Here is a 53,718-nt window from a genome sequence, read left to right as displayed (position 1 = left end):
CCGCCCGAGGAACGAGCAGCGGAGGTCGACCGGGTGCTGCGCCGTGCGCACGGCGACGAGCACGGTGCTGCGACCGCCGCGGCGGCGGCTCCCGGCCAGGCGGTGGGCGTCGGAGCCGCGCACCCGGCGGAGCCGCGCCAGGTCGAACTCCCAGATCCCCTGGCCCGTGGCCGCCGCGAACAAGCGGTCGTCGAACCACGCGAGGCCGCCGGCGTGGATCGGGGCGGGCTCCAGGCGGCCGTCCTCCCCGGGGACGGCGAGCACCACGTCGAGGTGACGCGACCGGTCGAGGTCGATCATCGTGACCCGGGAGGCGAGGTGGCGGCCCGCCCTGTCCTGGCGGAACCAGCTCACCGCGAGCGTGCGTCGTCCGCGCAGCCGGCCCACGTCGATGCCCTGGGGATACCAGCGCTCTGTCCACGTGCGCGCGGACAGCCAGCGCAGGTCGATCCCGGTGCTCCGGCGGCGCCGTCGCACCGGTCGCCAGATCGTTCCGAACGGCCAGAGCATGGGGTCCATGGTCGCGGATGCCGGGTGACCGCGCCAATCGACGCGGCTCCCCGCATCGATTCGGCATCTCGTGGAGAGGTATGTATCATGTTACGTGTTGAGTGTTGATCTTCATGGAGTCGCTCTCGACGCACACCCCTCGGCCCGCTGGTGGGGGCCAGTAAACCGCGGGGTGGGCCGGCACCGCACGGTGTCGGTTTCCCGGGTGCTCGCACCCGGCAGTGCAACGCACTGGGGGTGTGGTTCGTTCGGGTGCGGACCACACCTCAGCGTTGTGCCTGCCGCGCCTCGCGTCACCCGCCGTTCACCGTGACGTCGCCGACCGGACACGCGCGACTGCGACGATCTCCGCACACCGCCCACCCCGGGAGTTCCGTGCGCACGCCCCTCGTCACCGTCATCCTTCCCGCGAAGGACGCCGGACCCTACATCGGGACGACCCTCGAGACCCTCACCCGGCAGTTCGACGACCCGCACGATCTGCAGCTCGTGGCGATCGACGACGGCTCCCGCGACGACACGCGCGCTCTCATGCAGCACTACGCCGACCGGTTCCCGCGCGCCAGGGTGGTGCACAACCCGACGCCGCGCGGCCTGGCGAGCGCCCGCAACCAGGGTCTCGCGCTCGTCGAGGGCGAGACGTTCTGCTTCCTTGACGGCGACGACTGGTTGCAGCCGCGGCGGCTGGCCGTGCTGGCCTCTCGCCTGCGCGCGCTGCGCTGCGACTTCGTCCGCACCGATCACGTGACCGTCACCGGCACCCGCCGCACGCTGGTGCGCGCGCCGTTCCCCTGGCGCGAGACCGTCGCCCCGCCGCGGAGCGCCATCCTGCCCGCCGACGAGCCGACCATGGTCGACTACCCGTACGCGTGGGCCGGGCTGTTCCACCGCCGCCTCCTCGACCGGGGCCTGGCCGGGTTCCCGCCCGGACTGTTCACCGCGGAGGACCGGCCGTGGATCTGGCGGCTGCACCTGGAGGCCTCGTCGTTCGCGGTCGTCGACGCCCCGGCACTGCTCTACCGCCGCGGCGTCGCGGGCTCGCTCACCCAGATCGCCGACCGGCGGCAGCTCGACTTCGCCGAGGCCCTGTCCCAGGTCGTCGCCCTGGCGCAGCGCGACCGCGACGCCGAGCGCTTCCTGCCCAAGGCCGTGTGGACCGCGCTCGCGCTCAGCTCGCACCACCTGGTGCGCTCGCGGCGCATGTCGCCGCCGGTGCGCGCGGAGATGCGGTCGCGCATCCGCGAGCTGCTCCGCGGTCTCCCCGCGCCGGAGGTCGCCGCGGTGGTCGAGCGGCTCGACGCGCCCCGGCGCCGCGTGCTCGCGCGCACGCTCCGACGTGCGGGGCACACGCCGTGACGCGGGTCTTCGCGCTGCACAGCGCCTACGGTCTCGCGACCGCCGTCGCCGCGATCGACAGCGGCCTCCTCGATGGGCCGACCGCCGCGCGCCCCGAGCAGGTGCTGGTGCCGTTCACCTCGTCGCGCGTGCCCGAGCTCGCGGTCGGCATCGACGCCGACCCGGCCCTGGGTCGGCTGCGCGCCCGGTTCGACCGCATCGAGCCGCTGGGAGACCTCCTCGGCCCGCTGCACCCCAGCGCGTGGGAGCCCCCGGAGGGCGAACTGCCCGTGCTCGGTCGGCTGATCGCCCGGGCCTGGGGCATCGACCCCCGCGACCTGGAGCTGTGCGTGCAGAGCCCGCAGGTCGCTCCGGCGCGGACGCTGTTCGGGCTGTTCCCCGACGCGCGTCTCACGATCGTGGGCGACGGCCTCATGACGTATGCGCCGATGCGGGTGCGGCTGCCGCACACCGTGACGGCACGGATCGGCCGTGTGGTCTACGCCGACGTCGTGCCCGGCGTGCGTCCGCTCGTCGCGTCGCCGACCGCCGAGACCGTGCCGGTGCCGCCCGCGGCCTTCGCGGCGGCGCTGCGCGAGACCGCGACGCCGGAGGTGCCGGAGGTGCCGGCGGACCCGGAGCCGGGACCGTCCACCGTGCTGGTGCTCGGGCAGTACCTGTCGGCGCTCGGGCTGCAGACACCGGCGCAGGAGATCGCGCTGCAGCAGAGCCTGGTCGACCGGGCGGCCGCGTGGGAGCCGGAGCGCATCGTGTTCAAGCCCCATCCGGCGGCGCCGCCCCTGCTCGCCGATGCCGTCCGTGCCAGGGCGCAGTCGCTCGGCATGGCGTTCGAGGAGCACCGCGGCACGGGGCCTGCGGAACTGGCGGCCGAACGCCTCGATGCGCGGGCCGTGGTCGCGGCGTTCTCCACCGCGCTGCCGACCGTGCACACGGTGTTCGGCCGCGACATCGGTGCCGCCGGGACCGCGGACCTGCTCGGCACGCTCGCTCCGTTCGAGAACAGCAACCGCATCCCGCTCACGATCGTCGACGCCCTCACCCGCACCGACGCCGCGCGCCCGGAGCCGCCCGAGCTGCAGCGCCTCGTCGATGCGGTCGGCTATGCCATGCAGCCGCTCGTCGCCGAGCACCTGCGAGAGCGCGCGGAGGAGGTCCTGCGCGACCTCGACGATGACGAGCGCCGCCGGTACTTCTCGGCGGAGCGCCTCACGCACCTGCGGTTGCCCGGCGCCGCGCCCGCGACCCTGCGACAGCGCCTGCGGCACCCCGCGGGCGGCATCGGGCGGATCGAGGAGTGGCGGCTGACGGCGATCGGGGCACGGCGTCGCGCCGGTCGCGCGTGGCGGGAGATCCGGGGAGGATGACGAGCATGCAGCAGACAGACGAGGGAGCGCCGCGGACGGTGGCGATCATCCCGGCGCGCGGCGGGTCGAAGCAGATCCCGCGCAAGAACCTGGAGCGCGTGGGCGGGGTGCCGCTCGTGGCCAGGGCCGTGCACGCGGCAACGGCCGCCGCGGGCATCGACGCGGTCGTGGTCTCCACCGACGACGACGAGATCGCGGCGGTCGCGGAGGCCGCGGGCGCGCGCATCGTCCGGCGCCCCGCGGAGCTGTCGGGCGACACCGCGTCGTCCGAGGCGGCGATCCTCCACGCGCTCGACGAACTCGAGCGCCGGGGAGAGTCGTTCGCGGTCGTCGCGTTCGTGCAGGCCACGTCGCCCTTCGTGCCGAGCGTGGAGCTGTCCGCCGCCGTCGAGGCCGTGCGGGAGGGCACGGCCGACAGCGCGTTCGCGGCCGTCGAGACGTACGGCTTCCTGTGGCGCACCGGGCCCGAGGGGGAGGCGGAGGCGCTCAACCACGACGCGAGCCACCGTCCACGGCGCCAGGACCGTGAGCCGCATCACCTCGAGACCGGGGCGTTCTACGTGTTCCGGGCGGACGGGTTCCGCCGCAGCCGGCACCGCTTCTTCGGCCGCACCCGCATCATCGCGGTGCCCGAGTGGAGCGCGATCGAGATCGACGACGCGGAGCAGCTCGCGGCGGCGCGGGCTCTGGCGGCCCTGCGTGAGACTCCCGCGCGGATCCCGGTGCGCGCGGTGGTCACCGACTTCGACGGCGTCCACACCGACGACACCGCGATCGTCGACGCCGACGGAGGGGAGCGGGTACGGGTGAGCCGGGAGGACGGCATGGGCGTCGCGCTGCTGCGCCGCGCCGGCGTGCCGATGCTGATCCTCTCCACCGAGGTCAACCCGGTCGTGCGGGCGAGGGCCGACAAGCTGCGCGTCCCCGTGGTGCACGGCATCGACGACAAGGAGGACGCGCTGCGGCGGTGGGCGCAGGAGCAGGGCATGCCGCTCGCCGACATCGCGTACCTCGGCAACGACGTGAACGACCTCCCGGCGATGCGCATCGTCGGGTGGCCGGTCGCCGTCGCCGACGCGCATCCCCTCGTGCGGGCCGAGGCCAGGGTCGTGCTGCACCGCCGCGGGGGAGACGGTGCGGTCAGGGAGCTCGTCGAACGCGTGTTGTCGAGCTGACCGCCCCCGGTAACCCTCCGGTCGAGGGCCGTTCACCCGCGGCGCGTACTCAGGAAGGACGGCGGCAACCCGCTCGACGACCGGAGGAACCATGACTGTCAGCATCGGCTCGCGTGTGATCGGCGGCGGCCGTCCGGCCTACGTCATCGCGGAGATCGGCCTCAACCACAACGGCGACGTGGACATCGCCAAGCGACTGATCGACGTCGCGGCGCGGGCGGGGGCCGACGCGGTCAAGTTCCAGAAGCGCACCCCCGAGATCTCCACGCCGGAGCACATGCGCGATGTACCGCGGGAGACGCCGTGGGGTGTCATGAGCTATCTCGACTACCGGCGCCGGGTCGAGTTCGGCCGCGACGAGTACGTCGAGATCGGCGACCACGCCACGCTGCTCGGGCTGGACTGGTTCGCGTCGCCGTGGGATGTGCCGAGCGTGGCGTTCCTGGAGGAACTGAACGTCGTGGCGCACAAGGTCGCCTCCGCGAGCCTGACCGACACCGAGCTGCTGACCGCGCTGCGCGAGACGGGCAAGCCCGTGATCCTCTCCACCGGCATGTCCACGATCGAGCAGATCGACCGCGCCCTCGACACCCTCGGCACCGACCGGGTCGTGCTGATGCACGCGACCTCGACGTATCCGCTGGAGCCGGAGGAGGCGAACCTGCGGGTCATCGCGACCCTCCGCGACCGCTACCCCGGCATCCCCGTCGGATACTCGGGCCACGAGCGCGGCCTGCAGATCTCGCTCGCCGCGGTCGCGATGGGCGCCGTCGCGGTCGAACGGCACATCACGCTCGACCGGACGATGTGGGGCTCCGACCACGCCGCGTCGCTGGAGCCGACCGGACTCGAGCACCTGGTGCGCGACATCCGGGTGATCGAGCGGGCGGTGGGCGACGGCGTGAAGCGCGTGTTCGACAGCGAGCGCGCCCCCATGGCCAAGCTGCGTCGCGTGCCGGCATGACCGACGCCTCCGGGCTGCGCGTGGTCGCGGTCGCCGATGCCGACTCGTTCGTGAAGTGGTCTGCCTCGCTGCTCGGCGCGGTGCCCGGTCTGCGCCCGCAGCTGCTGCTGGTGCGCACGCCCCTCACGGTGAGCGCGGAGCAGGAGCGCGCGGCGCGGGAGGGCACCGGGGTCGCGGCGACAGATGTCACCCGGCTCGACCTCGCGCAGGTGGCGGCGTCGCTGGACCGGCAGCGGCCCGACGCGGTGCTGCTCGCCGGTCGCGGGCCGTTCGTGCGGCTGCTCGGAGGCGTGATCGACTCGCTCGCGCACCGGCCCGTCGTCGTGTCGGGGCTGCCCGGTATGGCGATCCCGGCGCAGCGCGGGGCCCTGGAGTACCGGCGTCACACCGACCTGCTGATCGTGCACTCCCACCGCGAGGTCAGGGCGTTCGCCGAGCTGGGGGAGCGGATCGGGGTGCCGGTGCCGCTGGCGCTCGCGACCCTTCCGTTCGCACGGGGCCCGTACGGCGGCCGGAGGCGGGCGGAGCGTGCCGAGGCGCGGATCCTCGCCGGAGGGGCGCCGCGGGCCGCCCTCGCCGACCGCCCGACGGAGCCGGTGGCCGACGCGGAGCCGCGGCCGGGTGCCACGGACGTCGTCTTCGCCGCCCAGGCGCTGGTGCCCGCGGATCGCGCGGCGAGGGCCGACATCGCGGCCCTGCTGGTGCGCGCCGCCGAGGCCGACCCCGACCGGCGCGTGGTGGTGAAGCTGCGTGCGCGACAGGGCGAGGCGGAGACCCACCTCGACCGCGAGCCCTACACCGGGCTCTTCGGGGCCGCGCGGCCGCGGAACCTCGTGTTCTCGCACGCTCCGATGGACACGGCGCTGGAGACGGCGGCCGGGCTGGTCACCGTGAGCTCGACCGCCGCCGTGGAGGCGCTGGCGCACGGGGTGCCGGTCATCGCGCTCGACCGCTTCGGGGTGAGCAAGAGCCTGCTCAACACGGTCTTCGTCGGCAGCGGGCTGCTGGGCGGGGCGGGCGAGGTCGTCGCCGGCCGCTTCCGGCGCCCGCACCCGGCCTGGCTGCGCGACAACTATTTCCACCCCGCCGCCGAGTCGGACTGGTGGGACCGGGTGCAGGAGCTGGTCGCGCTGCGCCGAGCGGGCGCGCTGCCTCCGCGCCGGGTGCCCGCTGCGCGCGGGGGTGCGCTGCACGAGGCCTGGCACCGGGCGAGTGTGCTCGGACGGGAGGACCGCAGCATCTCCGGACGGCTCGCGCTCGCGGTCGGAGCCCCGGCGGTGCGGCTGCTGTCCGGCGTCGGCGCTCGCCGCAGTCCGGAGGGCGCCTCCACGTGGGCGGACCCGTCCACGGACTACACGCTCGAGCCGAACCCGTTCGCCGACTCGCTGCGTCGCTGAGCCCCGGCTCGTCCGCCCGGGTCGTGGTGCGTCAGAGGCGGCGCCAGTCGTGGCTCTCGACCGCGGCGCCGGCCTGCGGGCCCATCTGCAGCATGCCGCCGTCGATCACGACCGAGGCCCCGGAGATGTAGGCGGCTTCGGGCGAGGCCAGGAAGGCGATCAGTGCGGCCACCTCGCGCGCGTCCCCTGGTCGTCCGAGCGGGATGCCGGGGCGGTCCTCCGTGTGCGGGTCGGTGTCGGTCTGCCCGGTCATGGGTGTGGCGATCTCGCCGGGGGCCACGCTCACCGCGCTGATGCCGTGCGCACCGAGTTCGAGCGCCAGGTTCTTCATGAGGCCGCCGAGCCCGTGCTTCGCGGCGTCGTACGCGCTCGCCCCGACCATCGGCTGATGCTCGTGCACGCTGGTGACCGCGATCAGCCGGCCACCGCGTCCGGCCGCGACCATGGCCCGCGCCGCCCGTTGCAGGCACACGAACGCGCCGGTGAGGTCGGTGTCGACCACGCGGTTCCACTCGTCGAGGGTCACGTCGAGGAACGGGGTCTGCAGTCCCGCTCCGGCGTTGTTGACGAACACGTCCACCCCGCCGAGCTCGGCGATCAGACCGTCGACCGCGTCGCCGCACGCGGGGATGTCCGCCACGTCGAGGCGGGCGACCACGGCCCGAGCGCCGTGGCTGCGCACCTCCTCCGCGGTCTCCTGGGCGCCGGCCTCGTCGCTGTGCCAGGTGATGCCCACGTCGATGCCGGCCGCGGCGAGGGCGACCGCGGTCGCGCGGCCGATGCCCGAGTCCGCGCCGGTCACGATCGCGCGTCGGGCCTCGGCTTCCAGGCGCGCCTGCGGCTCCCCGGACTCCAGGCCCGTGGTCGGCGTCTTGTCGTTGTGCTGCGATTCGGACATGCGGCCCTCCTGCTGCTCGTGGTCGTGCGGGCGACGATACGAGGGCCGAGGGAGCACGGTCGATGCGCTTGACGGCGGCGGGTGGCGGCGCTAGCGACCCGATGCCCGCGGCGGTGGCCCCGCAGACGCGAGGCCGCCGCCGCGGGCGTCGAGCGCGGGTCAGTTGCTGCGGCGGATGGCGCGCACGCCCACCACGAGGCCGACCGTGGCCACCGCGAGTGCGGCGATCCAGCCCCACAGCACGGTGAGGTCGCCCAGGTCCCCGGCGAACAGCGCCCGCTCCGCCTGCACGACCCAGTTCACCGGGTTGACCGTCGCGACCGCGCGCATCCAGTCCGGCGCGGCGTCGAGCGGCAGCAGCATCCCCGACAGGATCAGCAGCGGGAAGATGAGCGACTGCTGCACGCCCCAGAACAGCCACTCCCGGTCTTTGGTCGCGAGCGCGAGCGAGTACGAGAGCGAGCCGAGGCCCACCCCGAACACGGCGAGCAGCGCGAGGCCGATCAGCAGGCCCGGCACGTCGACCGCGAACCCGAACGGCCATGCGATCAGGACGATCACGAGGGCCTGCACCACGATCGGCGCGATCTCCTTCAGCGCGCGGCCGACGAGGAGGGACGACCGGGCGAGCGGGGCGACGAGGGTGCGCTCGTGCGAGCCGGTCATCATCTCGTACTGGAGGTTCGACCCGGTGGCGCCGGTGCCGAACAGCACGATCATCACCAGCACACCCGGCACGAACCACGACAGGGTCTCGCCCGCGGGCTGTCCGGACTGGCCGATCAGCAGCGGGGCGAACAGCCCGAGGAACACCAGGGGCTGCAGCAGGCTGAAGATCAGGGTGAACGGGTCCCGCACCACGGGCTTGAGCTCCCGCGTCAGCACGTGGCGGGTGTCGCGTGCGAGGTTCGGGCGCACGAGCGTGTCGGTGGTGGTCATGAGAGGACTCCTGTCGTGGTCGGGGTGGAGGCGGGCGTGGGCTCGTCCGTGGACTCGGGGGATCCTGCACCCTCGCCCGCATCGCGCAGGGTGCGTCCGGTGAGGGCGAGGAACACGTCGTCGAGTGTGGGCGGCACTCCGGTCGCGCGCTGCACGACGATGCCCGCGGCGTCGAGCTCCCGCACGACAACGGGCAGCAGCCGGTCGCCGTCGGGCACCGCGAGGGAGAGGGAGGCGTCATCCCGCACGACCTCGGCCGGGCTCCGTCGGGCGACCACGGTGCGCGCCCGCTCGGCCTCCGCGGCGTCGGCGAACCCGAACGTGAGCACGTCGCCCGCGAGGGTGGCCTTGAGCGATGCCGCGTCGTCGTCCGCGATGATGCGGCCCTTGTCCATCACCATGACCCGCTCGGCGTAGCGATCGGCCTCCTCCAGGTAGTGCGTGGTGAGGAAGACCGTGGTGCCGTGCTGTGTGCGCAGGTCGAGGATGTGCTCCCACAGGTTCGCGCGGCTCTGCGGGTCGAGCCCCGTGGAGGGCTCGTCGAGGAACAGCAGGGGTGGTGCGTGCATGAGCCCGAGGGCGATGTCGAGCCGGCGCTTCTGCCCGCCGCTGAGCTGCTGCACGGTGCGGCCCGCGAACGACGACAGGTCGAGCGAGTCGATGAGCTCGTCCGCCCTCCGCACGCTGTCGCGCTTCGTCAGGCCGTAGAAGGCGCCCTGGCTGAGCAGTTCGTCGCGCACGCGCTGGGAGAAGCTGCCGCTCGTGAGCTGACCGACGTAGCCGATGCGCGCGCGGACGCCCGCGGCGTCGGTGCGGATGTCGTGCCCGACCACGCGCGCGCTGCCGGCCGACGGCGGGATCAGGGTGGTGAGCATGCGGAGGGTCGTCGACTTGCCGGCGCCGTTCGGGCCGAGGAATGCGACGAGCTCACCACGCACGGCGCTGAAGGAGACGTCGGTGACCGCGTGCACCGGCGCCTTTTTGACGGTGAAGGTCTTGGTCAGGCCTTCGGTCTCGATGAGGGTTTCGTTCATGGAAGCGAGCGTAGAAAGCAACGCGGACACATCCTGTCCGCATCGTCTGCCAATCTGAGGTCATGTCCGACACCACCGCCCGCGCCCTCGCCCTGCTCAACCTGCTGCAGACGCACCGGCACTGGCCGGGCACGGAGCTCGCCTCGCGACTGGGCGTCACCGAGCGCACCGTCCGCCGCGACGTCGACCGCCTGCGCGAGCTGGGCTATCGCGTCGAGTCCACGCCGGGATCGGCCGGCGGCTACCGGCTGGAGGCGGGGAGCGCCGTGCCGCCGCTGCTGCTGACCGACGACGAGGCGGTCACGATGGCGATCGGCCTGCGGGTCGCCGCCACGCAGCAGCTCGTCGGTGGCGCGGAGGTGACGCTGACCGCGCTGGCGAAGCTGGAGCAGGTGCTGCCCTCGGCGCTGCGGCAGCGGGTGAACGCGCTCGCCGCGGCGGTGCAGCCCCCGCGGATCGGCGCGGGACCGGTGGTGTCGCCCGTGGTCTTCGGCGAGATCGCGCTCGCCACGCGCGACCACGAGCGGCTGCGGCTGCGCTACGTCGACGGGCAGGGGGAGGAGAGCGTGCGGCGCGTGGAGCCGCATGCCCTCGCCCCGGCCGGACGCAAGTGGTTCCTCCTGTGCTGGGACCTCGACCGCGAGGACTGGCGCACGTTCCGCGTCGACCGCATCACGTCCGTCGAGCACACCAGGGTGCTGTTCGCGCGGCGCGAGCTCAGTGCGCAGGAGATCGAGGAGCGGGTGCTGATCGCGGCGTCGTGGTCGCCGCAGAAGATCGAGACCGACGCGGTGATGGAGCTGCCGCTGGCGGAGATGCAGGAGCGGTTCGGGCCGTGGGGACAGGGCGCCACGGCGGAGGGACCCGACCGCACGCGCTGGCCCTTCGGCGGCGCGGACTGGCGGGAGGCGATGTACGGACTGCTCTGGATCCCCGCGGGCGTCGAGTACACCACGAGCTTCCCCGAGCCGCACCGTGCGGAGCTGCGCGAGGCGGTCGAGCGACTGCTGCGGGCGCTGGACGCTCCCACGCCCGCGTCATCCGCGGACTCATAGGGTCATCCCAGGGAACGACCCTGGCGGGGAACATCACGGCCAGGTAACGTCAGTGCCATCGCGGCGATCCGGGCGGTCCCGGGCCCCGGCTCATATCCGGAGGCGTTGCGGGTTCGACTCCCGCCGTCGCGTCCACTCCCTGAGGCGTTCGCGTCCGCGTCCACGACATGGCGCATGATGGACGGATGCCCACCGCCCCTCGACCCGGACTCCGCGTCACGGCCGGTCTCACGATCCCCGACGCCGAGCTGTCGTGGCGCTTCTCGCGCTCCTCCGGCCCCGGGGGACAGGGGGTGAACACGGCGGACTCGCGCGTGGAGCTGGTGTGGGACGCCGCGGGTTCCGCGGTCCTGTCGCCGGTGCAGCGCGAGCGGATCCTGGAGCGTCTGCGGGGACGGCTCGTCGGCGGGGTGCTGACGATCGCGGCGTCCGAGCATCGGGCGCAGCTGCGCAACCGGGAGGCCGCACGCGAACGCCTGGCCGCCCTGGTCGCGGAGGCCCTGCGTCCGCCCGCCCCGCCGCGCCGCGCGACGAAGCCGAGCCGCGGATCGAGGGAGCGTCGGCTCACGGCCAAGCACCGCCGCACCGACGTCAAGAGCCTGCGGCGTCGTCCGCGCGAGGAGTGAGGGAGCCGCTCAGCCGGAGTCGCGGGTGAGCCGCTTCTCGACGGGGCCCCAGCCCTCCTCCAGCACGGTGAATCCGGCCTCGAGGATGTCGCGCTGGTCGTCGCTCTCGGTCACGAGGATCTGCATCTGCAGGATGAACCGGGAGTACACGCGGATCTCCGCCGTGGGGGCGGTGAGCCCGAGCTCCTCGGCGATCGCGTCGGCGAGGGCGTCTTCGTGCCGCAGCCACATCTTCGCCGCGTAGTCGCGCAGGGCCGGCGTCTCGTTGAGGAAGCGCAGGAAGGTGCGGGCGACGTCGTCTCCGTGCTCGTCGAGGTTGGCGCCGATCTCGGCGGCGTAGAAGTCATGGATCGCGCGGTTGATGGTGACGCCGGTCCTGCGGTCGCGCACGGCGGCGACGAGGCGGTCGCGCTGCTCGTCGTCCTCGTCGAAGACGAGCGCCTCCTTCTGGGGGAAGTGGGCGAAGACGGTGGTCGGGGAGACGTCGGCGGCGTCGGCGACCTCGCGGATGCTGACGTTGTCGAAGCCGCGCTCGAGGAACATCCTCGTCGCGACGTCGGAGATGTTCTTGCGGGTCGCGGCCTTCTTGCGCTCGCGGCGGCCGAGGGGCGCGGGGGTGGTCATGAGAGCCAGGCTACCGCGCTCGGTATAAAAGTGGCTTGACGCCAAAACTGGTATCGCTACACTTTCGATATGACTTCACCCATCTCCTCGGTCCGTGGTGCCACCCGCGCCTGGATCATGCTCATCGTGCTGACGATGCTCACCGTCATCGGCATGACGGTGGTGCTCCCCGTGCTGCCGTTCGTCGTGCTGCAGTACGTCTCGCACGAGCGCGACCTGGCCCTCTGGGTCGGCGTGCTGGAAGCGGTCAACGGCCTGTGCGCCTTCCTCGTCGCGCCCTTCCTCGGCCGGCTCTCCGACCGGTTCGGCCGACGGCCCGTCATCATCGCCGCCGCCTTCGGCGCCGCGTTCTCCATGGCCCTGTTCGGCATCGGCGGAGCGCTCTGGGTGCTCGTGCTCGCCCGTGTCATCCAGGGGCTGACGGCGGGCGACCTGCCCGCGCTGTTCGCCTACCTCGCCGACATCACCCCGCCGGAGAAGCGTGCACAGCGCTTCGGCCTGCTCGGAGCGCTGACCGGCATCGGCACCATGATCGGCCCGGCCGTCGGCGGGCTCCTCGCGGCGATCGACCTGCGCCTGCCCGTGTTCCTCACCGCCGCCGTCGCCCTGGTGATCGCGATCCTCAGCATCTCCCTGCTGCCGGAGAGCCTGAAGCCCGAGAACCGCATCCCGCGGATCACGCTGCGCGCCGTGCAGCCGTTCGCGGTGTTCCGCGAGGCCTTCGGACGCCGGGAGCTGCGCGGCCTGATGATCGCGTTCGGCCTGCTCGCGCTGCCGTTCGGCTTCTTCGTCAACAACTTCAGCATCCTCGCGCTCGACTCCATCCAGTGGGGGCCGACGCAGATCGGGCTCCTCACGGCGGGCGTGGGGATCGTCGACATCCTCATCCAGGGCGTGCTGCTGGCCATCCTGCTTCCGCGGATGGGGGAGCGCGGCGTGATCCTCAGCGGCATCGTCGCCCAGGCGATCGGCCTGGCCGGTCTCGCGGTCGTCGCGACGCTGATCGCCCAGCCGTGGCTGTTCATCGTCGGGGCGCTGCTGCTCGCCGCCGGACAGGGAGCCGCGCAGGCCGCCATGGACGGCGCGATGTCCAACGCCGTCGGCGACGACGAGCAGGGCTGGCTCGGTGGCGCCACCCAGTCGCTCAACGCCGCGATGGGCACGGTCGCGCCGCTGATCGCCGCGGCCCTCTACACCGCCGTGAGCCACGCCGCCCCCTACTGGCTCGGGGTCGCGCTGATGGCCGTCGCGGGGATCGTCGTGGCACGCGCCCACATCGCGAACACCGCGAAGCGCCCGCGCCCCGCACCCTCCGGCCCGGCGCCCGCGGAGCTCGTGGCCGCCGAGTGACAGCTCCGCGGGGTGCCCCGGTGATCCGGTGCACCCCGCGGCTCAGTCCTTCCCGCCTCCGCGGACGAGTTCCAGCCCGGCACCGGCGAACTGCCGCAGCGTGGCATCCGGCAGGAACGCCCGCGTCAGCGCGCCGCCGATCCGGGTGAGGTCGCTCTCGTCGCGGAACAGCAGGTACATGGTCTCGTAGCGCGGGTGGAACTTCTGCTTGAACCGGTGCAGCGAACCGAACCCGTACACGGGTTCGAGAGCCTCCGCGAGCCGGTCGCTGAGCGCCGCGATCATGCCCGCGTCCGGCGGGTAGTCGTGCGCGAGCGGAGCCCCGGAGAGCGACATGATCTGCGCGCCCTCGTCGGAGAACTGCTTCGCGGACGACCCGATGAGGTACTCCATGACGGGGCCGAATCCGCCCTCCCTGCGGCGCATCAGGTCGAGCGTCCACCCCCGCACGACGCCGCCCTCGCCGTAGATGGGCAGCCAGGAGAGGAAGCCGTCGACGTCGCCGTTGGGGGCGATGGCGAGGGCGAGCCGTACCTCCGGATCCTCCGCCTCCTCGAGGGTGCCGAGTGTGAAGCGCATCTCGGGGAGGTCCTTGTCGCCGACCCAGGCCTCGGAGATCGCCCGCAGCTGCTGCTGCACCCCCCAGGGTTCCTCCTTCAGATGCGTCATCCGGAACGTCATGTCCTCGCGTCCTGCCTTGTTGAGGGAGGTGCGCACGGAGTTCCAGCGCTTTCCGGTGAACTCCAGGCCCGGCAGGTCGACGATCGTGTCGTCCGCCACGACCAGGCTCCGCCAGGTCTCCGGCACCGCGGCCCGCGTGGCATCGTCGGCGCTGAAGAAGCAGGGGATGAGCCCGGCGCCCTCCGCCGCGCGGATGAAGTCCCGCACCGCATCGGTGCGGCGTTCGCGCGGCCCGATCGGATCCGCCAGTGCCAGTGCCACGCTGTTGCGCCGCTGATACGCGACGATGCCGCCGTCCACGCGCGCGAACGCGTTGCCCTCCCAGGTGGTCATCCACGACAGGGTGCCGCCGCCGTGGGTCTTCAGCTCCTTCTCCAGATCGGCGAGCGTGGGTGCCGGCTGCGCGCCGAGCTTCGACCGCCGTCGGGCTCGGAACGCCCGCCGCACCACGATCAGGTAGACGAGGATCAGCAGCCAGAGCACGCCGCTGGCGAGGGCGAGCTCGGTCTCGCCGTCGATCTGTAGTTCGAGCTGTGCCTCGCTGGTCAGGATGATCAGCGCCAGGATGAGCGCGCCGGAGAGCACGTTGAGGCTGGCGAGGATGATCGCGAGCACCCACGCCCATCGCCGACCGCGACGCAGCCCGTTCGCGATGAGCAGGATGACGGCCGCGTCGAGCGCGGTGTCCAGGAATCCGCCGGAGACGGGTGCGGTGGGGCCGAAGGGGCCGTCGGTCGGGACCAGGACGGTGATGACCTCGGTCGCCAGCAGGAGCAGCACGGCCATGACCGCGATGAGGCGCTGCTCGCGGACCGTCGTGTGCCGCACGCGCAGGCTGCGGTCCACCGCGAGGATCAGCAGCACCGCCAGCAGATGCTCGAGGTCGGCGACCTTGCCCCAGAACATCATCGCGATGAAGACGAACCCGAGGAGGATGAGCCAGCCGCGTACCCGCCACGGGGGACGGAACAGGCCGACGGCTGCAGCGATGCAGGCCATCGTGCCCCCGGACGCGCCCACGTCGAGCGCGCGCGCCTGCTCCGCCGCCCACGCCCATTCGAACTGCGACAGCAGCAGGAGCAGCAGCGCGGTGGCGAAGATCGCGAAGAGCTGTCCCACCACGTAGTAGGCGATCGCGACGCGGCTTCCGCGACGGAACTCCAGGTACCCCATGCCCCAGAAGCCGGCGATCGTGAACAGGTACACCCACGGCTGGTTGACGAAGAACGTGCCGGTGACCGGCGTCCACCATTTGCCGTCCGACAGGTTGGGCAGGCCGTACGCGACCGAGGGGAACAGCTCCGAATCCTCGAACGGCCGCCACAGTCCCTGTGAGACGACGCCGACGACCAGGATCAGGCCCACCATCGTGAGGGTCGCCGGGATGCGCCGGGCGACGGTGATCAGGGGGCGCGCGGGAGCGGAGGCATCCTCGGACATGCGCTCAGCGTAGCGACGGGTCCCCCCGGCCGGCGGGACCCGGCCGGGGTATTCCGCTGCCGCCGGGTCAGTCCGCGACGGCGTTCGCGATCGCGTCCTCCAGATCGCCCCAGGCCGTCAGCTCGAGCATCTCGCCGTCGACGAAGAACGTGGGGGTGCTCGTGACGCCGAGTCGCTCGCCGTCACGCTTGTCCTGCTCCACCCGCGCGAGCGTGGCGGGGTCGGCGACGGCCTCGTCGTACGCCGCGAGATCGAGGCCCAGCTCCTGGGCGAACGCGCGGAACACCTCCGGGGTCTCCTCGGGCTGCTCGCCCCAGTTCGCCTGCGTCGCGAACAGGTGGTGGTACATGTCCTCGAAGCGGCCCTGCTGCGCGGCGGCCTCGGCGGCGAGGGCGGCCTGTGTCGAGTTGACGTGGCCGGGGAGCGGGAAGTAGCGCGCGACGTAGCGGATGTCGCCGTCGTACGTGTCGCGGAGCTCCTCGACGATCGGGTAGAAGGCGCCGCACGCCTCGCATTCGAAGTCGAGGAACTCGACGACCGTGACGGCGTCGGGACCGCCCTCGTCGAGCACGTGCGAATCGGTGCGGACGGTCGGCTGGCGCTGGCCCGCGTCGGGGTCGGGCTCGTCGGCGCGCTGGGTGATGGCCCAGACGATGGCGACGATCAGCAGGACGACGGCGACGGCGATGGCGATCAGGGTCGCCTTGACAGGGGTTCTCACGGGGTTCTCCAGACAGGGGTACGACGGATGGGGGTGCCGCGGGCGCGGCGCGGAGTCGTCGTACGGCTCAGGTCCGGGAGAGGGACAGTTGTGCGAGGGAGGGGGCGAGCCGGCGCGGGCGGGGCGTCGCGCGCAGCGGCGGGGTCGTGCGGGGTGTCCGGCCGAGCGGCGTGCCGGGTCCGCGGAGCATGCGGCGGCAGAGGAGCAGCACCAGGGTGAGGCAGCACAGCGCCGCCGCGGTGCAGGCGACCGCGGCCATTCCGGTCGAGTCCTCCGGGGCTGCGACGGCGACGGCGGCGGCGACGGGGGCGCCGTCCGCGGCCTCCGCCCCCGCGGCGGAGGTCCCGGCGGCGAGGCACAGGGTCGCGTGGCTGTCGCCGGGGCCGTGCGCGGTGGACCAGGCGCCGACGACGAGGAGGAGCGCGAGGCCGACGGCGGTGACGACCCTGGCGAGCAGGATCCGCTCGGCGCGCGCTCGCGGGCTCCGGGTGGTCGCGAGAGGCGGCATGACCCGCGCAGTCTAGCAACGGGGCCTTTGCCTCACCGGGGCCCCGCCCGCGCGGACACGCCTACACTGGAAGGGTGGCGAGACTACTCATCATCGGCGGCTTCCTCGCCGCCGTGTTCTGGGTGTTCAGCATCGTCGACTGCGCCGTGCAGCCGCCGACGCGGCACCGGGGTGTGCCCAAGGCCGCCTGGATCGCCATCGTCGTCCTGATCCCGGTCATCGGCGGCATCCTCTGGTTCGTGATCGGCCGTCGTCGCGCGAACGACCAGGGCGTGCAGCGCACGCTCGCCCCGGATGACGATCCGGCGTTCCTGCGCAGCATCAGCAAGGCGGAGCAGGACGCCCGGATCCGCCGTCTGGAGGAGGAGCTCGCCCGCCTGGACGAGGAGACCGACGAGCCGCCCACCGCGGATCCGCGCCCGTGACGTCGTCGCCCGCGACGGACGCCGCGGCGTCCCTGTTCGCCGAGCTCGTGGCGAACGGCGTGCGCGACGTGGTGCTGTCGCCGGGGTCGCGCTCGCAGGCCCTCGCACTCGCTGCCGCGCGACTGTCCGACGACGGGGTGCTGCGGCTGCACGTGCGCATCGATGAACGCGTCGCCGGTTTCACCGCCCTGGGCATCGCACGCGAGACGGGCGTGCCCGCCGCGGTCGTGTGCACGAGCGGGACGGCGGTCGCGAACCTCCTGCCCGCCACGATGGAGGCGTTTCACGCGGGGGTGCCGTTGCTGCTGCTCACGGCCGACCGTCCGCCGGAGCTGCGCGGTGTCGGCGCCAACCAGGCCACCGTCCAGCCGGGGCTGTTCGACCCGTGGGTGCGCGCCACGGTCGACGCCCCGGTGCCGGGCGACGGCGACTGGCGGGGTCTGGCGGCCGAGGCCGTCGCCGCGGCCGTGGGCGTCGCCGACACCGCAGCCGTCCCGGGCGTCGCCGGCCCCGTGCACCTGAACCTGCCGTCGCGCGAGCCGCTGTCCGGGGCGATGCCCCCGGTCGACGTGCGCGACGGCGCGGCACCGGTCGCCGCCGTGTCCGAGCCGGTCGTGCTGCCGCGCGGTCCGCGCACGGTCGTGCTCGCGGGCGCCGACGCGGGTGCCGCCGCGGAGGAGCTCGCCCACACGGCGGACTGGCCGCTGATCGCCGAGGTCGTGAGCGGCGCGCGGTTCGGGCGTCGCCTCGTGCACGGCTACCGTCGGCTGCTCTCCCGCGACGACCTCGGCGGCCGCATCGAGCGTGTCGTCGTGTTCGGCCATCCCACGCTGAGCCGTGAGGCCGCGCGGCTGCTGTCGCGCCACGACGTGGAGGTCGTGGCGGTGCGCCGCGGCGGGGAGGAGCTCGACCTCAACCACCGCACGCGCGCGGTCGCGGCGGTCACGGTGGCCCCGGGGGAGCCCGACCGCGAGTGGCTCGGGCAGTGGATGCGGGCGTCGGCTGCCGAGGCCGTCGACCTGAGCGAGCAGGCGCCCGACGCCGATGCCCTCGCGTCCACCGACCTCGCCGCCCGGCGCGACGCCGTCCGCGCGGAGCTCGACGCCGTCCGCCGCCCGCTCGACCGCGAGCGGCTGGTCGACGCGGTGTGGCGGGCCACGTGGCCGCACGACCGCCTCGTGTTCGGGTCGTCCCGGCTCGTGCGCGTGGCCGACGAGGTCCTGGCGGGCAAGAAGGTCCCGGTGCACGCCAACCGCGGGCTCGCGGGCATCGACGGCACGATCGCCACCGCCACCGGTATCGCGGTCGCGAGTCAGGCCGCCGGCGCCCCCGGGATCACGCGGGTGCTGCTGGGTGATCTCGCGTTCCTGCACGACGTCGGGGCGCTGCTGCTGCCGCCCGGAGAGCAGGAGCCGCGGCTGCAGGTGATCGTCGGCAACGACGGCGGCGGCACGATCTTCGACGGGCTCGAGGTGGCGTCGTCGGCGCCGTCCGCGCATCTCGACCGGGTCTTCTACACCCCGCATGGCGTGCGCCTGGAGCATCTCGCGCTGGCGTACGGGTGGGAGTATCAGCGCGTCACGACCCGGACGGCGCTGGATCAGGCCCTCACGTCCCCGCACGGCGGACGTCAGATCATCGAGGTGCCGCTGGCGCGGTGACTGGCAGGATGTGCGTATGAACGCGCACACCTGGACTCAGAACCTGCGGGTGGGGCCCGGCTTCCGCCTCGCCGATGTCGATCCGGACGCCACGCCGGGGTACGACCACGGCAAGTCGCGCGGGAGGGAGGACCTCGCCGCCGGGCTGGAGCGGTTGAACGACCTGCAGGAGCGTCTGTTCGCGCAGAGTCGGGTCGGCACGGCGCAGGACGCGGTGCTTCTGGTGCTGCAGGCGATGGACTCGGCGGGCAAGGGCGGCATCGTCCGGCACGTGGTCGGCGGTGTGGATCCGCAGGGCGTCGCGCTCGCCGCGTTCAAGGCCCCGACCGAGGAGGAGCGGCGGCACGACTTCCTGTGGCGCGTCGAGAAGCGCCTCCCGGAGCCCGGCTTCATCGGGGTGTTCGACCGTTCGCACTACGAGGACGTGCTGATCGGGCGGGTGCGGCAGCTCGCCGATGCCGCGGAGATCGAGCGCCGCTACGACGCGATCACCGCGTTCGAGGAGCGGGTCGCGGCCTCCGGCGTCCGCATCGTCAAGGTGATGCTGCACATCTCGCCCGAGGAGCAGAAGGCGCGACTCATGGAGCGGCTGGAGCGTCCGGACAAGCACTGGAAGTACAACCCGGGCGACGTGGACGAGCGGATGCTGTGGCCGCAGTACATGCAGGCCTACCAGACGGTGTTCGACCGCACCTCGACCGACGCGGCGCCGTGGTACGTGGTGTCGGCGAACGCCAAGTGGTACGCGCGGCTCGCGGTGCAGGAGCTGCTGCTCGCGGCGCTGCAGGACATCGACCCGCAGTGGCCCGTCGCCGACTTCGACGTGGAGGCGGAGAAGAGGCGGCTGGCCGCGAGCTGACCGGGGCTGTGGTCGTCAGGCCAGGGCGTCGACCAGGGGGCGGAACTTCACGCGGGTCTCCAGCAGTTCGCTCTCGGGATCGGATCCCGCCACGATCCCGGCGCCGGCGTAGGCGGTCACCGCGATCGCGCCTCCGGTCGCCGTGAACTGCGCGCACCGGAGCGCGATGGCCCACTCGCCGTTGCCGTCCGCGTCGACCCAGCCGACCGGTCCGGCGTAGCGCCCGCGGTCGAAGGGTTCCAGGTCGCGGATGGCGGAGACCGCCGCGGCCGTGGGCGTGCCGGCGACCGCCGCGGTCGGATGCAGCGCGCGCACGAGGTCGAGGGCCGATCTCCCCTCCTCGAGCTCGCCCTCCACATCGGTCGCGAGGTGGAACAGGTTCGGCAGCTTCAGGAGGAACGGCTGCTCGCTCGCGGCCAGCGCCCTGGTGTGCGGGCGGAGCTCCGTGAGCACGCTCTGCACCGCGTACTGGTGCTCGTCGAGGTCTTTGATGCTGGAGGCCAGGTGCGTCGACGCGGCCGTGTCGGCGTCGGCGTCGGCACCGCGGCCGATGGTGCCGGCGAGCACGCGCGCGGTGACGGTGCGGTCCTGCACGGTCACGAGGGTCTCCGGGCTCGCGCCGATGAGCCCGTCCACCGCGAACGCCCAGGTGTCGGGGTAGCCGGTCGCGAGGGCTCGCACGAGGCGCCGCAGATCGGACCCGGCGGGGACGGTGCCGCGCAGGTCGCGCGCGAGCACGACCTTGCTGAGCTCCCCGTCGGCGATGCGCTCGAGCGCGGCGCGGACCGCGTCCTGGTAGCCCTGCGGGCTCTGTGCGCCGGGGCCGACCGTACCGGCCCAGTGCGGACCGTACGGGCGGGTCTCGAGCGCTGTGGGTCGCGCGGTGTCCTCGGCCAGGCGGATCCGCGTCTCCCAGAACCGGTCGCCGTGGCGGCCGAGCACGCGGGAGGGAATCGTGAGCACGCTGTCGGCGGTGGACGACGGATCGAACGTGAAGGCGCCGAACGCCACGAGCCCGGTGCCCGGCAGCCCCAGGGGGTCGGTCACGTCGGCCTGGGCGGACAGCCCCCGCCAGAACGTCGCGAGGGCTTCGAGACGCGTCTGCCCCGGTTCGGCGGTCGGACGGATCTCGGCGAACGGCTCGCCGACCGCGACGATCCCGTCTCCACGGCGGAGCCAGGCGAGGGGGCGTGCGGGGTCGGCGTAGGCGAGGAGGTCTTCGACCGGGTCGATCTGTCGGGTCTCCACGACCAGGTGGGTGTGATGCACGTGTCCAGCCTAGGCCGCGGCGCCGGCGGCGATCCCGCGTCGTAGGGTGGGCGGATGAGCGACGCGCGCCCCGCACCCGGCACCGAGATGGTCTTCCAGTGGCGCAAGTGGGACGGGTCGCCGCACTGGCGGCACGAGTGCGTCTACCTGGGTGCCGATCACTGGGGCGACTGGGTCGGTCAGCCCGCCGGCTGGCACAGCGTCCGCCCGGGGGCGGAGTTCCACGCCGCGACGCCCAATGTGACGCTGGTCCCGCCGAGTGGCGACTTCGCCCTGACCGTGAACCGGCAGCACCCGCGCGGCCTGCGCATCTACATCGACCTGGGGTGGGAGGTGCAGTGGTCGGACGACCCGCTGCGTGCCGTCGGGATCGACATGGACCTCGACGTCGTGCGCGTGGAGGGGGAGCGCGGGACCTGGGTCGACGACCGCGACGAGTGGGCCGAGCACAGCGTCGTGTACGGGTATCCGGCCGACGTCATGACCCACCTGGAGGCGCTCGCGCTCGACCTGGAGGGGCGGGTGCGGGCGAGGGTCGCGCCGTTCGACGATGCCACCGCCGACGTCTGGCTCGACCGGCTGGAGGCGCTCGATCTCGCGCCTAGACTGAACGCGTGACCTCGAACGACAAGAACCGCGCCGACCTCGGCAAGGACCCCGCCCGCGTGAGCGGCATGTTCGACCAGGTCGCGGCGGGCTACGACCGCACGAACACCGCCATGACGTTCGGCAACGACGCCCTGTGGCGCGCCGCCACCACCCGGGCCGTGGCGCCGAAGCCGGGGGAGCGCATCCTCGACCTCGGGGCGGGCACGGCGTCGTCCTCGGCGTCCCTGGCCCGCAGCGGCGCGCAGGTCGTCGCGGCCGACTTCTCGCCGGGCATGCTCGGGGAGGGCCGACGTCGGCACGGAGCGATGCGCAACCTGTCCTTCGTGCAGGCCGATGCCACCGCCCTCCCGTTCGAGGACGGGGAGTTCGACGCGGTCACCATGTCCTACGCGCTGCGCAACGTGAACGATCCGAAGAAGGCCCTGCGCGAGCTCTACCGCGTGACCAAGCCCGGCGGACGCCTGGTGATCAACGAGTTCTCGACGCCGCCGGGCAAGCTGTTCCGCGGTGCCTACCGCTTCTACAACGCCCAGGTGCTCCCGCGGGTGGCCCGGGTGGCCGGGACGAACGGCGATGCGTACGACTATCTGAACGAGTCGATCCGCGAGTGGCCGGACCAGAAGCGGCTGTCCGCGTGGATCCGTGATGCCGGGTGGCAGGACGTCGCGTACCGCAACCTCTCGTTCGGCATCGTCGCCCTGCACCGCGCGCGCAAGCCCGCGTGAGCACGGCGCGAACCGCGGCATCCGACGCGGGTAGGCTGGGAGCGTGACTTCGAGCCCCCACCCCCCGGGTTCGCGACTGGCGAGCCGTCTCGGCTTCAGCGATCGCGTGTTCATCGGCCCCGCCGGACGCCGGGTGGCCCGCACGATCGAGGACGGGCTCGAGCTCGTGGAGACCGGGCTCGCCGATGACGTCCGCGTGGCCGATCCGCTGGCCGACGCTGCGAGCCGCTATCTGTACGAGGCCGGCGGCAAGCGCATCCGGCCCGTGCTCACGCTGCTCGCCGCGCAGCTGGGCGACGGCAACACCCCCGAGGTGATCGACGTCGCGAAGGCGCTGGAGATCACCCACCTCGGATCGCTGTATCACGACGACGTCATGGACGGCGCCGACCGCCGCCGCGGGGTGCCCGCTGCCCATGCGGTCTGGGGCAACAACATCGCCATCCTCACCGGCGACATCCTGTTCTCCCGGGCCAGCCAGCTCATGTCGCGGCTCGGCGAGCGGGCGATCCGTCTCCAGGCCGACACGTTCGAGCGCCTCGTCCTCGGACAGATGCACGAGACGCTCGGTCCGCAGCCCGATGACGATCCGATCGCGTTCTACATCCAGGTGCTGGCCGACAAGACCGGTTCGCTCATCGCCGCGGCGACGCAGGGGGGCGTGATCTTCTCGAACGCGCCGACCGAGTACGAGGAGCCGCTGCGGGTGTACGGCGAGAAGATCGGCGTCGCGTTCCAGCTGCTCGACGACGTGATCGACCTGTCGGCCAAGCCCGAGGAGACCGGCAAGGTGCCGGGCACCGACCTGCGCGCCGGCGTGCCGACCATGCCCTACCTGCTGCTCAAGGCGCAGAAGGATGCGACGGCCGAAGACCTGGCGGCCCGCATCGACGAGGGCGTCGCGCTCATCGCGGACGGCGCCGACCCCGCGATCCTCGACGGCCCCCTGGACGAGCTGCGCGACCACCCGGTCACGCAGAAGACCCTCGAGCTCGCGCATGCGTGGACCCAGGAGGCGATCGACGCCCTCCGGCCGTTGCCGCGCGGCACCGTGCGCGAGGCATTGACCCGATTCGCCGAGACCCTCGCCGAGCGCTCGAGCTGACGCGACCCGCGGCTTCGCGCCGCGTGACGGCGGCGACGGCATACGAAAGGACCTCCATGACCAAGCTCCGACTGGCCATCGTCGGCGCCGGCCCCGCCGGTATCTACGCCGCGGACATCCTGCTGAAGGCCGAGCGCAAGTTCGACGTCTCGATCGACCTGTTCGAGCAGCTGCCGGCCCCCTACGGGTTGGTGCGGTACGGGGTCGCCCCGGACCACCCGCGCATCAAGGGCATCATCACGGCCCTCCGCGATGTGCTCGACCGCGGCGACATCCGCCTGTTCGGCAACGTGCGCTTCGGCGAGGACATCACGCTGGACGACCTCAAGCGGCACTATCACGCGGTGATCTTCGCGACGGGCGCGATCCGCGACACCTCCCTCGACATCCCGGGCATCGATGCGGTCGGATCGTACGGCGCCGCCGACTACGTGAGCTGGTTCGACGGCCACCCCGACGTGCCGCGCGAGTGGCCTCTCGACGCGGAGTCGGTCGCGGTGCTCGGCAACGGCAACGTGGCGCTCGACGTGTCGCGCATGCTGGCCAAGCACGCGGAGGACCTGCTGGTGACCGAGGTCCCGGAGAACGTGTACGAGGGGCTGAAGGCGAGCGCTGTCACCGACGTGCACGTGTTCGGTCGCCGCGGTCCGGCCCAGGTCAAGTTCACCCCGTTGGAGCTGCGCGAGCTCGGGGAGCTGCGCGACGTCGACATGGTCGTGTACGACGAGGACTTCGACTACGACGAGGCGGCGCGCGACGCGATCGCCAGCAACAAGCAGGTCATGGTGATCGACCGCATCCTGCAGTCGTGGCGCAAGCGCGACTCCGTCAACAACGCGGGGGGAACGGCCTCGCGCCGCCTGCACCTGCACTTCTGGGCGAAGCCGGTCGAGGTGCGCAAAGACGACCAGGGCCGCGTCGCCGCCCTGGTGTACGAGCGCACGAAGCCCGACGGGCAGGGTGGCGCGATCGGCACGGGCGAGCTCCGTGAGGTCCCGGTGCAGGCGCTGTACCGCGCGATCGGCTACTTCGGCTCCCCGCTCCCCGGTGTTCCGTTCGACAAGAAGCACGGCGTGATCCCGAACCGCGAGGGTCAGGTGCTGGCGAAGGACTCCAACGAGCGCGTGCCCGGCGTCTATGCGACGGGATGGATCAAGCGCGGACCTGTCGGGCTGATCGGGCACACGAAGTCCGACGCCATGGAGACCGTGCGGCACGTCATCAACGACCAGGGCTCCTGGTGGCACCCGGAGGATCCGTCGGAGGAGGCCATCCCGGCGCTGCTGGCCGAGCGCGGCGTCGCGTGGACCGACCTCGACGGGTGGCACCGCCTCGACGAGCACGAGATCGCGTTGGGCGCCCCGCACGAGCGCGCCCGCGTGAAGGTCGTGCCGCGCGAGGAGATGGTGCGGGTGTCGCGGGGCGAGTGACCCGCCCGGATCGCCGCAGCGCGCCCGGGTCGGAGGAGCACTCCGCCCTAGGCTGAGGGCATGCGACACCGCCCCCTCCTGGCCCTCGCGGCCGTGACCGTGCTGCTGCTCTCCGGATGCGCGCCGGAGCCTGAGCCCACCGAGACGTCGACGCCGTCGGCCTCGGCGTCGCCCACGCCGACGACGGATCCGATCGTCGCCCCGACGCCGGCGTTCGATGTGAGCTGCACCGACGTGGCCGCCGAGATGACCGCCGCCACCGGTGAACCGGCCGGCGAGGTCGCGGAGGTGCTGGGGGTGTGGTCGGCGCCGAGCTGGTATCCGGGACCCGCACAGCACATGTTCCAGCGGGCGGGCGGCATCGCGTGCTCGTCCGGTACGAGCGAGCGCAACTGGGAGGTCTCGGTCGCACCGGGCGCGACAGCCCTGATCGAGGGCGCGGAGTCGCGCGGTGGCTACGCGGGTGAGGAGGCGCGCTGCGAGGTCGGCGGGTACTGCTTCTTCCAGGTCGTGGAGGGCGAGGTGCTGGTGTCCGGGGCTGTCGTCGATCCGGCGCTCGGCCCGGACGATGCGCCGGCGATCAAGGAGGGACTGCGTCGCATCGGCGCGGCCGCCGCGGCGTCGCTGCGTGAGGTCGTGGTGCCGGAGAGCGCGATCGCGGGCGTGGAGTGCTCGCGGTTCCTCACCGACGTCGAGTTCGGTGAGCAGCTCGGCACCGACGTGCACGTGATCGACGGCTTCGGCGGGTGGTCCATCCCGGCCGAGGTGTACCAGACGGTGAACGGTTCCCGCATCTGCTACTACGCTTCGGGCGACGACGAATACAGCGCGCAGGGCTACCTGATGCTCACGACACTGCCCGGAGGGGCGTGGGCGTTCGAGCGGATCGAGGGCGAGAAGCCGGTGGAGGTCGCGGGCGCGGATGCCGCGCTCACGGGTGTGGACGAGCAGGGCCGCACGGTGCTCGACGTCCGTATCGGGACGGATTGGCTGCGGCTGATCACCTTCCAGGGATCGGGCATCAGCGACCTCGCGCCGCTCGCGTCGACCATCGTGGAGAACTTCGGTGTCGGTCGCCCGGGCGGTCAGTAGCCCCGTGGGCTAGCCTGGCGGCGACGGGGGGAGACGCATGGCCGAGTGGATCCCGGATGTGCTGGGCGAGGAGTTCGAGCAGCTGACGCTCGACCTCGGCGTCGATGACCAGGGACCCGTGGTCGCCACACTGGTGCGTGCGCTGCCCGCGCCGTCCGGCTGGTGGGATCGGGCCAGGGGGCGTCGGCGCCCGCTCGAGGGCGTGGACGTGCTCTACATCCACGGCTGGTCGGACTACTTCTTCCAGAAGCGGCTGGCGCGCTTCTGGACGGCTCGCGGGGCGCGCTTCTTCGCGCTGGACCTGCGCAAGTACGGACGCAGTCTGCGCGAGGGCCAGACCCCGGGGTACATCAGCGACCTGGCGACCTATGACGAGGACATCGCCGCCGCACTGACGGCGATGGGCCGAGGTGAGGGGGGAGAGGAGTCCGCACGGCGGCTGGTCCTCCTCGGTCACTCGACCGGCGGGCTCACGTTGAGCCTGTGGGCGTCCCGGCACCCGCACACCGCGGACGCCCTCATCCTGAACAGTCCGTGGTTGGAGTTCCAGTTCGCCCCCGTCCGCGCGGCGATCGCGCCGATGGTCGAGTTCCAGGCGCGGATCCGGCCGCTGGACGCGGCGCCCCAGGTCGACCTCGGCTACTACACCAGGGCCCAGCAGGAGGTGGCCGACCCCGACGACCCGATGGACGTGAACCTCGCCTGGCGTCCGGTGCAGACCATGGCCGTGTACGCCGGCTGGTTGAACGCGATCCTGTCGGGCCATCGGACGGTGGCGGCAGGGCTGTCGATCGAGGCACCGGTGTGCGTGCTGCTGTCGGCGCGTTTCGTCCCGCCGACGCGATGGTCGGACGACCTCACGTCGGCGGATTCGGTGCTCGTGGTCGATGACATCGCCCGTGCAGCGCTCCGGCTGGGCTCGACGGTGACCGTCGAGCGTATCGACGGAGCGCTGCACGACGTGTTCCTGTCGCGACACGCGGCCCGTGAGGACGCGTATCGACGCCTGGACCGCTGGGTGGTCGGCTGGAGGGCCGCTCAGACGTAGTACATCGCACGGGCCAGGCGTTCCGCCTCGTCCCCGTTGCCCCGCGTGACGGCGATCTCGAAGTCGTCGTACACCTGTCGCATGCGCTCACGGTCTCCGCGAGGGACCACCCACGCGCGCAGGTTGCGGGCGAGGGCGACGTCGACGTCGGTGATCAGCATGCGGTGCTGGTGGTTGCCGCTGTGCTCCGCGAGATACGCGAACACGGCCCACCGCGCACTCGAGGTCGATGCCCCGTCGCGCAGCGTGCGGCGCACCTCTTCCATCAGGCGGACGACCCGCTGGCGCTCCGCCGGGCTGAGCCGTGGCACGGCCATCCGGGCGGCGATGCCCGCCTGGTACCCGGCGAACTCGAGCGACTGCGTCACGACGGCCGCCGTCACCGCGGTCACCTCGGTGTACCGACTCGGGTACATCGTCACGAGCCCGAGTCTCTCGAGTCGCTGCAGCGCCTCTCGGACCGGGGTCCGGGAGACGTGGAGCTCATCGGCCACGTCGACGTCGCGGATGCGCTCGCCCTCCCCCAGTTCGCCCTCGACGATGAGTCTTCCGATGTGGTGGAAGACCTCGTCGGCGAGGAGTTGCTTGCTTTCTCCGATGGTCTTCGTCTCGACGTGCCCCATGGACCAGCCCCCAGTTTCACTTCTTGTCACGGTTCCGCGGCCCCCCGTGTGGCGGTGGGGCCGGCGACTCCGTGCCGATCTTTCTCACCTGCGGATCCGATGTTCGTGGGGGCGGGCAGCGGGCCGGTGAGCTGTTCTTTCTTCCTTCACCGTGGTGCGGGCACTTCGGATCCGGTGACGCGAGCCCGCGGTGCCTGCACCCTCGTCCCCACGAGAGCGCCTGCGAATCTCGGGCACCTCGTTCCGCGCGGGCGGCGTGCAACAAGGGCGTCCATGGCTCCGACGGATCGGGGCCGCTTCCAGTCTTGGTCAAGCACACCGATATCTCGATATGCGTTGACCGGGGAAAGTCGGAGCGCACGCGAAAGGGGACCCGGCGACGCCGGATCCCCTCTGTGCCGCGCGACCTAGCGGTAGTTGACGAACTGCAGGTCGATGTCGAGGTCGGAGCCCTTCAGGAGAGCGATCACGGCCTGGAGGTCGTCGCGGCTCTTCGACTGCACGCGCAGCTCGTCGCCCTGGATCTGGCTCTTCACGCCCTTGGGTCCCTCGTCGCGGATGATCTTGCCGATCTTCTTCGCGTTCTCCGACGAGATCCCGTCCTTGAGGCTGGAGACGATGCGGAACTCCTTGCCGCTCGCGAACGGCTCGCCCGAGTCCAGGCTCTTCAGGGAGATGCCCCGCTTGATGAGCTTCGACTGGAACACGTCGAGCACGGCCTTCGCGCGCTCCTCCGAGCTCGCCGTGATGAGGACCTGCTCCCCGCTCCACGCGATGGATGCCCCGGTGCCCTTGAAGTCGTAGCGCTGCTCGACCTCTTTCCGTGCCTGGTTCAGGGCGTTCTCGGCCTCCTGATGATCCACTTTCGAGACGATGTCAAAGGAACTGTCAGCCATACAGGCAGTGTATCGAGCAGCCCTCGCGACGACAGGCGTGGAAGCGTTTTCAGTCGGGTGCCGCCCCGCGTGCCCCATCACAGGTTGATATCGACGCTGCTCTCGATTGCGATCCCGCTCCTGATCGATGCATACTGTAAGCGCTTGCAGTCCTTGCAGGTTGAACAGCATTGAGAGAGGCACACACCAATGAAGGTGAACAAGAGGGGCGTGCTCGCCGCGGGCGCGATCGCCATCGTTTCGACTCTGACGCTCGCCGGCTGCTCCGCGGGGACCAGCGGCGGATCCTCCTCCGGCGGCGACGACAGCGGCTCGCTCACGGTCTGGGTCGACGCCGAACGCGTCGACGCCCTCCAGGGTGCGGCCGACGCCTATCAGGACAAGACCGGCGTCAAGGTCGAGCTGGTCGGCAAGTCCGTCGACGACATGAAGGACGACTTCATCCAGCAGGTGCCGACGGGCAAGGGCCCTGACATCGTGATGGGCGCCCACGACTGGCTCGGCGAGCTGTCGACCAATGGCGTCGTCGCCCCGATCGAGCTCGGTGACAGCTCCGAGGACTACCTCCCGGTGGCCCTCCAGGCTGCGACCTACGACGGAACGGTCTACATGCTGCCGTACGCGGTCGAGAACATCGCCGTCCTGCGCAACGCCGACCTCGTGCCCCAGCCGGCCACCAGCTTCGATGACATGGTCTCGAAGGGGAAGTTCGTCGTCGAGCAGGGCACCGAGGGCAACCCCTACCACCTCTACCCGTTCCAGACCGCGTTCGGTGCCCCCGTCTTCGGCACCGATGACAGCGGCAGCTACGACCCGAGCGACCTGCAGCTCGGCAGCGAGGGCGGCTTCGCCTTCGCCGAGTGGCTGGGCGCGCAGGGTGCAGCCGGCACGCTCAACACCGACGTGGACGGCGAGATCGCGAAGCAGCAGTTCCTCGACGGCACGGCCGCGTTCTGGCTGACCGGCCCGTGGAACGTCGGCGCAGCCACCGAAGCCGGCATCAACGTCGCGATCGACCCGATCCCGAGCCCGACCGGCCAGACCGCCTCCCCGTTCGCGGGTGTGAAGGGCTTCTTCGTGAGCGCCGAGTCGAAGAACAAGGTCGCGGCGAACGACTTCCTCGTCAACTACATCGGCACCGAGGACGTGCAGCTCGAGCTGTTCAAGGCGGGCAACGTGCTGCCCGCCCTCACCGCTGCGGCCGACTCCGCGGCGTCCGACCCGATCATCGCCGGATTCCAGGCCGTGGGTGCCGACGCCGTCCCGATGCCGGCCATCCCCGCGATGGGCGCAGTGTGGCAGTACTGGGGTGTGGCCGAGGCCGCCATCATCAACGGTGCGGACCCGAAGGCGACGTGGCAGAAGCTCGTCGACGACGTGACCGCCGCGATCAAGTAACCGCCGCAACGGCACAGACCCTGCCGGAGCGGGCCGCACCGCCCGCTCCGGCAGGATCATGACGAGGACGACATGACAGACACCGACGAGCGCATCGCGCCTCCGACCAAACGACACCGCCAAGCCGCCGCCATCGCCGAAGCGGCGTCCCGACCGATCGGCTGGATGCTGCTGAAGATCCTGCTGCTGGCCATCGTCGACGCGATCGCGGTCTATGCGGCCTTCGTGCTCTTCGCGCACCGGGAGTGGCTGATCCTCGCGATCGTCGTCCTGGTGACGATCCTCGTCAACTACATCTACTTCTCGCGCCGGCGCGTCCCGGCGAAATACCTGACCCCCGGCATCATCTTCCTCGTCCTCTTCCAGGTGTTCACGCTGCTCTACACGGGATACATCGGGTTCACGAACTACGGCACCGGCCACAACGGCACCAAGGAGCAGGCGATCTCCTCGCTCCTTGCCTCCGCGCAGGAGCGCGTCGAGGACTCGCCGACCTACCCCGTGACCGTGGTCGAGCAGTTCGGCACCTACGGCTTCCTGGTGACCGACCCCGGCACGGGCGATGCGCTGCTCGGCACGGCCGACGAGCCGCTGCACGAGGTCGACGCCGACTTCCAGGGCGGGCAGGCGGTCGCGGTCGACGGGTGGACCACCCTTCCGCTCGCGACGGTGTTCACGCTGTCCGACCAGCTGGAGCAGCTCTCGGTGCCGTTCAGCGACGACCCGAACGACGGGAGCCTCCGCGCGCCGGACGGGCAGAAGGGCTACCTGTACGTCTCGACGCTCGCGTACGACGCGACGGCCGACACCATCACCGACACGGACACGGGCACCGTGTACCGCGACACGGGGGAGGGTGCGTTCACCGCGGAGAACGGCGATCAGCTCCTTCCCGGCTGGCAGACGACGGTCGGCTTCGACAACTTCGTACGCGCGGTGACGGACTCCTCGATCCGGGGTCCGCTCATCTCGGTCACCGTGTGGACGTTCGTCTTCGCCCTGGTCTCGGTGGCCTCCACGTTCTTCCTCGGGCTGTTGCTGGCGCTCGTGTTCAACAACACGCGGATGCGGTTCCGCAACGGCTACCGCATCATCCTGATCCTGCCGTATGCGTTCCCCGCGTTCCTCTCGGCGCTGGTGTGGGCCGGCATGATGAACGAGAGTTTCGGCTTCATCAACCAGGTGCTGTTCGGCGGTGCCGCGATCCCGTGGCTCACCGATCCCGTGCTGGCGAAGGTGTCGGTGCTCCTGGTGAACCTGTGGCTCGGGTTCCCATACATGTTCCTGGTGTGCATGGGCGCGCTGCAGGGCATCCCGGAGGACGTGAACGAGGCGGCCGTCATGGACGGGGCGAACGCCTGGCAGATCTTCCGGCGCATCAAGCTCCCCCTGCTGCTGGTGACGGTGGCCCCGCTGCTGATCTCGTCGTTCGCGTTCAACTTCAACAACTTCAACCTGATCTACATGCTGACCAAGGGGGGTCCCCGGTTCAGCGACGTGTCGATCCCGGTCGGCCACACCGACATCCTCATCTCGATGGTCTACAAGGTCGCCTTCACCGGGCAGACCCGCGACTACGGACTCGCCTCGGCGTTTACGATCCTGATCTTCATCGTGGTCGCGACCATCTCGATCATCAGCTTCCGCAAGACCAAGGCCCTCGAGGAGCTGAACTGACATGAGCACGACCAGCCCGACCGCCGCCCGTCCGGCTCCGCGCCGCCGCTCGTTCCGCGCCTGGTTCGCCGACACCGGCTGGCGGCACCTCGTCGCGATCGTCGTGAGCGCGTTCGCGCTCTTCCCACTGCTCTACGTGGTCTCGGCCTCGCTCAACCCGAAGGGCACCCTGACCGGTTCGAACCAGCTGTTCTCCGCCATCGGCATCGACAGCTACGTGCGCATCCTGAGCGACCCGCAGAACCCGTACGGCACCTGGTTCCTGAACACCCTGCTCATCGCGGTGGTCACCGGCGCCGTGACGGTGTTCATCGGAGCCTGCGCCGCGTATGCCTTCTCGCGCATGCGTTTCGCCGGGCGCCGCGTCGGTCTCGTCACGATCGTGGTGGTGCAGATGTTCCCGCAGCTGCTCGCGGTCGTCGCGATCTTCCTGCTCATGTCGACCATCGGCGACTGGTTCCCGGCGATCGGGTTGAACACCCATACCGGGCTGATCCTGGTCTACCTCGGTGGAGCGCTCGGGGTGAACACGTATCTGATGTACGGCTTCTTCAACACGATCCCCAAGGAGATCGACGAGGCGGCACGCATCGACGGCGCGGGTCACGCGCGCATCTTCTTCACGATCATCCTGCGCCTCGTCGCGCCCATCCTGGCCGTGGTCGGGCTGTTGTCGTTCATCGGCACGGTCAACGAGTACGTCATCGCGAGCGTCATGCTCGTCGACGTCGATCAGCAGACGCTCGTGGTCGGGCTCACCAAGCTCGTCGCCAATCCGCGCTACGCGGACTGGTCGGCCTTCAGCGCGGGCGCGGTCATGGCCGCGATCCCGGTGATGATCCTGTTCCTGTTCCTGCAGAAGTACATCGTGGGCGGTCTCACCGCCGGCGCCACGAAGGGCTGAGCCCTCCGGTCACCCGTCGCCTCGGCGTTGCACCCCGACGGCCGGCGGGGCGCGACGTACCCTGGCGACATGGCACGGGTGGGTGGTCGCAGCATCGGGATGAGCTGGGTGGCCGGGGTGATCTGCACCGTGATCATCGGCGGCCTGCTCTGGCTGTCGTTGCCGATGATGCCGGTGCTGGCGCAGTTCTTCGGCGACGCTCTGCGTTCCGCCCTGCCCTGATCCGCGGTTCCCCCCTTCCGCAGGCACCGACCCGGCGACACGTCGGCACGCCTCCGTGAGGGCCTGGACACGCGGCGGTACCCTCGCAGAGCACACATCGATGAGAGGCGCACCCCCATGAGTGATCCCGAGGCTCGTCAGCCCGAGAAGCCGCGCGACGTCGACGACGTCGTCGGTAGCGCGAACGCCGGTCTCGATGCTGCCGCCGCAGCCCGAGCGGACGTCGCCGGCTCCGACGCGGAGGCCGAGGCGGAGCGCACGCCCGCCGACGCGAACCCGGAGCGCCAGCACCCGCCGGTCGACCCCGATCTCGCCGCGTTCGAGACCGCCGAGCGCGACCACCCCGGCACCTTCAGCTCGACCGCTCCCGCCGCGGGCGCGGTACCCGTCGCCGACCGTGCGGCCGCCGCCGAGCAGCGAGCGGATTCCGACCGGCTCGCCGACGACCGCGGTGCCGAGCGTCTTCCCGCCGACCGGCTCGCGGGCGACCGTCCGGATGACCGCGTCGCGGACGATCGTCGCGACGCCGATGCGACCGCGGCCTTCCCGACTCCCGGGGCGGCCTCCTGGTCGCCACGTCACGAGGAGTCGTCCATGGCGGACACGGCATACGCCCCGCACTCCGACGACGCCGACACACGCATCGTCCCGTCGGAGCCGTACGTCGGGACAGCCGGCGCCGCCGCAGCTCAGCCTCAGCCGATCTTCGTTCAGGCTCCGGAGCCGCCGCGCGACCGCGGAAACCGCGGAACGGCCGGGGCGATCGGCCTCCTGGCGACGGTCGCCTTCGCCATCCTCTACCTCGGCACCGCGGTCGGCCTGCGCGCCATCGCCGGAGACGTCACGGGCGAGAACATCGGCGAGGCCTTCCTCGCGCCGCTGCTCACGTGGGGCTACTGGACCCCGGTCGTCGTGTTCTTCCTGGGCTTCTGGCTCCTCGGCGCGATCATCAACCGCGGCCGCTGGGGCCTCTGGGTGGTGTTCGGCATCATCGTCGGGCTCATCGCGTACGCGGGGCACATCCTCGGACAGCTCTTCGAGGCGCCGTTCTGGAAGCTCACCGCTTCGCAGGGCCTGGAGCTCGCGGGGGAGCAGCTGCTCGCCCCGCTCGCCATCGCTGCCTTCGTGTTCGCCAGGGAGCTGACCATCTGGTTCGGTGCCTGGGTGGCCCGCAGCGGCGCCCGCAAGACGGAGCTGAACGCCGAGGCGCAGCGCGAGTACGAGCGCACCCTCGAAGCCGGCCCGACGCTGGCGAGGTAGTCACGCACGCCACCACGCCGAACCCCCGCGGGCCCGAGTCCGCGGGGGTTTCGCCTGTCCTCGCGGTGGTGCTCGCCTCCATCGGGTTCTTCGCGCTGTCGGTGTTCGGGCTGGGCGCGCTGAGCGTGGCGACGGATCGGGACATCATCGCGGTGGAGGGCCTCGGCCAGGTGCCGGGTGTGGTGGGCATGATCCTGGCGGTGGTCGCGTTCGCTCTGTCGCTCGGCGCGACGCTGCGGCGCCGGCGTCCGTCGTTCGGCTCCGCGCTGGTGATCGCACTCCTCACCGCGCTGGTCCATCTCGCGACGCTGTGGATTGCGGTGCTGGCTGCCGCAGAGAGCCTCATCATCGCGACGGCCGTCGCGGGAGACCTCGTCCGGGGCGGCGCTAGCGCGGTGGTCCTGGTGGCGGCGGCGATCGCGGGCTGGAGCGGTATCGCCCTCCGTCGGACCCGCAGCGAACGTCCGCGATGGCCCTGGGAGCACGACGAGGGGGAGTGACCCCCCGCAAATCCGCGCGGGGAGCGGTGACGCGCCGTACGCTGGTGTCGTGGAGCGCTCACTGGAGACGCAGGTGGACCAGGCCGTCGAGGCGTGGCTGCGCTGGGTGCCGCGCTGGGAGCCGGCCACCCACCGCGGCCGGGTCGCGCCGTGCCGTCGCTGTCTCGGTTCGCCCATCCTCGCCGCGGCCGGGATCGCGGGCGACACACCCCACGGGGTGCAGCACGGGCTGTCGACGCGCATCAAGACGATCGTCGACCACGCGGTCGCGGACTACACGGCCCGCAACCTTCCGATGCTCCAGCGCGAGCTCGACAGCCAAGCGGCCAGGAACAGAGCACGCAGCTACCGCCCGACCGAGGACCTGGCTCCCGAGTTCGAGGGCCTGCCGCTCGACCCGGAGCCGGTTCCCGGCGCACCGTTCCTGTTCACGATCGCCGGTCTCGCCGACGACTCCGCGGCGGAGCTCCCGCCGCTGCCGCCCCTGTCGGAGGAGGCGAAGATCGCGCTACGGCAGGAAGTGGCCCTCGCCGACGAGTACGCGAACCTCATCGGCCGCGAGATCTGCGGCCTGCTGCTGCGCCACCGCGTCTCCATTCAGGCGGCGGTGTCCCAGCACGTCGAACCGCAGATCGAAGCCATGCTCGCCGAACTCACGGAGTCGCTCGACTCGCCGTTCGGCCCCGACGTGAGCTGAGCCGGCGGCGGCCGCCCTCATTTGACCGCGTTGGTTACGCGGCATTACACTTGATCAGGTGTGTGCACGTCCTGACGTGCGCGCTGGGCGTCGGCCCCATGCCGGTCCGCCCCCACGGCATACCCACCACACCAAAAGCTCGCCGGTTCCGGCGTGCCGGTGGGTCATGATGTGAAACCCATCACGCTGTCACCGTGCAGCACTATGAGGAGAGAACGTGCCAACCATTCAGCAGTTGGTTCGCAAGGGTCGCTCGCCCAAGGTCTCGAAGACCAAGGCGCCGGCGCTCAAGTCGAACCCGCAGCAGGCCGGGGTCTGCACCCGCGTCTACACCACCACCCCGAAGAAGCCGAACTCGGCGATGCGCAAGGTCGCCCGTGTGAAGCTCCGCAACGGGACCGAGGTCACCGCGTACATCCCCGGTGAGGGCCACAACCTGCAGGAGCACTCGCTGGTGCTCGTCCGCGGCGGTCGCGTGAAGGACCTCCCCGGTGTGCGTTACAAGATCGTCCGTGGCGCCCTGGACACCCAGGCCGTCAAGAACCGTAAGCAGGCTCGTTCCCGCTACGGCGCGAAGAAGGGTTGAGTTAGATGCCTCGTAAGGGTCCCGCCCCGAAGCGCCCCGTCGTCAACGACCCGGTCTACGGCGCACCGATCGTCACCTCGCTGGTGAACAAGATCCTCGTCGACGGCAAGAAGTCGCTGGCCGAGTCGATCGTCTACGGCGCCCTCCGCGGTGTCGAGGCGAAGAACGGTCAGGACGCCGTCGCCACGCTCAAGAAGGCGCTCGACAACGTGCGCCCCACGCTCGAGGTCCGCAGCCGCCGCGTCGGTGGCTCGACCTACCAGGTTCCGGTCGAGGTCAAGCCGCACCGCGCGAACACCCTCGCGCTGCGCTGGCTCGTGAGCTACGCGAAGGGTCGTCGTGAGAAGACGATGACCGAGCGTCTCCAGAACGAGATCCTGGACGCGTCGAACGGCCTCGGTGCCGCGGTCAAGCGCCGCGAGGACACCCACAAGATGGCCGAGTCGAACCGCGCGTTCGCTCACTACCGCTGGTAATCAGCTCGGCCCGTCCCTCGGCCACTCGCCGAGGGACGGGCACCCCCTCTTCGCAGTACGACTGTTCCAAAAGATAAGGACACTCCTGTGGCACAAGACGTGCTCACGGACCTGAGCAAGGTCCGCAACATCGGCATCATGGCGCACATCGATGCCGGCAAGACCACGACGACCGAGCGCATCCTGTTCTACACGGGCGTCAACCACAAGCTCGGCGAGACGCACGACGGCGCCTCGACCACCGACTGGATGGAGCAGGAGAAGGAGCGCGGCATCACGATCACGTCTGCCGCCGTGACCTGCTTCTGGAACAAGAACCAGATCAACATCATCGACACCCCCGGTCACGTGGACTTCACGGTCGAGGTGGAGCGCTCGCTCCGCGTCCTCGACGGTGCGGTCGCCGTGTTCGACGGCAAGGAGGGCGTGGAGCCCCAGTCCGAGACCGTGTGGCGTCAGGCCGACAAGTACAACGTCCCCCGCATCTGCTTCGTCAACAAGATGGACAAGCTCGGCGCGGACTTCTACTTCACGGTCGACACGATCATCAACCGCCTCGGTGCCAAGCCGCTCGTGCTGCAGCTCCCGATCGGTGCCGAGAACGACTTCGTCGGCGTCATCGACCTCGTGGAGATGCGCGCACTGGTGTGGCCCGGCGACGCCAAGGGTGACGTGACCATGGGCGCCTCGTACGAGGTGCAGGAGATCCCGGCCGACCTCAAGGACAAGGCTGAGGAGTACCGCCAGCAGCTGCTGGAGACGGTCGCGGAGACCGACGAGGAGCTTCTCGAGAAGTTCTTCGGCGGCGAGGAGCTGACGGTCGCAGAGATCAAGGGCGCCATCCGCAAGATGGTCATCGCCAGCGAGATCTACCCGGTGCTCTGCGGCTCGGCGTTCAAGAACCGCGGCGTGCAGCCGATGCTGGACGCCGTCGTCGACTACCTCCCGTCCCCGCTGGACGTGCCCGCCATCGAGGCGCACGACCCGAAGGACGAGGAGAAGATCATCGAGCGTCACCCCGACGCGAAGGACCCGTTCGCGGCCCTGGCCTTCAAGGTCGCCGTGCACCCGTTCTTCGGTCGCCTGACGTACGTGCGCGTCTACTCGGGTGAGCTCGAGTCGGGCGCTCAGGTCATCAACTCGACCAAGGGCAAGAAGGAGCGCATCGGGAAGATCTTCCAGATGCACGCCAACAAGGAGAACCCGGTCGACAAGCTGACCGCCGGCAACATCTACGCCGTGATCGGACTGAAGGACACCACCACCGGTGACACCCTGGCCGACCCGCAGCAGCCGGTCGTGCTCGAGTCGATGACGTTCCCGGAGCCGGTGATCGAGGTCGCCATCGAGCCGAAGACCAAGGCCGACCAGGAGAAACTGGGTCTCGCCATCCAGAAGCTCGCTGAGGAGGACCCGACCTTCCGCACGGAGCTCAACCCCGAGACCGGTCAGACGACCATCAAGGGCATGGGCGAGCTGCACCTCGACATCCTCGTCGACCGCATGAAGCGCGAGTTCCGCGTCGAGGCGAACGTGGGCAAGCCGCAGGTGGCGTACCGCGAGACGATCCGCAAGGCCGTCGAGAAGCACGACTACACGCACAAGAAGCAGACCGGTGGTTCGGGTCAGTTCGCCAAGATCCAGTTCAACATCGAGCCGCTCGAGCTCGACGGCGAGAAGACGTACGAGTTCGTGAACGCGGTCACGGGTGGCCGCATCCCGCGCGAGTACATCGGCTCGATCGACGCCGGTTTCCAGGACGCGATGAACGTCGGTGTCCTGGCGGGCTACCCGATGGTGGGCGTCAAGGCGACCATCGTCGACGGTGCGGCACACGACGTCGACTCCTCGGAGATGGCGTTCAAGATCGCGGGCTCCATGGGCTTCAAGGAGGCCGCGCGTCGTGCCAACCCCGTGCTGCTCGAGCCGCTGATGGCCGTCGAGGTCCGTACTCCCGAGGAGTACATGGGCGACGTCATCGGTGACCTGAACTCGCGTCGTGGCCAGATCCAGTCGATGGAGGACGCCGCCGGCGTCAAGGTCGTGCGCGCTGCGGTGCCGCTGTCCGAGATGTTCGGCTACATCGGCGACCTGCGTTCGAAGACCTCCGGTCGCGCCGTCTACTCCATGGAGTTCGACAGCTACGCCGAGGTCCCGCGCGCGGTGGCCGACGAGATCGTCCAGAAGGCCAAGGGCGAGTAACACTTCCTGGGAACAGGGCCCGCCGTCCTGTTCCCAGGTCACCTACAATTTCACATTCCCTCTCTACTAAACTGAGAACCTAACCCGTAGAGAACCGGTCGCAAACCAGTGCCCGGCACCTCTACAACGACGTCCTGAGGAGGACCCAGTGGCTAAGGCCAAGTTCGAGCGGACCAAGCCGCACGTCAACATCGGAACGATCGGTCACGTCGACCACGGCAAGACCACGCTCTCCGCAGCGATCTCGAAGGTGCTTGCTGACAAGTACCCGTCCGACACGAACGTGCAGCGTGACTTCGCTTCCATCGACTCGGCGCCGGAAGAGCGCCAGCGTGGTATCACGATCAACATCTCGCACATCGAGTACGAGACCCCGAAGCGCCACTACGCGCACGTCGACGCTCCCGGCCACGCCGACTACGTCAAGAACATGATCACGGGTGCGGCTCAGATGGACGGCGCGATCCTCGTGGTCGCCGCCACCGACGGCCCGATGGCCCAGACGCGCGAGCACGTGCTGCTCGCCAAGCAGGTCGGCGTTCCCTACCTGCTGGTCGCGCTGAACAAGTCGGACGCGGTCGACGACGAGGAGATCCTGGAGCTCGTCGAGCTCGAGGTCCGCGAGCTGCTCGCCGGCCAGGGCTTCGACGAGGACGCTCCTGTCGTCCGCGTCTCCGCTCTCAAGGCTCTCGAGGGCGACGAGAAGTGGACCCAGGCGATCCTGGACCTGATGCAGGCTGTCGACGACAGCGTTCCGGACCCGGAGCGTGACCGTGACAAGCCCTTCCTCATGCCCGTCGAGGACGTCTTCACGATCACCGGTCGTGGCACCGTCGTCACGGGTCGCGCCGAGCGTGGCACGCTGGCCATCAACTCCGAGGTCGAGATCGTGGGTCTGCGTCCGACGCAGAAGACGACCGTCACCGGTATCGAGATGTTCCACAAGCAGCTCGACGAGGCCTGGGCCGGCGAGAACTGTGGTCTGCTCCTCCGCGGCACCAAGCGCGAGGACGTGGAGCGTGGCCAGGTCATCGTGAAGCCGGGTTCGGTTACGCCGCACACCGACTTCGAGGGCACCGCGTACATCCTGTCCAAGGACGAGGGTGGCCGCCACAACCCCTTCTACACGAACTACCGCCCGCAGTTCTACTTCCGCACCACGGACGTCACCGGCGTCATCTCGCTGCCCGAGGGCACCGAGATGGTCATGCCCGGCGACACCACCGACATGACGGTCGAGCTGATCCAGCCGATCGCCATGGAGGAGGGCCTCGGCTTCGCCATCCGTGAGGGTGGTCGTACGGTCGGCGCCGGTACGGTGACGAAGATCATCAAGTAAGCATCTGCTTCCTCGCAAAGGGGTCGGACCTTCGGGTCCGGCCTCTTTGTCGTTTTCCACGCTCTAATCGGGCTTCCGCGGGCGGGGGAGGGCATGCACAATGAGTGTGTCCGGTCTCATCGGCCGGACACACACACCTCCGAAGGGGAGCCACATGGGTATCGACGACGCCGTGAACAAGGGCAAGGACCTGTACGAGCAGAACAAGGACAAGATCGCCGAGGCCGTCAAGAGCGAGCAGGCCGAGGACATCAGCGACAAGGTGCTCGACGGTGTCGCCGACTTCGCCAAGAAGATCGCTCCCGGTGCGGCCGACAAGATCGACGAGATCCGTGACAGCGCGGACAAGGCGGTCGGCAACGAGTAGCCCGAGATCGTTCACGAGCGGCGCTTCCTCCGAGGGGCGCCGCTCTTCTCGTACCCGGGCGCTCTGGAATCTCGGCACGCGCGAGCGCGAACTGGCGAACTGACGGAGAGATCGAGTAGGATGATGCAGACCGCCTGGGGATCTTGCGGTCGGGGAAACCGAAGGGGTTCGGTTTCCTGAAGCACGCGGTTCTACCGCGTTCACACTGGGGAAAACGATCTTGGGGATCATCGTGCGACGCGCGCACTCTTTGCGCCAGAGCGTCTCCCCGCCTGCGCGGCGGGTCTTCCGCCGTGCCCTCGGTCGAGGCGTCCGGCGTCCCTTCACGCTGGGCACCTCGCGTTCGGTGTGCCCCCTCGCACTGAACGCCCTCCCCAAGCGGGGCGAGGCATGGGGATGCCTCGCCCCGCGCTCCACTCGGGCCTGAGACGAGCTGCAGACCCCCGCCGAAGAGGGCGGACACGAGGCGCGACACGCCCGGGTTTGCAGAAGTGAAATCGCCCGTGGCAGAATAGACAGGTTCGATATTCCGTCGCCGCTGTGCGTGCGCCGGATCACTGCCAGGGCAGTGCATAGACGGTGCCTCTTCGGAAGCGCAGGGTTCTAGGCCGCGGGTAGCAGAACACAATCCCGACACCTTCATCTCGAGGGCATCGCCGTGCGCGGCGAGGGTCGGGCATCCGTTCGCCTCCGGGCGTCCGGCTGACAGCAGAACAGTGGTGCAGCAGATCGGTTCGCAGAGCCGTTCTCGTGCCGAGGCGCAATCCGCGCCGACGTGCGTCCAATGCCCCAGGGCCACCCGGTCCAGGACGGTACGACGCTTATAGAGAGAGAGCAGACAATGGCGGGACAGAAGATCCGCATTCGCCTGAAGTCGTATGACCACGAGGTCATCGACACGTCCGCACGCAAGATCGTCGACACCGTGACCCGTGCGGGCGCGACTGTCGTCGGACCCGTGCCCCTTCCGACCGAGAAGAACGTCGTGTGCGTCATCCGGTCGCCCCACAAGTACAAGGACAGCCGCGAGCACTTCGAGATGCGCACCCACAAGCGTCTGATCGACATCGTCGACCCGACGCCCAAGGCCGTCGACTCGCTGATGCGCCTCGACCTGCCGGCCGACGTCAACATCGAGATCAAGCTCTGAGGTTCGACATGGCTGACATCAACTCCAAGGTTTCCAAGGGCATGCTGGGCACGAAGCTCGGCATGACCCAGGTGTGGAACGAGAACGGCAAGCTCGTTCCCGTCACCGTCATCGAGCTCGCGCCGAACGTGGTCACGCAGATCCGTACGCCCGAGAAGGACGGCTACAACGCCGTGCAGATCGCGTACGGCCAGATCGACCCCCGCAAGGTGAACAAGCCCCTCTCGGCTCACTTCGAGGCAGCCGGCGTCACGCCGCGTCGCCACGTGACCGAGATCCGCACGGCCGACGCCGCCGACTACTCGCTGGGCCAGGAGCTCACGGTGGACGGCACGTTCGAGGCCGGCCAGCTCGTCGACGTCGTCGGCACGAGCAAGGGCAAGGGCACCGCCGGTGTCATGAAGCGCCACAACTTCAAGGGCGTCTCCGCCTCGCACGGTGCGCACCGCAACCACCGCAAGCCCGGTTCGATCGGCGCCTCGTCGACCCCGAGCCGTGTCTTCAAGGGCATGCGCATGGCCGGCCGTATGGGTGGCGAGCGCGTGACCGTCCTCAACCTCACGGTGCACGCCATCGACATCGAGAAGGGTCTGATGCTCGTCAAGGGCGCCGTCCCCGGTGCTCGTGGCCGCATCGTCTACGTCCGCAACGCAGTGAAGGGTGCCTGATCATGGCTGACTCCACTCTCGCGCTCGACGTCCTCAAGGCAGACGGCAAGAAGGCTGGCTCGGTCGAGCTGCCCGCCGCTCTGTTCGACGTCAAGACGAACATCCCGCTCATCCACCAGGTCGTCGTCGCGCAGCTCGCGGCGGCTCGCCAGGGCACGCACTCGACCAAGCGTCGTGGCGAGGTCTCCGGCGCCGGCCGCAAGCCCTTCAAGCAGAAGGGCACGGGTAACGCCCGTCAGGGCTCGATCCGCGCGCCGCACATGACCGGCGGTGGCATCGTCCACGGCCCGAAGCCGCGTGACTACTCGCAGCGCACGCCCAAGAAGATGATCGCGGCCGCCCTCCTCGGCGCGCTCAGCGACCGCTTCCGCGGCGACCGCCTGCACGCGATCGACACGTTCGGCACCGACGGTGCTCCGTCGACCAAGGCCGCCGCGGGCTTCCTCGCCCAGGTCGCCACGTCGAAGAACGTGCTCGTGGTCATCGAGCGCGGCGACGAGCTCGCGCTCAAGAGCCTGCGCAACCTCGGCAACGTGCACCTGCTGTCGTTCGACCAGCTCAACGCCTACGACGTTCTCGTCTCCGACGACATCGTCTTCACCCAGGCCGCGCTCGAGGGCTTCATCGCCTCCAAGTCCGGCGCCAACCAGGAGGTCTCCGCATGAGCGAGCAGGCATCTGTTCTCCAGACGGCCCTGAACAAGGACCCGCGCGACATCATCCTGAAGCCGGTCGTGTCCGAGAAGAGCTACGGGCTCATCGACGAGGGTAAGTACACCTTCCTCGTCGACCCGCGCGCTTCGAAGACCGAGATCAAGCTCGCCATCGAGAAGATCTTCGGTGTCAAGGTCGCGTCGGTCAACACGATCAACCGCGTCGGCAAGGCCCGTCGCACCCGCTTCGGCACGGGCAAGCGCAAGGACACCAAGCGCGCCATCGTGAGCCTGAAGTCGGGCACCATCGACATCTTCACGGCAATCGGCTGATCCGGGGGATAAGGACAATCATGGCTATTCGCAAGTACAAGCCCACGACCCCGGGCCGTCGCGGCTCGTCGGTGGCTGACTTCGCCGAGATCACCCGATCGACGCCGGAGAAGTCGCTGCTGCGCCCGCTCTCGAAGACCGGTGGTCGCAACAACCAGGGCCGCATCACGACCCGTCACATCGGTGGTGGCCACAAGCGCCAGTACCGCGTCATCGACTTCCGTCGCAATGACAAGGACGGCGTGAACGCCCGTGTCGCTCACATCGAGTACGACCCCAACCGCACCGCGCGCATCGCGCTCCTGCACTACTTCGACGGCGAGAAGCGCTACATCCTCGCGCCGGCGAAGCTGAACCAGGGCGACATCGTCGAGTCGGGCCCCGCGGCGGACATCAAGCCGGGAAACAACCTCCCGCTGAAGAACATCCCCACGGGTACCGTCATCCACGCCATCGAGCTCCGCCCCGGCGGCGGCGCGAAGATGGCGCGCTCGGCCGGTGCATCCGTCCGCCTCGTGGCGAAGGACGGCCCCTACGCCCAGCTGCGTCTGCCCTCCGGCGAGATCCGCAACGTCGATGCGCGCTGCCGCGCGACCATCGGCGAGGTCGGCAACGCCGAGCAGTCGAACATCAACTGGGGCAAGGCCGGCCGCATGCGCTGGAAGGGCGTCCGCCCGACCGTCCGTGGTGTCGCGATGAACCCGGTCGACCACCCGCACGGTGGTGGTGAGGGCAAGACGTCCGGTGGTCGTCACCCGGTCTCCCCGTGGGGTCAGGCCGAGGGTCGCACCCGTCACGCCAACAAGGAAAGCGACAAGTACATCGTGCGTCGTCGCAACGCCGGCAAGAAGCGCAAGTAGGAGTAAGAGAAGATGCCTCGCAGTCTTAAGAAGGGCCCCTTCGTCGACGAGCACCTGCTTCGCAAGGTGGTCGTGCAGAACGAAGCCGGCACCAAGAACGTCATCAAGACCTGGTCCCGTCGGTCCATGATCATCCCGGCCATGCTGGGTCACACGATCGCGGTCCACGACGGACGCAAGCACATCCCCGTGTTCGTGTCCGAGACCATGGTCGGTCACAAGCTGGGCGAGTTCGCGCCCACCCGCACCTTCCGCGGCCACGAGAAGGACGACAAGAAGGGCCGTCGCCGCTGACGCGGGGACGATAGAGGAGAGAGAAATGGTGGAGTCCATCGCACGCGTGCGACACATCCGCGTGACCCCTCAGAAGGCTCGTCGTGTCGTCGCGCTCATCAAGGGCAAGCAGGCCCAGGAAGCTCTCGCGATCCTGAAGTTCGCGCAGCAGAGCGCCAGTGAGCCGATCTACAAGCTTGTCGCGTCGGCCATGGCCAACGCGCAGGTCAAGGCGGATCGTGACGGCGAGTACCTCGACGAGCAGGACCTGTACGTGAAGAACGCGTACGTGGACGAGGGCACGACGCTCAAGCGTTTCCAGCCCCGTGCACAGGGTCGCGCTTTCCAGATCAAGAAGCGCACGAGCCACATCACGGTCGTGCTCTCGACGCCGGAGGCGGCTCCTGCCGCGGCCGGCGACAGCAACAAGAAGGCGAGCAAGTAATGGGACAGAAGGTCAACCCGTACGGCTTCCGCCTCGGCATCACCACGGACCACGTGTCGCGCTGGTTCTCCGACTCGACGAAGCCGGGTCAGCGTTACGCCGACTACGTGGCCGAGGACATCAAGATCCGTCGCCTGCTGCAGACGCAGCTCGACCGCGCCGGCGTCTCGAACATCGAGATCGAGCGCACCCGTGACCGCGTCCGCGTCGACATCCACACCGCCCGGCCGGGCATCGTGATCGGTCGTCGTGGTGCAGAGGCCGAGCGCATCCGCGGCGACCTCGAAAAGCTCACGGGCAAGCAGATCCAGCTGAACATCCTCGAGGTCAAGAACCCCGAGGCCGACGCTCAGCTGGTCGCGCAGGGCATCGCCGAGCAGCTCTCTGCTCGTGTGGCGTTCCGTCGCGCGATGCGCAAGGGTCTGCAGGGCGCTCAGCGCGCCGGCGCCAAGGGCATCCGCATCCAGGTCTCGGGCCGTCTCGGCGGCGCTGAGATGAGCCGCTCGGAGTTCTACCGCGAGGGTCGTGTGCCGCTGCACACGCTGCGCGCGAACATCGACTACGGCTTCTACGAGGCCAAGACCACCTTCGGCCGCATCGGCGTGAAGGTGTGGATCTACAAGGGCGACCTCACCGCCAAGGAGCTCGCACGCGAGCAGGCCAACGCGCCGAAGTCGCGCCGCGACGACCGTGGTGACCGCCGCCGTGCCCCGCGCAACGAGGCACCTGTTGCAGAAGGAGCTTCGGCATAATGCTCATCCCCCGTAAGGTCAAGTACCGCAAGCAGCACCACCCGGGTCGCTCGGGTCAGGCCACCGGCGGCACGAAGGTCTCCTTCGGCGAGTTCGGCATCCAGGCCCTCACGCCCGCGTACGTGACGAACCGTCAGATCGAGTCCGCTCGTATCGCGATGACCCGTCACATCAAGCGTGGCGGCAAGGTGTGGATCAACATCTACCCGGACCGTCCGCTCACGAAGAAGCCGGCCGAGACCCGCATGGGTTCCGGTAAGGGTTCCCCCGAGTGGTGGGTCGCCAACGTCAAGCCGGGCCGCGTCCTCTTCGAGGTCGCGGGTGTCGACGAGCAGCTCGCTCGCGAGGCACTGACCCGTGCAATCCACAAGCTGCCGCTCAAGGCACGCATCATCAAGCGCGAGGAGGGCGACGCGTAATGGCGATCGGCACCAAGGAGCTCGCTCCGGCAGAGCTCGACACGTTCGAAGACCAGCGCCTCGTTGAGGAGCTGCGCAAGGCCAAGGAGGAGCTGTTCAACCTCCGTTTCCAGTCGGCCACCGGCCAGCTGGAGAGCCACGGCCGCATCCGCGCCGTCAAGCGCGACATCGCGCGCCTGTACACCGTGATCCGCGAGCGTGAGCTGGGCATCCGTGCGACGCCCGCTCCGGTCGAGGCTCCCGCGAAGAAGGCGACCAAGTCGAAGGCGAAGAAGGCGGACGCCGCCGACGACGCCGTGAAGGAAGAGGCTGAGTGATGGCCACCAAGAAGGAAGCTGCCGTCGAGGTTGAGCACGCCGCTCACGACGTGCGCGACGCGGACGCCCGCGGGTACCGCAAGGCCCGTCGCGGCTACGTCGTCAGCGACAAGATGGACAAGACCATCGTCGTCGAGGTGGAGGACCGCGTGAAGCACCCGCTTTACGGCAAGGTCATCCGCCGCACGTCGAAGGTCAAGGCGCACGATGAGGCGAACACCGCCGGCATCGGCGACCTGGTCCTGATCAACGAGACCCGCCCGCTGAGCGCCACGAAGCGCTGGCGCCTGGTGGAGATTCTGGAGAAGGCCAAGTGATTCAGCAGGAGTCCCGACTCAAGGTCGCCGACAACACCGGCGCCAAGGAGCTGCTCACGATCCGCGTTCTCGGTGGTTCGCGCCGCCGCTACGCGGGCCTGGGCGACACCATCGTCGCGACCGTCAAGGACGCGATCCCCGGTGGCAACGTCAAGAAGGGCGACGTCGTCAAGGCGGTCATCGTCCGCACCAAGAAGGAGGTCCGTCGTCCGGACGGCTCCTACATCAAGTTCGACGAGAACGCCGCCGTCATCCTGAAGAACGACGGGGAGCCCCGCGGCACCCGTATCTTCGGCCCGGTCGGCCGTGAGCTTCGCGACAAGAAGTTCATGAAGATCGTCTCGCTGGCACCGGAGGTCATCTGATCATGGCGAAGATCAAGAAGGGCGACCTGGTTCAGGTCATCTCGGGCGCCAAGCCCGAGCGTGGTGGCGACCGCGGCAAGCAGGGCAAGGTGCTCGACATCCTCGTCGAGCAGAACCGTGTCGTCGTCGAGGGCGTCAACTACGTCACCAAGCACACGCGCGTCGGTCAGACGCAGCGTGGCACCAAGACGGGTGGCCTCGAGACCGTCGAGGCGCCCATCCACATCTCGAACGTCGCACTCGTCGACCCCTCGACCAAGAAGCCGACCAAGGTCGGCCACCGGGTCGAGGAGCAGACCAAGGACGGCGTCAAGCGCACCGTCCGCGTGCGGTACGCGAAGAAGAGCGGTAAGGACCTCTGATGGCAACGACCGACGCTGCGGTGGCTGGCAAGATCCAGCCCCGCCTGAAGGCGAAGTACAACGCCGAGATCAAGAAGGCTCTGCAGGACGAGTTCGGCTACTCGAACGTCATGCAGATCCCCGGCCTGGTCAAGGTGGTCGTGAACACCGGTGTCGGCGAGGCGGCTCGCGACAGCAAGGTGATCGATGGTGCGGTCGAGGACCTCACCCGCATCACCGGTCAGAAGCCGATCGTCACGAAGGCTCGCAAGTCGATCGCGCAGTTCAAGCTGCGTGAGGGACAGGCCATCGGCGCGCACGTCACCCTCCGCGGTGACCGCGCGTGGGAGTTCGTGGACCGTCTGGTGTCGCTCGCTCTGCCCCGCATCCGCGACTTCCGCGGTCTGTCGGCCAAGCAGTTCGACGGCAACGGCAACTACACGTTCGGTCTCCAGGAGCAGAGCGTGTTCCACGAGATCGATCAGGACAAGATCGACCGCGTCCGGGGCTTCGACATCACCGTCGTGACCTCGGCGAAGACGGACGACGAGGGCCGCGCGCTTCTGCGTCACCTCGGCTTCCCGTTCCGCGCGGACGACGCTCAGGCGTAACACCGTCGACGGGCTCAGTGGTCTCGTGTCACTGAGCCCGTTGATGTGCACGTACAATTGAAGATTGCGTGCTCATCGCAGGCCGTCTGTCGTGTAACGGCAGCCGGAACCTCATGAACGAAAGTAGACAACCATGACAATGACAGACCCGGTCGCAGACATGCTGACCCGTCTGCGCAACGCGAACTCGGCGCACCACGACTCCGTGACCCTGCCGTCGAGCAAGCTCAAGACGCACATCGCGGAGATCCTCCAGCAGGAGGGCTACATCGCCGGTTGGGAGACGTCCGACGCGCGCGTGGGCAAGAACCTCACGCTGACGCTGAAGTACGGCCCGAACCGCGAGCGCTCCATCGCGGGCATCAAGCGCGTGTCGAAGCCCGGCCTTCGCGTGTACGCGAAGTCCACCGAGATCCCCACGGTCCTCGGCGGCCTCGGCGTGGCCATCCTGTCCACCTCCTCCGGTCTCCTCACGGACCGCCAGGCTGAGCAGAAGGGCGTGGGCGGAGAAGTTCTCGCCTACGTGTGGTAATCCGAAATGTCGCGTATTGGACGACTTCCCATCGACGTTCCCGCGGGCGTGACCGTTTCGGTCGACGGCCGTGAGGTCGCGGTGAAGGGCCCCAAGGGTGAGCTCACCCTCACGGTGGCCAGCCCCATCGAGGTGTCGGTCGAGGAGAACCAGGTTCTCGTCACCCGCCCCGACGACGAGCGCGAGTCCCGGTCGCTTCACGGCCTGACCCGCACGCTCATCAACAACAACATCATCGGCGTGACCCAGGGCTACTCCAAGGGTCTCGAGGTCGTCGGCACCGGTTACCGCGTGCAGCAGAAGGGCAGCTCGGTCGAGTTCGCCCTCGGCTTCTCGCACCCGGTCCTGATCGACCCGCCCGCCGGCATCACGCTCACGGTCGAGGGCACGAACAAGCTCACCGTCAGCGGGATCGACAAGCAGGCCGTCGGTGAGGCGGCTGCGAACATCCGCAAGATCCGCAAGCCCGAGCCGTACAAGGGCAAGGGTGTGCGCTACGCCGGCGAGGTCGTGCGTCGCAAGGCCGGAAAGGCTGGTAAGTAACCATGGCTGTGAAGTCGAAGTCCGACGCCCGCGCGCGTCGTCACGCCCGTCTTCGCAAGAAGATCGTGGGCACCGAGGCGCGTCCGCGTCTCGTCGTCAACCGTTCGGCGCGTCACGTCTTCGTGCAGCTCGTCGACGACAGCAAGGGCCACACGGTCGCGTCGGCATCGACGCTCGAGACCGACCTGCGCTCGCTCGAGGGCGACAAGACCGCCAAGGCTCGCAAGGTCGGCGAGCTGCTCGCCGAGCGTGCGAAGGCTGCCGGCGTTTCCGAGGCTGTGTTCGACCGTGGCGGCAACCGCTACGCGGGTCGTGTCGCCGCCATCGCCGACGGCGCCCGTGAAGGGGGTCTGGCACTGTGAGTGACAACAAGGAGAACGAAGTGACCGAAGCGGCAGCTGCCACTTCCGAGACGGCCGCCGGCACCACGCAGGCTGAGCCGACTCGTGACCAGCGGGACGGCCGCCGCGGCGGACGTGACCGCAACCAGGGCGGCCGCGACCGCAACTCGCGCGACCGCGGCGACAACCAGTTCCTGGAGCGCGTCGTCACCATCAACCGCGTCTCGAAGGTCGTGAAGGGTGGTCGTCGCTTCAGCTTCACCGCTCTCGTGGTCGTCGGTGACGGCAACGGTCTGGTGGGCGTCGGCTACGGCAAGGCCCGCGAGGTCCCCCTGGCGATCTCGAAGGGTGTCGAAGAGGCCAAGCGCAACTTCTTCCGCGTGCCCCGCGTCGGCAGCACCATCCCGCACCCCGTGCAGGGTGAGTCGGCCGCCGGTGTCGTGCTGCTGCGTCCGGCCGCTGCCGGTACCGGTGTGATCGCCGGTGGTCCGGTCCGCGCCGTGCTCGAGTGCGCTGGTATCCACGACGTGCTGTCCAAGTCGCTCGGCTCGTCGAACACGATCAACATCGTGCACGCGACGGTCACCGCCCTGAAGGAGCTCGAGGAGCCCCGCGCCGTCGCCGCACGTCGTGGTCTCGAGTTCGACCAGGTCGCCCCGGCGCGTCTCGTCCGCGCCGAGGCCGAGGCCATCGCCGCACAGAAGGTAGGTGCCTGATGGCCGCGCGACTCAAGGTCACGCAGATCAAGTCCAAGGTGAGCGAGAAGCAGAACCAGCGCGACACGCTGCGCAGCCTCGGTCTCAAGCGGATCGGTGACAGCACCGTCCGCCCCGACGACGCGCAGACGCGCGGCTACGTCAAGACCGTCGCCCACCTCGTCAAGGTTGAGGAGATCGACTAATGGCTGAGAAGAACGACGCCGCCGTCGAGGCTGAGAAGGCCCCGAAGAAGGCTGCCGCTCCCAAGGCTGCTGCTGAGAAGAAGCCCGCTGCGAAGAAGGCGCCGGCCAAGACGGCCGCCTCCGACGCGAAGGCCGACGCCGCCGCGAAGCCGGCTGCGAAGAAGGCCGCGCCGAAGAAGGACGCTCCCGCGTCCCGCCCCGGCGTGCTCAAGGTGCACCACCTGCGTCCTGTCCCCGGCGCCAACACCGCCAAGACCCGTGTGGGTCGCGGTGAGGGCTCGAAGGGCAAGACCGCCGGTCGCGGCACGAAGGGCACGAAGGCCCGCAACACCGTGCGCGTCGGCTTCGAGGGTGGGCAGATGCCGCTGCACATGCGCACCCCGAAGCTGCGCGGGTTCAAGAACCCGTTCCGCGTCGAGTACCAGGTCGTGAACCTGGAGAAGCTCGCGGAGCTCTACCCCCAGGGCGGCGACGTGACCGTCAGCGACCTGGTGGCCAAGGGGGCGGTCCGCAAGAACGAGAAGGTCAAGGTTCTCGGCAACGGCGACATCGCCGTGAAGCTCACCGTCGCGGTCGACAAGGTCTCGGGTTCCGCCGAGCAGAAGATCGTGGCTGCGGGCGGATCCGTCAAGTAACCACCGCAGAAGAGGGGTCGGAGATTCTCCGGCCCCTCTTCTGATTCGGCAGGCGGGCACGCGGCGACGCCGCAATCGCAGACCTCGGAGTGAGTTACCCTGGTCTTTCAGCCGTCCTTCAGGGACCGGCAACCTTTTCAGGAGGAACGTCCTTGTTTAGCGCCATCGCGCGGATCTTCCGCACGCCCGACCTGCGTCGGAAGATCGGTTTCACGCTCGCCATCATCGCGATCTACCGACTCGGCTCGAACGTCCCCGCGCCGTTCGTGAACTTCCCGAACGTCGAGGAGTGCCTCGCGGCCAACACCGGCACCGAGGGTCTGCTCGGACTGGTCAACCTCTTCTCCGGCGGCGCGCTGCTGCAGCTGTCGATCTTCGCCCTCGGCGTGATGCCGTACATCACCGCGACGATCATCACGCAGCTCCTCCGCGTCGTCATCCCGCACTTCGAGGCGCTGCACAAGGAGGGTCAGGCCGGACAGGCGAAGCTGACCCAGTACACGCGGTACCTCACGATCGCGCTCGCGCTGCTGCAGTCGACGACGCTCGTCACGGTCGCCCGCAGCGGTCAGCTGTTCGGCGCGACCGACATCGCGGCCTGCCAGCAGCTGCTCACGAACGACGTGTGGTGGGCGCAGCTGCTCATCATCATGGCGATGACCGCCGGTACCGGCCTCATCATGTGGTTCGCGGAGCTCGTGACCGAGCGCGGCATCGGCAACGGCATGTCGCTGCTGATCTTCACCTCGATCGCCGCCACCTTCCCGGGCGCCATGAGCATCATCTGGCAGACGAAGGGCTTCGAGATCTTCCTGCTCGTGCTCGTGGTCGGCATCATCGTGATGGGCCTGGTGGTCTTCGTCGAACAGTCGCAGCGCCGTATCCCGGTGCAGTACGCCAAGCGGATGGTGGGCCGGCGCACGTACGGCGGCACGAACACGTACATCCCGATCAAGGTGAACATGGCGGGTGTGATCCCCGTGATCTTCGCGTCGTCGCTGCTGTACATCCCCGCGCTGATCGCGCAGTTCAACACCCCGCAGGACGGCTCGACGCCGCCCGCCTGGGTGAGCTGGGTCACGGCGAACTTCACGAGCGGCAACAGCCCGATCTACATGATCGCCTACTTCCTGCTGATCATCGGGTTCACCTACTTCTACGTCGCGATCACGTTCAACCCGGTCGAGGTCGCCGACAACATGAAGAAGTACGGCGGCTTCATCCCCGGCATCCGCGCGGGTCGCCCGACGGCGGAGTACCTCGACTACGTGCTCACCCGCATCACGCTGCCCGGCTCGCTCTACCTGGGTCTGATCGCGCTGATCCCGCTGATCGCCCTCGCCACGGTCGGCGCCAACCAGAACTTCCCGTTCGGTGGCGCGTCGATCCTCATCATCGTCGGCGTCGGACTGGAGACGGTCAAGCAGATCGACGCCCAGCTGCAGCAGCGACACTACGAAGGGCTTCTCCGATGACAGCATCCGCACGTCTTCTCATCGTCGGTCCGCAGGGTTCCGGCAAGGGCACGCAGGGTGTGCGCATCGCCGAGACCTACGGCATCCCGGTCGTCTCGACCGGAGACATCTTCCGCGCGAACATCAAGGAGGGGACGGCACTCGGCCAGCAGGTCACCGCCATCCTCGACAAGGGCGACCTCGTGCCGGACGAGCTGACGAGCGAGATCGTGCGCGACCGGCTGAGCCAGGAGGATGCCGCGAACGGCTTCCTGCTCGATGGTTACCCCCGGAACACGGCTCAGGTCGAGCACCTCGATGCGTTCCTGGAGGGCCGGGGGGAGGCGCTCGACGCTGTGATCCTGCTCGACGTCCCGCGCGAGGAGAGCATCGCGCGTCTCGCGCTCCGTGCCGCGGAGCAGGGGCGTTCGGACGACACGGACGAGGCCATCGCACACCGCCTGGACATCTACGAGAACGAGACGGCCCCGATCATCGAGGTCTACAGCGCGCGCGGGATCGTCGACCGCATCGACGGCGTTGGCTCGCTCGAGGAGATCACCGAGCGCATCGCTGCAGCACTCTCCGCGAGGGGTCTGCGCTCCGCGGCCTCCGCAGCCTGAGATGTTCCGCCGCTCGATCTACAAGACCCCGGCGCAGTTGCGCGCCATGGTCGAGCCCGGGCTGATCACGGCCGCGGCACTCGATGCCGTCCGTCCCCTCATCAGGGCGGGCGTGAAGACCATCGAGCTCGACGCCGCAGCCAACCGCGCGATCCGCCAGCGCGGGGCCGAGTCGAACTTCCAGCTCGTGCGCGGCTATCACCACACGATCTGCGTGTCGGTGAACGAGCAGGTGGTCCACGGCATCCCGGGGGAGCGCGTGCTCGAGCCCGGCGACATCGTGTCGGTGGACTGCGGCGCCCAGTACGAGGGATGGAACGGCGACAGCGCGATCACGGTCGTCGTCCCCGACGCGGAGCGTCCGGAGCTCGTGGCCCGTCGCGAGGAGCTCTCGCGCGTGACCGAGGGGTCGATGTGGGCGGGCATCGCCGCGATGGCCACCGCGACCTCGATCGACGAGATCGGCGCCGCGATCCAGGACTACATCGAGGCGCAAGGGCCGTCGGTGGTGTCGGGGGAGCCGTACGGCATCCTCCGCGAGTACGTCGGCCACGGGATCGGCCGCAAGATGCACGAGGCCCCGAGCGTGTTCAACTACCGCACGCCCGACCGCGGCGCCGACGTGAAGCCCGGGCTCGTGCTGGCGATCGAGCCGATGGTCACCGCCGGCGGCGAGGCCACGTTCATCGAGGACGACGACTGGACCGTGACCACCGTCGACGGCACTGACGGCTCACATTGGGAACATAGCGTCGCCCGACATGATGGTGGCATATGGGTGCTCACCGCGCCCGATGGCGGAAGAGCCGGACTCGCCCCGTTCGGGGTCGAGCCTCGAGAGATCGGAAAGTAATGGCAGCGGCGAAGAGCAACACCAACTGGTTCGCGATCGGCATCTCCATCGCCGTCGTCGTGGTCCTGGTCGCGATCGGTGGACTCGTGGTGTTCCTCAACAACCAGGCCACGTCGCCAGGAGCCGTGCCGAGCGCCAGCAAGAACTTCGACCCCGAGGCCGGTTCGATCAGCAAGGGCGACGGCAAGGACACCGTCGCGGTGTTCCTCGACTTCCAGTGCCCGGCGTGCAAGGCCTTCGAGGACCAGTTCGGTGCGCAGCTGGAGGAGAAGGCGGCGAGCGGGGAGATCACGCTCGTGAACCACCCCATCGCGATCCTCG

General features: G+C 69.8%; 64 protein-coding genes and 1 tRNA gene (2 of these 65 cut by a window edge). 54 read left to right on the top strand and 11 right to left on the bottom strand.

Annotation, left to right across the window (positions count from 1 at the left end):
- Positions 1 to 510: the 5' portion of a hypothetical protein gene (locus KZC56_RS01435; protein ID WP_136028657.1), read on the bottom strand. The gene continues 390 nt to the left of window position 1, outside the view; only the first 510 of its 900 coding nucleotides appear in the window; its start codon is at positions 508 to 510; its stop codon lies off the left edge, out of view.
- Between the two features lie 375 nt (positions 511 to 885).
- Between KZC56_RS01435 and KZC56_RS01430 the strand changes: the two genes are divergently transcribed.
- The 5 genes from KZC56_RS01430 to KZC56_RS01410 all read left to right on the top strand — a co-directional run bounded on the left by KZC56_RS01430 (position 886) and on the right by KZC56_RS01410 (position 6,766).
- The gene (locus tag KZC56_RS01430) at positions 886 to 1,866 is read left to right on the top strand and encodes a glycosyltransferase family 2 protein (protein ID WP_247637678.1); all 981 of its coding nucleotides are present in this window, start codon (positions 886 to 888) and stop codon (positions 1,864 to 1,866) included.
- The gene (locus KZC56_RS01425) at positions 1,863 to 3,230 is read left to right on the top strand and encodes a polysialyltransferase family glycosyltransferase (RefSeq protein WP_247637677.1); all 1,368 of its coding nucleotides are present in this window, start codon (positions 1,863 to 1,865) and stop codon (positions 3,228 to 3,230) included. Before KZC56_RS01430 ends, KZC56_RS01425 begins: the two co-directional genes overlap by 4 nt.
- Positions 3,231 to 3,235: 5 nt before the next feature.
- Positions 3,236 to 4,405 (top strand): acylneuraminate cytidylyltransferase, encoded by a 1,170-nt coding sequence (locus tag KZC56_RS01420; protein WP_136036150.1) that lies wholly within the window; start codon positions 3,236 to 3,238, stop codon positions 4,403 to 4,405.
- A 91-nt stretch (positions 4,406 to 4,496) separates the two neighbouring features.
- Entirely contained in the window at positions 4,497 to 5,369 is an 873-nt protein-coding gene (locus KZC56_RS01415) for an N-acetylneuraminate synthase family protein (RefSeq protein ID WP_136028661.1), read from the top strand.
- Positions 5,366 to 6,766, top strand: coding sequence for a DUF6716 putative glycosyltransferase (locus tag KZC56_RS01410; protein ID WP_247637676.1), 1,401 nt, complete (start codon positions 5,366 to 5,368; stop codon positions 6,764 to 6,766). The genes KZC56_RS01415 and KZC56_RS01410 overlap by 4 nt, the downstream gene beginning before the upstream one ends.
- 31 nt (positions 6,767 to 6,797) lie before the next feature.
- Here KZC56_RS01410 and KZC56_RS01405 read toward each other — a convergent pair whose 3' ends face one another.
- The 3 genes from KZC56_RS01405 to KZC56_RS01395 all read right to left on the bottom strand — a co-directional run bounded on the left by KZC56_RS01405 (position 6,798) and on the right by KZC56_RS01395 (position 9,637).
- Positions 6,798 to 7,664: an SDR family oxidoreductase gene (locus KZC56_RS01405; protein ID WP_136028663.1), complete on the bottom strand. Its 867-nt coding sequence runs from the start codon at positions 7,662 to 7,664 to the stop codon at positions 6,798 to 6,800.
- Positions 7,665 to 7,823: 159 nt separating this feature from the next.
- The gene (locus tag KZC56_RS01400) at positions 7,824 to 8,603 is read right to left on the bottom strand and encodes an ABC transporter permease (RefSeq protein ID WP_136028664.1); all 780 of its coding nucleotides are present in this window, start codon (positions 8,601 to 8,603) and stop codon (positions 7,824 to 7,826) included.
- The gene (locus tag KZC56_RS01395) at positions 8,600 to 9,637 is read right to left on the bottom strand and encodes an ABC transporter ATP-binding protein (RefSeq protein ID WP_247637675.1); all 1,038 of its coding nucleotides are present in this window, start codon (positions 9,635 to 9,637) and stop codon (positions 8,600 to 8,602) included. Before KZC56_RS01395 ends, KZC56_RS01400 begins: the two co-directional genes overlap by 4 nt.
- 62 nt (positions 9,638 to 9,699) lie before the next feature.
- On the opposite strand from KZC56_RS01395, the gene KZC56_RS01390 reads away from it, so the two are divergent.
- The 3 genes from KZC56_RS01390 (at position 9,700) to arfB (ending at position 11,318) form a co-directional block, all read left to right on the top strand.
- The gene (locus KZC56_RS01390) at positions 9,700 to 10,692 is read left to right on the top strand and encodes a helix-turn-helix transcriptional regulator (RefSeq protein ID WP_247637674.1); all 993 of its coding nucleotides are present in this window, start codon (positions 9,700 to 9,702) and stop codon (positions 10,690 to 10,692) included.
- Between the two features lie 59 nt (positions 10,693 to 10,751).
- Positions 10,752 to 10,827 (top strand) — tRNA-Met (locus KZC56_RS01385).
- A 50-nt stretch (positions 10,828 to 10,877) separates the two neighbouring features.
- Positions 10,878 to 11,318 (top strand): alternative ribosome rescue aminoacyl-tRNA hydrolase ArfB, encoded by a 441-nt coding sequence (arfB, locus tag KZC56_RS01380; protein WP_136028667.1) that lies wholly within the window; start codon positions 10,878 to 10,880, stop codon positions 11,316 to 11,318.
- Between the two features lie 9 nt (positions 11,319 to 11,327).
- Here the strand turns inward: arfB and KZC56_RS01375 are convergent, their stop codons facing one another.
- On the bottom strand, positions 11,328 to 11,942 hold the full coding sequence (locus KZC56_RS01375) for a TetR/AcrR family transcriptional regulator (RefSeq protein ID WP_136028668.1): 615 nt from the start codon (positions 11,940 to 11,942) through the stop codon (positions 11,328 to 11,330).
- A gap of 69 nt (positions 11,943 to 12,011) precedes the next feature.
- On the opposite strand from KZC56_RS01375, the gene KZC56_RS01370 reads away from it, so the two are divergent.
- Positions 12,012 to 13,292: an MFS transporter gene (locus tag KZC56_RS01370; RefSeq protein WP_247637673.1), complete on the top strand. Its 1,281-nt coding sequence runs from the start codon at positions 12,012 to 12,014 to the stop codon at positions 13,290 to 13,292.
- Positions 13,293 to 13,334: 42 nt separating this feature from the next.
- Here KZC56_RS01370 and KZC56_RS01365 read toward each other — a convergent pair whose 3' ends face one another.
- From KZC56_RS01365 to KZC56_RS01355, 3 genes are all read right to left on the bottom strand, one after another.
- Positions 13,335 to 15,413: a bifunctional lysylphosphatidylglycerol flippase/synthetase MprF gene (locus KZC56_RS01365; protein WP_247637672.1), complete on the bottom strand. Its 2,079-nt coding sequence runs from the start codon at positions 15,411 to 15,413 to the stop codon at positions 13,335 to 13,337.
- Positions 15,414 to 15,480: 67 nt separating this feature from the next.
- Positions 15,481 to 16,134 carry a DsbA family protein gene (locus tag KZC56_RS01360; RefSeq protein ID WP_247637671.1) on the bottom strand — a complete coding sequence of 218 codons (654 nt, stop codon included), beginning with the start codon at positions 16,132 to 16,134 and terminating at the stop codon, positions 15,481 to 15,483.
- Positions 16,135 to 16,201: 67 nt separating this feature from the next.
- Positions 16,202 to 16,642: a hypothetical protein gene (locus tag KZC56_RS01355; RefSeq protein WP_247637670.1), complete on the bottom strand. Its 441-nt coding sequence runs from the start codon at positions 16,640 to 16,642 to the stop codon at positions 16,202 to 16,204.
- Between the two features lie 74 nt (positions 16,643 to 16,716).
- On the opposite strand from KZC56_RS01355, the gene KZC56_RS01350 reads away from it, so the two are divergent.
- The 3 genes from KZC56_RS01350 to KZC56_RS01340 are packed head-to-tail and all read left to right on the top strand — an operon-like array spanning position 16,717 to position 19,587.
- Positions 16,717 to 17,067, top strand: coding sequence for a PLD nuclease N-terminal domain-containing protein (locus KZC56_RS01350; protein ID WP_136028489.1), 351 nt, complete (start codon positions 16,717 to 16,719; stop codon positions 17,065 to 17,067).
- On the top strand, positions 17,064 to 18,728 hold the full coding sequence (gene menD / locus KZC56_RS01345; protein WP_247637669.1) for a 2-succinyl-5-enolpyruvyl-6-hydroxy-3-cyclohexene-1-carboxylic-acid synthase: 1,665 nt from the start codon (positions 17,064 to 17,066) through the stop codon (positions 18,726 to 18,728). Before KZC56_RS01350 ends, menD begins: the two co-directional genes overlap by 4 nt.
- A gap of 16 nt (positions 18,729 to 18,744) precedes the next feature.
- On the top strand, positions 18,745 to 19,587 hold the full coding sequence (locus tag KZC56_RS01340; protein WP_136028843.1) for a polyphosphate kinase 2 family protein: 843 nt from the start codon (positions 18,745 to 18,747) through the stop codon (positions 19,585 to 19,587).
- A 15-nt stretch (positions 19,588 to 19,602) separates the two neighbouring features.
- Here the strand turns inward: KZC56_RS01340 and KZC56_RS01335 are convergent, their stop codons facing one another.
- A complete protein-coding gene (locus KZC56_RS01335; RefSeq protein WP_136044237.1) occupies positions 19,603 to 20,856 on the bottom strand; it encodes an isochorismate synthase in 1,254 nt (417 codons plus the stop codon).
- A 54-nt stretch (positions 20,857 to 20,910) separates the two neighbouring features.
- Between KZC56_RS01335 and KZC56_RS01330 the strand changes: the two genes are divergently transcribed.
- Genes KZC56_RS01330 through KZC56_RS01305 form a run of 6 tightly spaced genes read left to right on the top strand, consistent with a single transcriptional unit; the run spans position 20,911 to position 26,865 of the window.
- Positions 20,911 to 21,474: a DUF402 domain-containing protein gene (locus KZC56_RS01330; RefSeq protein WP_247637668.1), complete on the top strand. Its 564-nt coding sequence runs from the start codon at positions 20,911 to 20,913 to the stop codon at positions 21,472 to 21,474.
- On the top strand, positions 21,471 to 22,190 hold the full coding sequence (locus tag KZC56_RS01325; RefSeq protein WP_308194331.1) for a class I SAM-dependent methyltransferase: 720 nt from the start codon (positions 21,471 to 21,473) through the stop codon (positions 22,188 to 22,190). Before KZC56_RS01330 ends, KZC56_RS01325 begins: the two co-directional genes overlap by 4 nt.
- 43 nt (positions 22,191 to 22,233) lie before the next feature.
- Complete coding sequence (locus KZC56_RS01320) at positions 22,234 to 23,295, top strand: polyprenyl synthetase family protein (protein WP_247637667.1); 1,062 nt, start codon at positions 22,234 to 22,236, stop codon at positions 23,293 to 23,295.
- 56 nt (positions 23,296 to 23,351) lie between these two features.
- The gene (locus KZC56_RS01315) at positions 23,352 to 24,725 is read left to right on the top strand and encodes an FAD-dependent oxidoreductase (protein ID WP_136028853.1); all 1,374 of its coding nucleotides are present in this window, start codon (positions 23,352 to 23,354) and stop codon (positions 24,723 to 24,725) included.
- Positions 24,726 to 24,785: 60 nt separating this feature from the next.
- Positions 24,786 to 25,817 carry a hypothetical protein gene (locus KZC56_RS01310; RefSeq protein ID WP_247637666.1) on the top strand — a complete coding sequence of 344 codons (1,032 nt, stop codon included), beginning with the start codon at positions 24,786 to 24,788 and terminating at the stop codon, positions 25,815 to 25,817.
- Positions 25,818 to 25,854: 37 nt separating this feature from the next.
- Positions 25,855 to 26,865, top strand: a complete 1,011-nt coding sequence (locus tag KZC56_RS01305) for an alpha/beta hydrolase (protein WP_136028857.1) — start codon at positions 25,855 to 25,857, stop codon at positions 26,863 to 26,865.
- Here the strand turns inward: KZC56_RS01305 and KZC56_RS01300 are convergent.
- Complete coding sequence (locus tag KZC56_RS01300) at positions 26,856 to 27,488, bottom strand: GntR family transcriptional regulator (RefSeq protein WP_136028859.1); 633 nt, start codon at positions 27,486 to 27,488, stop codon at positions 26,856 to 26,858. The genes KZC56_RS01305 and KZC56_RS01300 overlap by 10 nt on opposite strands.
- Positions 27,489 to 27,895: 407 nt before the next feature.
- Positions 27,896 to 28,384, bottom strand: coding sequence for a YajQ family cyclic di-GMP-binding protein (locus KZC56_RS01295; RefSeq protein WP_136035747.1), 489 nt, complete (start codon positions 28,382 to 28,384; stop codon positions 27,896 to 27,898).
- Between the two features lie 189 nt (positions 28,385 to 28,573).
- Between KZC56_RS01295 and KZC56_RS01290 the strand changes: the two genes are divergently transcribed.
- From KZC56_RS01290 to KZC56_RS01115, 36 genes are all read left to right on the top strand, one after another.
- On the top strand, positions 28,574 to 29,782 hold the full coding sequence (locus KZC56_RS01290) for a sugar ABC transporter substrate-binding protein (RefSeq protein WP_247637665.1): 1,209 nt from the start codon (positions 28,574 to 28,576) through the stop codon (positions 29,780 to 29,782).
- A gap of 72 nt (positions 29,783 to 29,854) precedes the next feature.
- Positions 29,855 to 31,459 (top strand): ABC transporter permease subunit, encoded by a 1,605-nt coding sequence (locus KZC56_RS01285; RefSeq protein WP_247637664.1) that lies wholly within the window; start codon positions 29,855 to 29,857, stop codon positions 31,457 to 31,459.
- 1 nt (position 31,460) lies between these two features.
- Positions 31,461 to 32,363, top strand: coding sequence for a sugar ABC transporter permease (locus tag KZC56_RS01280; RefSeq protein ID WP_136028866.1), 903 nt, complete (start codon positions 31,461 to 31,463; stop codon positions 32,361 to 32,363).
- A gap of 69 nt (positions 32,364 to 32,432) precedes the next feature.
- Positions 32,433 to 32,585, top strand: a complete 153-nt coding sequence (locus KZC56_RS01275; RefSeq protein WP_168387200.1) for a hypothetical protein — start codon at positions 32,433 to 32,435, stop codon at positions 32,583 to 32,585.
- A gap of 117 nt (positions 32,586 to 32,702) precedes the next feature.
- On the top strand, positions 32,703 to 33,845 hold the full coding sequence (locus KZC56_RS01270) for an acyltransferase family protein (RefSeq protein WP_247637663.1): 1,143 nt from the start codon (positions 32,703 to 32,705) through the stop codon (positions 33,843 to 33,845).
- A 65-nt stretch (positions 33,846 to 33,910) separates the two neighbouring features.
- Positions 33,911 to 34,345: a DUF6121 family protein gene (locus KZC56_RS01265; RefSeq protein WP_206252865.1), complete on the top strand. Its 435-nt coding sequence runs from the start codon at positions 33,911 to 33,913 to the stop codon at positions 34,343 to 34,345.
- A gap of 49 nt (positions 34,346 to 34,394) precedes the next feature.
- Positions 34,395 to 35,042, top strand: coding sequence for a spermidine/putrescine ABC transporter substrate-binding protein (locus tag KZC56_RS01260; protein ID WP_205812819.1), 648 nt, complete (start codon positions 34,395 to 34,397; stop codon positions 35,040 to 35,042).
- Between the two features lie 217 nt (positions 35,043 to 35,259).
- Positions 35,260 to 35,628, top strand: coding sequence for a 30S ribosomal protein S12 (gene rpsL / locus KZC56_RS01255; RefSeq protein WP_013584051.1), 369 nt, complete (start codon positions 35,260 to 35,262; stop codon positions 35,626 to 35,628).
- Positions 35,629 to 35,633: 5 nt separating this feature from the next.
- Entirely contained in the window at positions 35,634 to 36,104 is a 471-nt protein-coding gene (gene rpsG / locus KZC56_RS01250) for a 30S ribosomal protein S7 (RefSeq protein WP_017201608.1), read from the top strand.
- An 87-nt stretch (positions 36,105 to 36,191) separates the two neighbouring features.
- Entirely contained in the window at positions 36,192 to 38,306 is a 2,115-nt protein-coding gene (gene fusA / locus KZC56_RS01245) for an elongation factor G (protein ID WP_136028870.1), read from the top strand.
- Between the two features lie 148 nt (positions 38,307 to 38,454).
- Positions 38,455 to 39,645 (top strand): elongation factor Tu, encoded by a 1,191-nt coding sequence (tuf, locus tag KZC56_RS01240; protein WP_136028873.1) that lies wholly within the window; start codon positions 38,455 to 38,457, stop codon positions 39,643 to 39,645.
- 154 nt (positions 39,646 to 39,799) lie between these two features.
- Positions 39,800 to 40,012, top strand: coding sequence for a hypothetical protein (locus KZC56_RS01235; protein WP_105723378.1), 213 nt, complete (start codon positions 39,800 to 39,802; stop codon positions 40,010 to 40,012).
- An 841-nt stretch (positions 40,013 to 40,853) separates the two neighbouring features.
- Positions 40,854 to 41,162 carry a 30S ribosomal protein S10 gene (gene rpsJ / locus KZC56_RS01230; RefSeq protein ID WP_017201594.1) on the top strand — a complete coding sequence of 103 codons (309 nt, stop codon included), beginning with the start codon at positions 40,854 to 40,856 and terminating at the stop codon, positions 41,160 to 41,162.
- Between the two features lie 8 nt (positions 41,163 to 41,170).
- Positions 41,171 to 41,830 (top strand): 50S ribosomal protein L3, encoded by a 660-nt coding sequence (gene rplC / locus KZC56_RS01225; protein ID WP_136028875.1) that lies wholly within the window; start codon positions 41,171 to 41,173, stop codon positions 41,828 to 41,830.
- A gap of 2 nt (positions 41,831 to 41,832) precedes the next feature.
- Positions 41,833 to 42,495, top strand: coding sequence for a 50S ribosomal protein L4 (rplD, locus tag KZC56_RS01220; protein ID WP_136028877.1), 663 nt, complete (start codon positions 41,833 to 41,835; stop codon positions 42,493 to 42,495).
- Positions 42,492 to 42,815, top strand: a complete 324-nt coding sequence (gene rplW, locus KZC56_RS01215) for a 50S ribosomal protein L23 (protein WP_025102406.1) — start codon at positions 42,492 to 42,494, stop codon at positions 42,813 to 42,815. Before rplD ends, rplW begins: the two co-directional genes overlap by 4 nt.
- A 20-nt stretch (positions 42,816 to 42,835) precedes the next feature.
- Positions 42,836 to 43,675: a 50S ribosomal protein L2 gene (rplB, locus tag KZC56_RS01210; protein WP_136028879.1), complete on the top strand. Its 840-nt coding sequence runs from the start codon at positions 42,836 to 42,838 to the stop codon at positions 43,673 to 43,675.
- Between the two features lie 12 nt (positions 43,676 to 43,687).
- The gene (gene rpsS, locus KZC56_RS01205; protein ID WP_017201589.1) at positions 43,688 to 43,969 is read left to right on the top strand and encodes a 30S ribosomal protein S19; all 282 of its coding nucleotides are present in this window, start codon (positions 43,688 to 43,690) and stop codon (positions 43,967 to 43,969) included.
- Positions 43,970 to 43,994: 25 nt separating this feature from the next.
- Positions 43,995 to 44,393 (top strand): 50S ribosomal protein L22, encoded by a 399-nt coding sequence (gene rplV / locus KZC56_RS01200; RefSeq protein WP_025102404.1) that lies wholly within the window; start codon positions 43,995 to 43,997, stop codon positions 44,391 to 44,393.
- Positions 44,393 to 45,145 carry a 30S ribosomal protein S3 gene (gene rpsC, locus KZC56_RS01195; protein ID WP_025102403.1) on the top strand — a complete coding sequence of 251 codons (753 nt, stop codon included), beginning with the start codon at positions 44,393 to 44,395 and terminating at the stop codon, positions 45,143 to 45,145. The genes rplV and rpsC overlap by 1 nt, the downstream gene beginning before the upstream one ends.
- Positions 45,145 to 45,564: a 50S ribosomal protein L16 gene (rplP, locus tag KZC56_RS01190; RefSeq protein WP_025102402.1), complete on the top strand. Its 420-nt coding sequence runs from the start codon at positions 45,145 to 45,147 to the stop codon at positions 45,562 to 45,564. Before rpsC ends, rplP begins: the two co-directional genes overlap by 1 nt.
- Positions 45,564 to 45,881, top strand: a complete 318-nt coding sequence (gene rpmC, locus KZC56_RS17600; protein WP_067121112.1) for a 50S ribosomal protein L29 — start codon at positions 45,564 to 45,566, stop codon at positions 45,879 to 45,881. The genes rplP and rpmC overlap by 1 nt, the downstream gene beginning before the upstream one ends.
- Positions 45,881 to 46,198, top strand: a complete 318-nt coding sequence (gene rpsQ, locus KZC56_RS01180) for a 30S ribosomal protein S17 (protein ID WP_136028883.1) — start codon at positions 45,881 to 45,883, stop codon at positions 46,196 to 46,198. The genes rpmC and rpsQ overlap by 1 nt, the downstream gene beginning before the upstream one ends.
- Positions 46,195 to 46,563, top strand: a complete 369-nt coding sequence (gene rplN, locus KZC56_RS01175) for a 50S ribosomal protein L14 (protein ID WP_102191664.1) — start codon at positions 46,195 to 46,197, stop codon at positions 46,561 to 46,563. The genes rpsQ and rplN overlap by 4 nt, the downstream gene beginning before the upstream one ends.
- Before the next feature lie 2 nt (positions 46,564 to 46,565).
- The gene (rplX, locus tag KZC56_RS01170; protein ID WP_136028885.1) at positions 46,566 to 46,925 is read left to right on the top strand and encodes a 50S ribosomal protein L24; all 360 of its coding nucleotides are present in this window, start codon (positions 46,566 to 46,568) and stop codon (positions 46,923 to 46,925) included.
- Complete coding sequence (gene rplE / locus KZC56_RS01165) at positions 46,925 to 47,515, top strand: 50S ribosomal protein L5 (protein ID WP_136028887.1); 591 nt, start codon at positions 46,925 to 46,927, stop codon at positions 47,513 to 47,515. Before rplX ends, rplE begins: the two co-directional genes overlap by 1 nt.
- A gap of 133 nt (positions 47,516 to 47,648) precedes the next feature.
- Positions 47,649 to 48,047 (top strand): 30S ribosomal protein S8, encoded by a 399-nt coding sequence (gene rpsH, locus KZC56_RS01160; protein ID WP_136028890.1) that lies wholly within the window; start codon positions 47,649 to 47,651, stop codon positions 48,045 to 48,047.
- 6 nt (positions 48,048 to 48,053) lie between these two features.
- Positions 48,054 to 48,590, top strand: a complete 537-nt coding sequence (gene rplF, locus KZC56_RS01155; protein ID WP_136028892.1) for a 50S ribosomal protein L6 — start codon at positions 48,054 to 48,056, stop codon at positions 48,588 to 48,590.
- A gap of 2 nt (positions 48,591 to 48,592) precedes the next feature.
- Positions 48,593 to 48,952: a 50S ribosomal protein L18 gene (rplR, locus tag KZC56_RS01150; RefSeq protein ID WP_136028894.1), complete on the top strand. Its 360-nt coding sequence runs from the start codon at positions 48,593 to 48,595 to the stop codon at positions 48,950 to 48,952.
- A gap of 20 nt (positions 48,953 to 48,972) precedes the next feature.
- On the top strand, positions 48,973 to 49,647 hold the full coding sequence (gene rpsE, locus KZC56_RS01145; protein ID WP_200838869.1) for a 30S ribosomal protein S5: 675 nt from the start codon (positions 48,973 to 48,975) through the stop codon (positions 49,645 to 49,647).
- Complete coding sequence (gene rpmD, locus KZC56_RS01140; protein ID WP_067121122.1) at positions 49,647 to 49,832, top strand: 50S ribosomal protein L30; 186 nt, start codon at positions 49,647 to 49,649, stop codon at positions 49,830 to 49,832. Before rpsE ends, rpmD begins: the two co-directional genes overlap by 1 nt.
- A complete protein-coding gene (gene rplO / locus KZC56_RS01135; protein ID WP_136028896.1) occupies positions 49,832 to 50,467 on the top strand; it encodes a 50S ribosomal protein L15 in 636 nt (211 codons plus the stop codon). Before rpmD ends, rplO begins: the two co-directional genes overlap by 1 nt.
- A gap of 152 nt (positions 50,468 to 50,619) precedes the next feature.
- Positions 50,620 to 51,942 (top strand): preprotein translocase subunit SecY, encoded by a 1,323-nt coding sequence (secY, locus tag KZC56_RS01130; protein ID WP_136028899.1) that lies wholly within the window; start codon positions 50,620 to 50,622, stop codon positions 51,940 to 51,942.
- A complete protein-coding gene (locus KZC56_RS01125; protein WP_136035977.1) occupies positions 51,939 to 52,544 on the top strand; it encodes an adenylate kinase in 606 nt (201 codons plus the stop codon). Before secY ends, KZC56_RS01125 begins: the two co-directional genes overlap by 4 nt.
- A gap of 1 nt (position 52,545) precedes the next feature.
- Complete coding sequence (map, locus tag KZC56_RS01120) at positions 52,546 to 53,397, top strand: type I methionyl aminopeptidase (RefSeq protein WP_136035978.1); 852 nt, start codon at positions 52,546 to 52,548, stop codon at positions 53,395 to 53,397.
- Positions 53,397 to 53,718 carry the 5' portion of a DsbA family protein gene (locus KZC56_RS01115; RefSeq protein ID WP_136028904.1) on the top strand. It continues 350 nt past the right edge of the window, so only the first 322 of its 672 coding nucleotides appear in the window; the start codon lies at positions 53,397 to 53,399; its stop codon lies beyond the right edge, outside the window. Before map ends, KZC56_RS01115 begins: the two co-directional genes overlap by 1 nt.

The organism is Microbacterium sufflavum, from assembly GCF_023091155.1.
GTDB lineage: Bacteria > Actinomycetota > Actinomycetes > Actinomycetales > Microbacteriaceae > Microbacterium > Microbacterium sufflavum.
This window is presented reverse-complemented; position numbering and strand designations above follow the sequence as displayed.

Excerpts from the sequence above, each read along its gene's own strand:
- rplB (WP_136028879.1), top strand. The coding sequence starts at position 42,836 with ATGGCTATTCGCAAGTACAAGCCCACGACCCCGGGCCGTCGCGGCTCG.
- rpsQ (WP_136028883.1), top strand. The coding sequence starts at position 45,881 with ATGGCCACCAAGAAGGAAGCTGCCGTCGAGGTTGAGCACGCCGCTCAC.
- rplR (WP_136028894.1), top strand. The coding sequence starts at position 48,593 with ATGGCTGTGAAGTCGAAGTCCGACGCCCGCGCGCGTCGTCACGCCCGT.
- KZC56_RS01405 (WP_136028663.1), bottom strand. The coding sequence starts at position 7,664 with ATGTCCGAATCGCAGCACAACGACAAGACGCCGACCACGGGCCTGGAG.
- rplW (WP_025102406.1), top strand. The coding sequence starts at position 42,492 with ATGAGCGAGCAGGCATCTGTTCTCCAGACGGCCCTGAACAAGGACCCG.
- arfB (WP_136028667.1), top strand. The coding sequence starts at position 10,878 with ATGCCCACCGCCCCTCGACCCGGACTCCGCGTCACGGCCGGTCTCACG.
- KZC56_RS01375 (WP_136028668.1), bottom strand. The coding sequence starts at position 11,942 with ATGACCACCCCCGCGCCCCTCGGCCGCCGCGAGCGCAAGAAGGCCGCG.
- KZC56_RS01340 (WP_136028843.1), top strand. The coding sequence starts at position 18,745 with ATGAACGCGCACACCTGGACTCAGAACCTGCGGGTGGGGCCCGGCTTC.
- KZC56_RS01365 (WP_247637672.1), bottom strand. The coding sequence starts at position 15,413 with ATGTCCGAGGATGCCTCCGCTCCCGCGCGCCCCCTGATCACCGTCGCC.
- KZC56_RS01295 (WP_136035747.1), bottom strand. The coding sequence starts at position 28,384 with ATGGCTGACAGTTCCTTTGACATCGTCTCGAAAGTGGATCATCAGGAG.
- KZC56_RS01420 (WP_136036150.1), top strand. The coding sequence starts at position 3,236 with ATGCAGCAGACAGACGAGGGAGCGCCGCGGACGGTGGCGATCATCCCG.
- rpsG (WP_017201608.1), top strand. The coding sequence starts at position 35,634 with ATGCCTCGTAAGGGTCCCGCCCCGAAGCGCCCCGTCGTCAACGACCCG.
- rplD (WP_136028877.1), top strand. The coding sequence starts at position 41,833 with ATGGCTGACTCCACTCTCGCGCTCGACGTCCTCAAGGCAGACGGCAAG.
- rplP (WP_025102402.1), top strand. The coding sequence starts at position 45,145 with ATGCTCATCCCCCGTAAGGTCAAGTACCGCAAGCAGCACCACCCGGGT.
- rpsJ (WP_017201594.1), top strand. The coding sequence starts at position 40,854 with ATGGCGGGACAGAAGATCCGCATTCGCCTGAAGTCGTATGACCACGAG.
- rpsS (WP_017201589.1), top strand. The coding sequence starts at position 43,688 with ATGCCTCGCAGTCTTAAGAAGGGCCCCTTCGTCGACGAGCACCTGCTT.
- rplV (WP_025102404.1), top strand. The coding sequence starts at position 43,995 with ATGGTGGAGTCCATCGCACGCGTGCGACACATCCGCGTGACCCCTCAG.
- KZC56_RS01400 (WP_136028664.1), bottom strand. The coding sequence starts at position 8,603 with ATGACCACCACCGACACGCTCGTGCGCCCGAACCTCGCACGCGACACC.
- KZC56_RS01415 (WP_136028661.1), top strand. The coding sequence starts at position 4,497 with ATGACTGTCAGCATCGGCTCGCGTGTGATCGGCGGCGGCCGTCCGGCC.
- rplO (WP_136028896.1), top strand. The coding sequence starts at position 49,832 with ATGGCTGAGAAGAACGACGCCGCCGTCGAGGCTGAGAAGGCCCCGAAG.
- KZC56_RS01370 (WP_247637673.1), top strand. The coding sequence starts at position 12,012 with ATGACTTCACCCATCTCCTCGGTCCGTGGTGCCACCCGCGCCTGGATC.
- KZC56_RS01270 (WP_247637663.1), top strand. The coding sequence starts at position 32,703 with ATGAGTGATCCCGAGGCTCGTCAGCCCGAGAAGCCGCGCGACGTCGAC.
- rplF (WP_136028892.1), top strand. The coding sequence starts at position 48,054 with ATGTCGCGTATTGGACGACTTCCCATCGACGTTCCCGCGGGCGTGACC.
- KZC56_RS01275 (WP_168387200.1), top strand. The coding sequence starts at position 32,433 with ATGGCACGGGTGGGTGGTCGCAGCATCGGGATGAGCTGGGTGGCCGGG.
- rpsC (WP_025102403.1), top strand. The coding sequence starts at position 44,393 with ATGGGACAGAAGGTCAACCCGTACGGCTTCCGCCTCGGCATCACCACG.
- KZC56_RS01310 (WP_247637666.1), top strand. The coding sequence starts at position 24,786 with ATGCGACACCGCCCCCTCCTGGCCCTCGCGGCCGTGACCGTGCTGCTG.
- rplE (WP_136028887.1), top strand. The coding sequence starts at position 46,925 with ATGGCAACGACCGACGCTGCGGTGGCTGGCAAGATCCAGCCCCGCCTG.
- KZC56_RS01395 (WP_247637675.1), bottom strand. The coding sequence starts at position 9,637 with ATGAACGAAACCCTCATCGAGACCGAAGGCCTGACCAAGACCTTCACC.
- KZC56_RS01125 (WP_136035977.1), top strand. The coding sequence starts at position 51,939 with ATGACAGCATCCGCACGTCTTCTCATCGTCGGTCCGCAGGGTTCCGGC.
- KZC56_RS01330 (WP_247637668.1), top strand. The coding sequence starts at position 20,911 with ATGAGCGACGCGCGCCCCGCACCCGGCACCGAGATGGTCTTCCAGTGG.
- KZC56_RS01285 (WP_247637664.1), top strand. The coding sequence starts at position 29,855 with ATGACAGACACCGACGAGCGCATCGCGCCTCCGACCAAACGACACCGC.
- rplC (WP_136028875.1), top strand. The coding sequence starts at position 41,171 with ATGGCTGACATCAACTCCAAGGTTTCCAAGGGCATGCTGGGCACGAAG.
- KZC56_RS01235 (WP_105723378.1), top strand. The coding sequence starts at position 39,800 with ATGGGTATCGACGACGCCGTGAACAAGGGCAAGGACCTGTACGAGCAG.
- KZC56_RS01280 (WP_136028866.1), top strand. The coding sequence starts at position 31,461 with ATGAGCACGACCAGCCCGACCGCCGCCCGTCCGGCTCCGCGCCGCCGC.
- rpsH (WP_136028890.1), top strand. The coding sequence starts at position 47,649 with ATGACAATGACAGACCCGGTCGCAGACATGCTGACCCGTCTGCGCAAC.
- rpmD (WP_067121122.1), top strand. The coding sequence starts at position 49,647 with ATGGCCGCGCGACTCAAGGTCACGCAGATCAAGTCCAAGGTGAGCGAG.
- KZC56_RS01315 (WP_136028853.1), top strand. The coding sequence starts at position 23,352 with ATGACCAAGCTCCGACTGGCCATCGTCGGCGCCGGCCCCGCCGGTATC.
- KZC56_RS01300 (WP_136028859.1), bottom strand. The coding sequence starts at position 27,488 with ATGGGGCACGTCGAGACGAAGACCATCGGAGAAAGCAAGCAACTCCTC.
- KZC56_RS01290 (WP_247637665.1), top strand. The coding sequence starts at position 28,574 with ATGAAGGTGAACAAGAGGGGCGTGCTCGCCGCGGGCGCGATCGCCATC.
- KZC56_RS01390 (WP_247637674.1), top strand. The coding sequence starts at position 9,700 with ATGTCCGACACCACCGCCCGCGCCCTCGCCCTGCTCAACCTGCTGCAG.
- KZC56_RS01355 (WP_247637670.1), bottom strand. The coding sequence starts at position 16,642 with ATGCCGCCTCTCGCGACCACCCGGAGCCCGCGAGCGCGCGCCGAGCGG.
- KZC56_RS01305 (WP_136028857.1), top strand. The coding sequence starts at position 25,855 with ATGGCCGAGTGGATCCCGGATGTGCTGGGCGAGGAGTTCGAGCAGCTG.
- rplX (WP_136028885.1), top strand. The coding sequence starts at position 46,566 with ATGGCGAAGATCAAGAAGGGCGACCTGGTTCAGGTCATCTCGGGCGCC.
- map (WP_136035978.1), top strand. The coding sequence starts at position 52,546 with ATGTTCCGCCGCTCGATCTACAAGACCCCGGCGCAGTTGCGCGCCATG.
- rpmC (WP_067121112.1), top strand. The coding sequence starts at position 45,564 with ATGGCGATCGGCACCAAGGAGCTCGCTCCGGCAGAGCTCGACACGTTC.
- KZC56_RS01410 (WP_247637676.1), top strand. The coding sequence starts at position 5,366 with ATGACCGACGCCTCCGGGCTGCGCGTGGTCGCGGTCGCCGATGCCGAC.